This window comes from Burkholderia sp. BCC1638 (assembly GCF_902833195.1).
GTDB classification, from domain to species: domain Bacteria; phylum Pseudomonadota; class Gammaproteobacteria; order Burkholderiales; family Burkholderiaceae; genus Burkholderia; species Burkholderia diffusa.
The window spans coordinates 1-57,671 of record NZ_CADFEC010000013.1; the positions used below are offsets into that span (position 1 = coordinate 1).

45 protein-coding genes, 1 tRNA gene and 1 pseudogene (1 of these 47 running past the window's edge) are annotated in these 57,671 nt (G+C 62.3%); 18 read left to right on the top strand and 29 right to left on the bottom strand.

Annotated features, from left to right (window positions below; translation table 11 throughout):
• Positions 1-165: 165 nt before the first annotated feature.
• The 4 genes from HWX22_RS16955 to HWX22_RS16970 all read left to right on the top strand — a co-directional run bounded on the left by HWX22_RS16955 (position 166) and on the right by HWX22_RS16970 (position 3,961).
• Positions 166-1,119, top strand: coding sequence for a hypothetical protein (locus HWX22_RS16955; protein ID WP_175916067.1), 954 nt, complete (start codon positions 166-168; stop codon positions 1,117-1,119).
• Positions 1,100-1,576, top strand: coding sequence for a Mov34/MPN/PAD-1 family protein (locus HWX22_RS16960; RefSeq protein ID WP_175916068.1), 477 nt, complete (start codon positions 1,100-1,102; stop codon positions 1,574-1,576). Before HWX22_RS16955 ends, HWX22_RS16960 begins: the two co-directional genes overlap by 20 nt.
• 7 nt (positions 1,577-1,583) lie before the next feature.
• Complete coding sequence (locus tag HWX22_RS16965; protein WP_175916069.1) at positions 1,584-2,822, top strand: ThiF family adenylyltransferase; 1,239 nt, start codon at positions 1,584-1,586, stop codon at positions 2,820-2,822.
• A 263-nt stretch (positions 2,823-3,085) separates the two neighbouring features.
• A complete protein-coding gene (locus HWX22_RS16970; RefSeq protein WP_175916070.1) occupies positions 3,086-3,961 on the top strand; it encodes an ankyrin repeat domain-containing protein in 876 nt (291 codons plus the stop codon).
• A 75-nt stretch (positions 3,962-4,036) separates the two neighbouring features.
• Here the strand turns inward: HWX22_RS16970 and HWX22_RS16975 are convergent, their stop codons facing one another.
• From HWX22_RS16975 to HWX22_RS16985, 3 genes are all read right to left on the bottom strand, one after another.
• Positions 4,037-7,207: a hypothetical protein gene (locus HWX22_RS16975; RefSeq protein WP_175916071.1), complete on the bottom strand. Its 3,171-nt coding sequence runs from the start codon at positions 7,205-7,207 to the stop codon at positions 4,037-4,039.
• Positions 7,204-8,967, bottom strand: coding sequence for a hypothetical protein (locus HWX22_RS16980; protein ID WP_175916072.1), 1,764 nt, complete (start codon positions 8,965-8,967; stop codon positions 7,204-7,206). Before HWX22_RS16980 ends, HWX22_RS16975 begins: the two co-directional genes overlap by 4 nt.
• A gap of 133 nt (positions 8,968-9,100) precedes the next feature.
• Complete coding sequence (locus tag HWX22_RS16985) at positions 9,101-10,369, bottom strand: DUF6361 family protein (protein ID WP_175916073.1); 1,269 nt, start codon at positions 10,367-10,369, stop codon at positions 9,101-9,103.
• Positions 10,370-10,598: 229 nt separating this feature from the next.
• Between HWX22_RS16985 and HWX22_RS16990 the strand changes: the two genes are divergently transcribed.
• Together HWX22_RS16990 and HWX22_RS16995 are read left to right on the top strand one after the other, a co-directional pair.
• Positions 10,599-10,796, top strand: coding sequence for a hypothetical protein (locus HWX22_RS16990; RefSeq protein ID WP_175916074.1), 198 nt, complete (start codon positions 10,599-10,601; stop codon positions 10,794-10,796).
• 49 nt (positions 10,797-10,845) lie between these two features.
• Entirely contained in the window at positions 10,846-11,241 is a 396-nt protein-coding gene (locus tag HWX22_RS16995) for a Kiwa anti-phage protein KwaB-like domain-containing protein (RefSeq protein ID WP_208456626.1), read from the top strand.
• A gap of 333 nt (positions 11,242-11,574) precedes the next feature.
• Here HWX22_RS16995 and HWX22_RS17000 read toward each other — a convergent pair whose 3' ends face one another.
• The 12 genes from HWX22_RS17000 to HWX22_RS17055 are packed head-to-tail and all read right to left on the bottom strand — an operon-like array spanning position 11,575 to position 28,920.
• Positions 11,575-13,035, bottom strand: coding sequence for a protein kinase (locus HWX22_RS17000; protein ID WP_175916076.1), 1,461 nt, complete (start codon positions 13,033-13,035; stop codon positions 11,575-11,577).
• Positions 13,032-13,601, bottom strand: a complete 570-nt coding sequence (locus HWX22_RS17005) for a hypothetical protein (RefSeq protein WP_208456627.1) — start codon at positions 13,599-13,601, stop codon at positions 13,032-13,034. The genes HWX22_RS17000 and HWX22_RS17005 overlap by 4 nt, the downstream gene beginning before the upstream one ends.
• 1 nt (position 13,602) lies before the next feature.
• Complete coding sequence (locus HWX22_RS17010) at positions 13,603-15,288, bottom strand: ATP-binding protein (RefSeq protein WP_175916077.1); 1,686 nt, start codon at positions 15,286-15,288, stop codon at positions 13,603-13,605.
• A 12-nt stretch (positions 15,289-15,300) separates the two neighbouring features.
• Complete coding sequence (locus HWX22_RS17015) at positions 15,301-16,449, bottom strand: hypothetical protein (protein WP_175916078.1); 1,149 nt, start codon at positions 16,447-16,449, stop codon at positions 15,301-15,303.
• Positions 16,446-17,264: a hypothetical protein gene (locus HWX22_RS17020; RefSeq protein ID WP_175916079.1), complete on the bottom strand. Its 819-nt coding sequence runs from the start codon at positions 17,262-17,264 to the stop codon at positions 16,446-16,448. Before HWX22_RS17020 ends, HWX22_RS17015 begins: the two co-directional genes overlap by 4 nt.
• Positions 17,261-21,505 carry a hypothetical protein gene (locus HWX22_RS17025; protein ID WP_175916080.1) on the bottom strand — a complete coding sequence of 1,415 codons (4,245 nt, stop codon included), beginning with the start codon at positions 21,503-21,505 and terminating at the stop codon, positions 17,261-17,263. Before HWX22_RS17025 ends, HWX22_RS17020 begins: the two co-directional genes overlap by 4 nt.
• Positions 21,502-22,569 (bottom strand): hypothetical protein, encoded by a 1,068-nt coding sequence (locus HWX22_RS17030; RefSeq protein ID WP_175916081.1) that lies wholly within the window; start codon positions 22,567-22,569, stop codon positions 21,502-21,504. Before HWX22_RS17030 ends, HWX22_RS17025 begins: the two co-directional genes overlap by 4 nt.
• Positions 22,566-23,747, bottom strand: coding sequence for a hypothetical protein (locus HWX22_RS17035; RefSeq protein WP_175916082.1), 1,182 nt, complete (start codon positions 23,745-23,747; stop codon positions 22,566-22,568). Before HWX22_RS17035 ends, HWX22_RS17030 begins: the two co-directional genes overlap by 4 nt.
• Positions 23,744-25,288, bottom strand: a complete 1,545-nt coding sequence (locus tag HWX22_RS17040; protein WP_175916083.1) for a restriction endonuclease subunit S — start codon at positions 25,286-25,288, stop codon at positions 23,744-23,746. Before HWX22_RS17040 ends, HWX22_RS17035 begins: the two co-directional genes overlap by 4 nt.
• Complete coding sequence (locus tag HWX22_RS17045) at positions 25,288-27,360, bottom strand: N-6 DNA methylase (RefSeq protein ID WP_175916084.1); 2,073 nt, start codon at positions 27,358-27,360, stop codon at positions 25,288-25,290. Before HWX22_RS17045 ends, HWX22_RS17040 begins: the two co-directional genes overlap by 1 nt.
• A gap of 16 nt (positions 27,361-27,376) precedes the next feature.
• Positions 27,377-27,757 carry a hypothetical protein gene (locus tag HWX22_RS17050; protein WP_175916085.1) on the bottom strand — a complete coding sequence of 127 codons (381 nt, stop codon included), beginning with the start codon at positions 27,755-27,757 and terminating at the stop codon, positions 27,377-27,379.
• Positions 27,754-28,920 (bottom strand): hypothetical protein, encoded by a 1,167-nt coding sequence (locus HWX22_RS17055; RefSeq protein ID WP_175916086.1) that lies wholly within the window; start codon positions 28,918-28,920, stop codon positions 27,754-27,756. Before HWX22_RS17055 ends, HWX22_RS17050 begins: the two co-directional genes overlap by 4 nt.
• Before the next feature lie 585 nt (positions 28,921-29,505).
• Here HWX22_RS17055 and HWX22_RS32265 point away from each other — a divergent pair.
• From HWX22_RS32265 to HWX22_RS32000, 6 genes and pseudogenes are all read left to right on the top strand, one after another.
• On the top strand, positions 29,506-29,631 hold the full coding sequence (locus HWX22_RS32265; RefSeq protein WP_279610437.1) for a hypothetical protein: 126 nt from the start codon (positions 29,506-29,508) through the stop codon (positions 29,629-29,631).
• A gap of 521 nt (positions 29,632-30,152) precedes the next feature.
• The gene (locus HWX22_RS17060) at positions 30,153-31,121 is read left to right on the top strand and encodes a DUF932 domain-containing protein (protein WP_175916087.1); all 969 of its coding nucleotides are present in this window, start codon (positions 30,153-30,155) and stop codon (positions 31,119-31,121) included.
• 71 nt (positions 31,122-31,192) lie between these two features.
• Positions 31,193-32,188, top strand: a complete 996-nt coding sequence (locus tag HWX22_RS17065) for a lambda-exonuclease family protein (protein ID WP_175916088.1) — start codon at positions 31,193-31,195, stop codon at positions 32,186-32,188.
• A 145-nt stretch (positions 32,189-32,333) separates the two neighbouring features.
• The gene (locus tag HWX22_RS17070) at positions 32,334-33,326 is read left to right on the top strand and encodes an IS5 family transposase (protein ID WP_175916127.1); all 993 of its coding nucleotides are present in this window, start codon (positions 32,334-32,336) and stop codon (positions 33,324-33,326) included.
• A 141-nt stretch (positions 33,327-33,467) separates the two neighbouring features.
• The gene (locus HWX22_RS17075; RefSeq protein WP_175916089.1) at positions 33,468-34,394 is read left to right on the top strand and encodes a phage capsid protein; all 927 of its coding nucleotides are present in this window, start codon (positions 33,468-33,470) and stop codon (positions 34,392-34,394) included.
• Positions 34,391-35,478: pseudogene (locus tag HWX22_RS32000) on the top strand (hypothetical protein). Before HWX22_RS17075 ends, HWX22_RS32000 begins: the two are co-directional and overlap by 4 nt.
• 150 nt (positions 35,479-35,628) lie before the next feature.
• On the opposite strand, the gene HWX22_RS17080 reads toward HWX22_RS32000, so the two are convergent.
• The gene (locus HWX22_RS17080; RefSeq protein ID WP_175916090.1) at positions 35,629-35,976 is read right to left on the bottom strand and encodes a helix-turn-helix transcriptional regulator; all 348 of its coding nucleotides are present in this window, start codon (positions 35,974-35,976) and stop codon (positions 35,629-35,631) included.
• A 201-nt stretch (positions 35,977-36,177) separates the two neighbouring features.
• On the opposite strand from HWX22_RS17080, the gene HWX22_RS17085 reads away from it, so the two are divergent.
• Entirely contained in the window at positions 36,178-36,909 is a 732-nt protein-coding gene (locus tag HWX22_RS17085) for a hypothetical protein (RefSeq protein ID WP_175916091.1), read from the top strand.
• Positions 36,910-37,744: 835 nt separating this feature from the next.
• Here the strand turns inward: HWX22_RS17085 and HWX22_RS17090 are convergent.
• The 9 genes from HWX22_RS17090 to HWX22_RS17130 form a co-directional block, all read right to left on the bottom strand.
• Positions 37,745-38,941, bottom strand: coding sequence for an inovirus-type Gp2 protein (locus HWX22_RS17090; RefSeq protein WP_175916092.1), 1,197 nt, complete (start codon positions 38,939-38,941; stop codon positions 37,745-37,747).
• 1,230 nt (positions 38,942-40,171) lie between these two features.
• On the bottom strand, positions 40,172-41,125 hold the full coding sequence (locus HWX22_RS17095; protein ID WP_175916093.1) for a hypothetical protein: 954 nt from the start codon (positions 41,123-41,125) through the stop codon (positions 40,172-40,174).
• A gap of 207 nt (positions 41,126-41,332) precedes the next feature.
• On the bottom strand, positions 41,333-43,864 hold the full coding sequence (locus tag HWX22_RS17100; protein ID WP_175916094.1) for a hypothetical protein: 2,532 nt from the start codon (positions 43,862-43,864) through the stop codon (positions 41,333-41,335).
• Positions 43,861-46,773 carry a hypothetical protein gene (locus HWX22_RS17105; protein WP_175916095.1) on the bottom strand — a complete coding sequence of 971 codons (2,913 nt, stop codon included), beginning with the start codon at positions 46,771-46,773 and terminating at the stop codon, positions 43,861-43,863. The genes HWX22_RS17100 and HWX22_RS17105 overlap by 4 nt, the downstream gene beginning before the upstream one ends.
• A gap of 389 nt (positions 46,774-47,162) precedes the next feature.
• Positions 47,163-47,238, bottom strand: a tRNA-Ala gene (locus tag HWX22_RS17110).
• Positions 47,239-47,304: 66 nt separating this feature from the next.
• Positions 47,305-47,664 (bottom strand): c-type cytochrome, encoded by a 360-nt coding sequence (locus tag HWX22_RS17115; RefSeq protein WP_175907716.1) that lies wholly within the window; start codon positions 47,662-47,664, stop codon positions 47,305-47,307.
• Positions 47,661-48,458, bottom strand: a complete 798-nt coding sequence (locus HWX22_RS17120) for a BON domain-containing protein (protein ID WP_059533438.1) — start codon at positions 48,456-48,458, stop codon at positions 47,661-47,663. Before HWX22_RS17120 ends, HWX22_RS17115 begins: the two co-directional genes overlap by 4 nt.
• A 17-nt stretch (positions 48,459-48,475) precedes the next feature.
• Entirely contained in the window at positions 48,476-49,060 is a 585-nt protein-coding gene (locus HWX22_RS17125) for an SIS domain-containing protein (RefSeq protein WP_059691549.1), read from the bottom strand.
• A gap of 128 nt (positions 49,061-49,188) precedes the next feature.
• Positions 49,189-49,617, bottom strand: a complete 429-nt coding sequence (locus HWX22_RS17130) for a YraN family protein (protein WP_175907868.1) — start codon at positions 49,615-49,617, stop codon at positions 49,189-49,191.
• Between the two features lie 46 nt (positions 49,618-49,663).
• On the opposite strand from HWX22_RS17130, the gene rsmI reads away from it, so the two are divergent.
• Positions 49,664-50,542, top strand: a complete 879-nt coding sequence (gene rsmI, locus HWX22_RS17135) for a 16S rRNA (cytidine(1402)-2'-O)-methyltransferase (protein WP_175907718.1) — start codon at positions 49,664-49,666, stop codon at positions 50,540-50,542.
• 95 nt (positions 50,543-50,637) lie between these two features.
• Here rsmI and HWX22_RS17140 read toward each other — a convergent pair whose 3' ends face one another.
• Positions 50,638-51,249: a septal ring lytic transglycosylase RlpA family protein gene (locus tag HWX22_RS17140; RefSeq protein WP_175907720.1), complete on the bottom strand. Its 612-nt coding sequence runs from the start codon at positions 51,247-51,249 to the stop codon at positions 50,638-50,640.
• A 661-nt stretch (positions 51,250-51,910) separates the two neighbouring features.
• On the opposite strand from HWX22_RS17140, the gene HWX22_RS17145 reads away from it, so the two are divergent.
• From HWX22_RS17145 to HWX22_RS17155, 3 genes are all read left to right on the top strand, one after another.
• Positions 51,911-52,555, top strand: coding sequence for an MBL fold metallo-hydrolase (locus tag HWX22_RS17145; RefSeq protein ID WP_059533448.1), 645 nt, complete (start codon positions 51,911-51,913; stop codon positions 52,553-52,555).
• Positions 52,552-53,211, top strand: a complete 660-nt coding sequence (locus HWX22_RS17150) for a hypothetical protein (RefSeq protein ID WP_059452651.1) — start codon at positions 52,552-52,554, stop codon at positions 53,209-53,211. Before HWX22_RS17145 ends, HWX22_RS17150 begins: the two co-directional genes overlap by 4 nt.
• 79 nt (positions 53,212-53,290) lie before the next feature.
• Positions 53,291-53,761: an Lrp/AsnC family transcriptional regulator gene (locus HWX22_RS17155; protein WP_006477376.1), complete on the top strand. Its 471-nt coding sequence runs from the start codon at positions 53,291-53,293 to the stop codon at positions 53,759-53,761.
• Between the two features lie 27 nt (positions 53,762-53,788).
• Here HWX22_RS17155 and HWX22_RS17160 read toward each other — a convergent pair whose 3' ends face one another.
• The 3 genes from HWX22_RS17160 to HWX22_RS17170 form a co-directional block, all read right to left on the bottom strand.
• Positions 53,789-54,946 (bottom strand): cation diffusion facilitator family transporter, encoded by a 1,158-nt coding sequence (locus tag HWX22_RS17160; RefSeq protein ID WP_059533450.1) that lies wholly within the window; start codon positions 54,944-54,946, stop codon positions 53,789-53,791.
• A 235-nt stretch (positions 54,947-55,181) separates the two neighbouring features.
• Positions 55,182-55,475, bottom strand: coding sequence for an H-NS histone family protein (locus tag HWX22_RS17165; RefSeq protein WP_006491875.1), 294 nt, complete (start codon positions 55,473-55,475; stop codon positions 55,182-55,184).
• 355 nt (positions 55,476-55,830) lie between these two features.
• Complete coding sequence (locus tag HWX22_RS17170) at positions 55,831-56,490, bottom strand: pyridoxamine 5'-phosphate oxidase family protein (RefSeq protein ID WP_175916096.1); 660 nt, start codon at positions 56,488-56,490, stop codon at positions 55,831-55,833.
• A 274-nt stretch (positions 56,491-56,764) separates the two neighbouring features.
• On the opposite strand from HWX22_RS17170, the gene HWX22_RS17175 reads away from it, so the two are divergent.
• A protein-coding gene (locus HWX22_RS17175) for an MFS transporter (RefSeq protein ID WP_059816578.1) crosses the window boundary here: on the top strand, positions 56,765-57,671 show its 5' portion. Its footprint extends 308 nt past the window's final position; 907 of the gene's 1,215 nt are visible here — the first part of the coding sequence; the start codon lies at positions 56,765-56,767; its stop codon lies beyond the right edge, outside the window.

Here is a 57,671-nt window from a genome sequence, read left to right on the forward strand (position 1 = left end):
GCGAGAAATAAGGTGCATCCTCGGGGCAAACTTCTCCGAATGGGCGGCGCTTCGCTTCGGTATCCGGCCATTCCCCGCCCACATCGCCGACCACCTCGCGCGATCGCCTATTAATCAGTGTTTCCCTAGTGAGGCCGGCATTCGCTGGCCGACGAGAGGTCAATCATGCAAAAGCGCATCATCGTCCAAGCGGTCTTCTTCAAGGATGGCCTGGTTATTACCGTTCAAGAGAGTCTGCAGCCCGATGAGGTTAAGGCGGTCATCTTCGCCGCAATTCCGGCGGAACATGTATCGCCGGAATTGCAGATTTTTGACGAGGCCGATGACGACGTCGAAAGCCGCCAGTTCGCGGACAGCGAAGATTTGCGGCACGGGCGCGTTATGCACGTCGGCTGCTGTAGCCACGTTAATGTCGCAGTCCGGTATGCCGGTCGTGTCGCCGAACGCCACTTCCCGCCGGCCACCCGAATCGGACGCATCAAGCGCTGGGCCATCAACAAGCTAGGCATCAATCCGGCGGACGCCAATGAACTGGTCTTGCAGGTGGCGGGGACGAGCATCCAGCCGACCCGTGATCAGCACGTGGGCAATTTCATCGAGCACGGGACCTGCAACGTCGTGCTCGATCTCGTGCGCTCCTACACGGTAAACGGCGACGGAAGCGTCGCGCCCGACCACGCCAGGCTGCTTGCACATCTCGAGGAAGGCCCCTTCGTGATGGGTGAAATGGGCGGCCGGTGGCGACTTCTCGACATCACGTGGCCGTTCGTATCCGTCGATATCGTCGCGCGGGACAAGCGGCAGTTCACGCTGCGGTTGGAGTGCGCCGGCTATCCCGGCCTGCCGACCGGAGCCTTCTGGGACGTGGTCAACGGGGGGTGGCTGCCCGCACACCGGTGGCCGCGCGCCGGGGCGCGTTTCGGGGCAGCCCTTCGCAGCGACTGGCAAGCCGGCACGGCACTGTACATCCCTTGCGATCGCAACAGCATAACCGGGCACGAGCAATGGTTGCAGTTGCACCCAGCCTGGGCGTGGGACCCCGCCGTGGGTATCGCGCGCTACCTCGAAGTCGTCTGGACCATGCTCAACGGGGATGACTATGTCGCACCCGCTGCTTGAGCTGCCGAGCACGCTCTACTCTGCGCTTATAGCTGACCTGGCTCGGTCTGGTCACGGTGTCAAGGAGTCGGGCGCGTTCTTGCTTGGTCACACGAATGGTGCCGGCCGCCACGTGTCCTCGTACCTCATGTACGACATCGTCGCGCCCGAAAGCAGTCGCAGGCATGCGTACGTGGCCTTCACCGCGCAGGAAATGGCACGAGCGTGGGACCACTGCTACGCGACAGGGCTCCAAGTTGTTGCTGACGTGCATACGCACCCGAAGGGACCGACGCAGAGCATCTCGGACCGAGCCCATCCGATCGTATCGGTAGCTGGGCATGTCGCCCTCATCGTGCCGTACTTCTCGATGCGAGACCCGCGCCCAATTGACCTCGGCGTACACATCTTCGAGGGCAACGGACGCTGGCGTTCGTTGTTTGGCAAAGAGGCGCACGACGCCATCCTTCTAAGGTGAGGTAGATATGGATTTGATCGAGACCCTTAACCGCACGATGAAGCTTGCAATGGACGATGGTCGGGTCGCCTCTTACGAGGAAGCGAAGGCACTTTTCGAATCGTTCAAACTGCGCATTCACGTGCAGCCAGGATTTACAAATGTACCGGCAGCGCAGGCGGCAGTACTCACGCTGTTGAACGCTGCTCCTAAGACGTTCCTTGGCGGCGTAGAACTGACGGGCGCGGTGCACGAGCGATGCACCATGGCCTGGTTTGCCGGCCAGACTCTCGGCAAGGTCGCACAGAGTTTTGGCGCTTTCGTGGCCGCGGATCTCGATGAACGGGAAGTTCCCACTATCTATATCGGCAATCACGAGGTGCCGCCACTCAAATTTTCCCTCGGGGTGATCTTGGAAGCAGACGGATTCACCCTTTCACCCGACCGGGCCGCACTCGGCACTGCAAGGGCTGCGGCGCACGTCGGTGTCGCCGCGGCCGGAGCGGCGTTGTCAGAGGCGTTCTTGCACGCGTATCGGAAGGCTCCGCTCGCCGGCCAGCGAGATGTTCGCTGGCGCTTTCCAAGCGGGACATATTCTAAAACGCTCGGCAACCTCTGGTTGGTTGGCTTGGGTCATCTTGGGCAAGCATTCCTCTGGACGGCGGCGTTAGCCGGTGATCAATATCTACCAAAGGCAGTGAAGTTATCGGATTTCGACAACGTTTCAAATTCGAGCTTGAGTACATGCCTGCTTGTAAACCGTCAGAACGTCGGCCACAAGAAGGTCGACGTGATCGCCGAACGGCTTGAAGCACTCGGAGTTCAGGTCGAGCGCAACTACGAGCGTCTAGATCCAGGCGCGCGCGTCGTTCACGTGAATCACGAACTCTTCGTTGTCGCTGTGGACAACGTTGCCTTACGACGCTCACTGGACCGCTTTAACGGAACGCGAGTCCTTGAGGCAGGGATCGGGAATGGGGTTGATGCATTCACACGGATACAAGTACATGCGTTTCCAGGCCCACGAAAAGCGCGCGACATCTGGGCCGATGATGATGCGGAATCGAGCCGTGCTATCGATATCTCGAAACCAGCATACCAGTCATTGCTTGCGCAGAACGGCGATAGGTGTGGCACAACACTTTTGGCAGGCAGATCGGTAGCAACCCCGTTCGTCGGCGCCTTTGCTGGGGCAATTTTGTTCCACCTCGCGCAGTATCCGACCGCCGGTGGGCATGCATGGAGCTTCGACATCAAAAACCTTTAACGACATCGCCGCGCGCCAGCGCCAAAAGAGATTTCACCGTCTATACGCTCGTCATCTATGCAGCAAAGGTAAGGATACGGCATGGGGTGGCGACCTCCACCCGATTATACGAACGCGACCAAGTCCGAAGTGGGCCGAACACGAAAAAAGGGCACACCCGAGCGGCGCGAATCCCCTGATCCTGCTGATACACTTGCCTTCGCAAGCCGCTACGTCGGGCTCGGCGCCGAGCCGTCAGTCAAACACTTTCCCAACCCGTCACCATGCGCAACACCCAACTGAAAACAAAAGTCGCTGCGGAATTGCGGGCGGCCGAAGCTTCGGATCGTATCGTCATCGAGTCACTAACGGACGAGATCAGAGACGCGGTGCGCGAAAAATTAATTAGGATTCGCGAGCAGCAGCAAGCGCAGCTTGACGACGCGCCTCAGCCTACCATTTTCGCGGCGGCATCGCTGGGCGACCCACTGTTGTTGACCGGGCTCGTTCGCCATTTCGATCCCGGCCTTGCGGCCAGCGACGGACGCACGCCTCTGATGGCTGCGGCCATGGCGACCATGTTTGCGCGCGAGGACGCCCTTGGCGAGGATTCGTCAACCGTTCAATGCTTGAAGATCTTGCTGCCCTTGTCAGACGTGCACGCACGATCGTCCGATGGGAGGACCGCACTGATGTTCGCTGGATCTGCGCACGCCGCGAAGATCTTGTTGGCCGTCAGCGATCCGAAGTCCGTCGACGACCGCAGGCGAACCGCCCTGATGCACGCGGCCTTGGCCAACCGGCCAGGCGCCGCGGCCGAACTGCTTGCCGCGTGCGACGTCAATGCCGAGAGCGACGAGGCGGCCACCGCGCTGGACTATTCCCTCGGGTTTGCCGACGATCGCACGAAGGTGAAGATTGCCGCACTGCTAGCGCCGCTCACGACGGTCGGTGTCGACAAGTCGCTTGCGCTCGCCTTGGTGGCTGCAACGGCAAAGCGCGCCGAAGATGCCGCGGGCCGCAACGCATGGCGCTCGATTATCGACGAACTGGCATCGCGCGCCAACCGAGAAGCGGCGAAACAGGCCATCGACCGGTTTCTCGCGCTGGACTTCCCGAAAACGTCGTCAGTTCTGGCCAAACGGTGTCCTGACCGCTGACTGAAATACCGCGCCGGTCTGTCAAGAAGTGACATTGCCCGGCGGCGGCGCCGGACACGGTGACTACTCGCACTCTCAGCAGCCAGCGCCCCTTCTTGGCGGCGCCAGGTTAAGTGAAGCAGCTCGTGCGATTTCTGGCGTAACGGTCGGGTCAGCTTCCAGCTCTTCGAGCAGCGGCCCAGGATTGGCCGCTCCCAGCACAAGACGGTAAAGCGCACGTGCGCGCTCCAGCAGCTCACGTTGGCGATGCTCCCGGCTCCCCGCGGGCGCGAAGTGACATTGGACCGTTTCAGCTTCGTCAAGACACCACCACGGTTCCAGTTGTATCTCTTTATTGGCGTCTTCGATCGTCTTTGCCCATTCCGATAAGAAAACCCACGGGCTCACACCGTGTGGCGGTACCGGACGCTCATCGCGGCCGGCCAGCGCACGCCGTATTGCCAGGCCTGCGAACCGTGCGACGCGGCCTTCCCGTTGCTCCAGTTCAACCGGGCCACGCGCGGGATCCCAGTGGCAGACAGTACGGCACCAGTGGTGAAAGTCCAGGCCCTCCTGGCCAACGCTGGTCGTCGAAACGACGTGCGGCCAGAACGGACTGTTGAACGCGTGCCGTACTTGGTCGGGACGCGCGGCGCGCTCCCCAGGCAATTGCGCGGAATCCGCCTTTCCCGGATGCAAGGGCATCGCGACGTGGCAACGCAGATCAAAACGTTTGGTTCCCTTGCCGCGCTCACGAAATAGCGCCCGCCCGCCGGACACGTTGAGCGCCTCCGTGAGATCCTTGAGCGCCTCATCCCAGGACCGCCCCGATCTCGCCATCATCCAGAAGTGCTCGTCCAACACGGATTCGAGGTTGCCGGCGACAACCGCCGCGCGAAGTGCCGACGGATAGTCCCGGGCAACGCCATTCGTTTGGGCCTTCGCCCGTCGACTGGCGCCACTTAGCTCAGCTGCGAACCAAGGCTTGTCGAAATATCTGCGGAAGCCCCCCAACAGCAACGCTTGAATCGCGTTACGCCGTGACACGACACGTCGTGTTTGCGGCATGTCCGACGCGCTTTCCGTCCAATGCCGACCCAGTGCGCGCTTGACCACCACACCCGGCGAGTCGAGCGCAAGATCCACGAGCAGCTTGAACTCCGATTCAGCGAGGACATCGAACGCTGGATTGGCCTTCGCTTCCCACTCTTTGAGCGCAGATTCTGCAGCCTGCGGCATCACGGTACCGCCCGAGGTAAGTGCCTTAATCCATGCGTCGCGGCTAGCGGTCCAGCTTCCTTCGCGCATCTCAAGGGAAATGAGAAGCACATGGGGTTTCATCAACCTGCGCTTGACTTTCCTTACAACACTGACCCGTAGTCGTTCGCGCAACTGCCTGCTGATTGCCGCTTTCGCAGCCGATACCGTCCCTGGCACCCCACGCGACAGGGGGTTCATGGACGCCAAAACTGAGCTCGCGAAGAAAAGAGTGAAAATGGCCGGGGCATCGGCTGTCACTTTGAAGTGCGATGCTTTCCCGATCGCCTCGTACTTCTTTCCTGCCCTGCCCCCCACACCGAGCATACGAGTTTCCACCTCGTAGCTCACGAGCCCGGAAACAGCCGCAGGTGTAGCGGCAAAGCGGGTGAAAATCAGCATCTTCCCGTCTATCCGCAACTTCTCATCCGGCCGTATCTTCCCGTTGATCCGCGCCTTCTTGTCGACCAGCCTACCTTTTGACGAGGACCAGGCGCCGCCAAGCCTCCACCATTCCAGCGACGGTCGAAGCCACGGTAGAGCCAGAGACTCTGTGGGAAGCGTATCGAGCAATCCCCGTAGCTTAGGGTGGGGCCAGTTTCGCGGGATGAATCCTTTGTCTATCTGCGTTTCGAGAAGAACCGGCTTTGACCGCAAAAATTTGGTCTGCTTCCAGCACTCGTACTTTGCTCCGAGCGTCTGGATCGGCGCCGGCACCGATGCCCAGAGTGGGACCGCCCAAGCCTGCACGCGTTTACCCATGGGCGTAGCAAGATCGTCAAACACCTTTAGATCGGCGAGCGACAGAGGTTGATCCTCGAGCACAATCGCCTGCTGCTTTTGTCCCGGCCGCTCCGTCCGGCACATCACGCTGAGCAGCAGTTTAGTGAGCTTTTCGCGCGCCTGATCAGCTGCCGGCGAATTCGGCGAGTTTCGCCTGAGTTCATCCTCCACCACGCTAAAACAATTGCGAACCTGCTGGAATCGCGCAGCCCCGCGCGCGTCGTACTCGAAAAGAAATTTGATGATTTTGAAGAAATCGCTGTCGCCGTCCTCGTGACGGTGGCGTGCGTTGATACCCGCCGCCAATGCCTCGTACGGCGTCGCGGACAACATCAATAAACGTACGGGTTCCTCGCGCGCCAGAAGGACGTCGAGGATGTGATTCTGCGTGACTCGTATGCCGAGATGCGTGGAATCCTTCGCGCGGAAATTCGTCGAACTGTCCGCCTCACCGAGAGCGATGAGATCACGAAATCGCTGGAATTCATCGAAGATGATGAGGTCGGGCTTCAGTGCGCCCAGGACCGCCGCCGCCATGGCGTTCCGGACGATGGACGCCATCAGGACGGCCTTCTGGCCCAACAGCTCGTCGAATCTATCCCAAAGATGCGTATGGTCGGCACCTACGGCAAGCATCAATTTACGTCGAAACGCCGCCAGGATGCGCCGTGTGTCCACGTCTCCTTCTCGAACCCTCTTGTTTAGCTCCGCGTGATATCCCTTGACCATATCGTCAAACTTGGTGACGCTCATCGCAAGGTGGTTTTCTACACGCTCGTTGCGTCTTCCTCGAATATGGTGCAAGAAAGCGCAGCCCAGCGCACGCTCAAGAGCATGTCCCCGCTGCAACCCCTGGCGACCGCCAGAAGACACCGTCGAGGGAGTCATAGCGAAAAGCCTCACCTTCTTATGCTGCGGCAACTTGCTTAGAGGCACCAGGCTCGGACGGTCGACTCGCGCACGCGCTTTGTGAATTTCTTCTGCGTCAAGGAAGGAAAGTAGCGAATCGGCGTTTTGCGATGCGATCGGCTGGCTGCTGCAAACATAGAAGACAGTGAAGCGACCGGGCTTCTTGTTTGCGAGCTCGTCGATCACCCCGCTGGCGACCGTCGTCTTGCCCAGGCCCGCCTCATCGGCGACAAGGAATCGGCGTGCCGAACCATCATTGAGACGGGCAACGACGTGCCGGATCGTCGCTCGCTGGAAGGCCTTTGGTTCGCGCTTCATTTCTTGCTACCTCCGAGCGCCGATTGAACAGCGCCCCAACTTAGCGAAAGCGACTCCAGCTGTCGTCTCAGCATCGCGTCATCGGGATCAGCAGTTTCAGCTTGGGTGTTGGCCAAAGCTTGAGCCTTGGCCAAGTCCAGTATCTTCGAGGCACGCTGCACAACCTCCGGTCCCGACTTGCCGGCCCGCCGCCAGGCCGTCATCACGGACTCGACAGAAAATCCTAACAGGCGAGCTTTTTCGTGCTGCCGCTCCTTCTTGGTCCGAGGATGGTCCCATGGGTGGCGGTCAACATCCGGCAAACCATGCGGTTCAAGTTCGTCGGCGAACAGGTCCAAAAGGCCGGAGAGGCTGAGATACGAGGCGACCATCGCATCGTCGCGATCCTCTGAAAGCCCTCCGTCGAAAGCTGCGCTCTGCAGCCAACGCACCGAGTGTCCATCGCACGCCAGTTCGAGCAGCAGTAGCTCGCTCTCCCGTTCCAGCCCGGCGACAGGCAGTTGCACGTACTCAGCGCCGTCCGGCCACGGTGTTCCGGGCTCACCAATTCGCCCAACCGACAGACCGACGCCGGTTGGCAGTTGGGGCGGCTCTTGGGCGCTGACACGGGTTCCGCTCGCATCGCGGCGCTGCCGAAGTCCCATGCGTGCTGCAATCTCTTTTCTTACCTTTTCCAACCGATCCTGCACCGTGGTGGCGTTCGACGCCGGCTTCAGTGTGTTCAGTTCGATACGCTGACACCTTTGGCGGAAAGCCTCGAATCCCTCAACAAGCGCTACCGCAATGGCCGAATCTCGCGTAGTCTCGATGTGCGCGTAGATTTCTGCATTCGAACACCATCCTCGCCGGGTCAGATTGGGGCTGCCGAGATAGAGGATGTTGCGCTCCTTATACTGCGCCCAGAGGAACTTGGCATGTAGGCCCCTGCTCTCGGGATCGCCGTCGTGATGCTCGCCGGAATCTCCGTCTTCAACATCAAGCGCATCTTCGCTGACGGGAGATAGTGCATAGAGCGCTGAATAGTTTTCCAGCACTCCCCCGTTCGTCTTGGTAACACTCTCTAACGACGGGAGCGTCGAAATCAATGCGCGGTGAGCAGCTCCCGTTGAATTGGCCAGTCGCTCTAACGTCCCAACGTCGACGAAAGGCGCGGTGGCAATCACCTGTTCCGGAAAAGCCGGCAAATCAGGCAGACGCCTGGTATTGGCGGGCTCCAACTGAAGGCTGATGTCCTTGATGGTGACGCCACGCGGAACCTCCCAGGTCACCCTGTCCAGCTCATCGAGCAGGGAGCCCCACTCACTTTGCATCCCCGTGGCCCCGGCGCCGTGGGCGGCTTGCGCGAGGCGTTCGCCCACCTGGCGAACGCCCGGGATGGCGGATCCACGGCTACCGGCGCTGGTCAAAAAAAGGGCGAGGTCCCAACTGTCGTCCTTCGTGAAGTTCCTACTTCCGAGCCAAAGCCGCCACAGGAAAGATGGCTCGCCTTTCTTGAGCATGCTGCTGTCTACCGGCCGGTACCTCAGCAGGCAGACCTTCGGGTGCCAGGACCTCCCGCTCAATCCCGCTTCGTCATAGCACATGGGAATCACGAATCGGTCGAGCAAGCCGGGAAGCGCGTCCAGGTTCCGCGGCGCGGCGATGCGACCTTCCTGAAGCAGAAAGTGCACGCGGCCCTTCAATGCGCGCATGGCTCGAACCAACGCTACGCGTGAACCTTTGCCGTTATCCTTGCTCCTGTTCACCATCGCCAGCAGCATCGCGCAAAGCACTGATGGGTGCGCCGAATACGACGCGCACAACGCGCGATCCAGTTGCCACCCGTCGGGCGGAGCAAGATGGCTTAGCAATGGAACCGAAGGGAGGTGCCTCCGGATCTCCTGATCTGTCTTATCAGGCGACTGCGGCTTTTGCGCGATTCTTCTTTTTCGGGGCTGCATGCAAGTCAGTCAGTAATTGGCGCACGTTTTTCCATCTGAAATGCAAGGGTTCCGCTTCCGCCCCGGCTTCCTTTTCGGCCCAAAGCCCAAGCCGGGCCCGGGCGATGTCGGTCCCCGCAAGACGGGAGCGGGCCCCCTTCCGGTACCATTCAGTGCGGGCGTAGATGCTCAGGAGACCATCTATCGACCTTCTGTTTCCACGAAGCCACTTCTGCGTGTCGTCGAAAAGCTGCGGCAATGGGTCGTCCAGTGCGAACGAGACCTTTCTGGTCGAGAATTCGGCGAGATCCAGCTTCAGAGCGGTGTCTGCGTGCCCATCAAGCATCGTTTCCAGGTGCTCCTGGTGTTGACCAACGGACCAAACGCCGATCTGTGCTGCACGGCGCTCCACCATCGCCAAGTACAGCGCTCGACATACACCACCAAGAGAGGAGCATCGACGGGCGAACTCCAGCATGTCCCGTTGTTGTGCCGTCACCACTTCGTGCACCGTGACGTCTTGCCAGGGCCAGTCCGCGCTCGGCGCCTCGCTAGCTGTCGCGAGCTTCGAAAGGAGGCTCGGCTCGGATTGCGCGTCGACCACGGCTCGAAGGTGCTTCCTGAGAAAATCAGCCTCGTCCGGCAGCAAATCGAACGTCTGCGGAGCACCATCCCAAAAGCCATCGGGCTCACACACCACGCCAGCAAACGGTGGAGAAAGATCAGCCAGTGGTCTGCCCTGCTCGTCCTTCACGGCGCCACGTGTTGACAACTTTGTGTCGGCAAGGGCTCGAAGGATCTGCTCCCTGGTAAGCCCCTTGAAACGGGGGGAAAGAAGTCCCCACGCTGATAACGCTGTCCAATAGGAAAACGACGCCGGCTGGGCGGCTGGCTCGTCATATTTCCTGCGCCCGATCACGCCATCGGGGTTATCGGAACCCTTGAGTCCGTCGATTAATTTTCCGGTGAGCCAGACCTCGAGGCTTTCAAGTGCCTTGACCGGCGAGCGCGGAAATTCTTTGGATGCGCGCCTCATCAGCCACGGCACAAAGAGCACGTAGCGCAGGCGTGTATGAAGAACGGAGGTTCCGGGAAATAGCGTGTCCGCGATAGCCTGATGCAGGTGCAGTATCCCCAGTTCGTCGCGGACTCCTTTGCGCTCGTCAAGTAGCGCACGCTCCGCCTGTGCGACGTCCTGCTTCGAAACAAGAACCCAGCCGATGATGTTTTGTACTTTTGCCATCCTCTTTGCCTGTGATTCATTCGGACCCCGGCACCCCACCCGAGTTCTACCCACTATACAGACCGGGCACCATGCGGAATTCCCTATAGCAATCCTCAGCCGTTGCCCTATTCATGCAGTCGCCCGGCGCAGATCAATCATCTGGCACACGGCTGATCGATCATCGATCATCAGCGCCACAGTCTAGCTTCAAACGCTCCGAGATTCTCGCGTCAATCCAGCGCAGCGCTTGCGCGACACCGTCCACCTGGTAAAGCACCTCTTTCGCTGCGTCAAGCGCCAACCGGCGTTCGCCGTGTTCGAGCTGCTCAGCGATCTGCGCGCGCGCATCTGGATACGTTACGGCGTCGAATTGCACGAGCTGATCCGACAGCAGCGCTCACCGCCTACCGATGCCGACATCGACGACATCGAGGGCGGGTTCTGATCCCGCTCTACTCGCCCCGCGGGCGGCAACGCCTGCGGGGCATGGTCGAGTGTTTAACCCAACCTTGCGCCGCCGTCTGGTGTCGGATCTACGCCGCTGCCAACACGGCCGAGATATCCTTGACGAGTTGCAGCGAGACGCCACCTTTTCGGGGTTATTCACCGACATGCAGCCGCTCATCGACTACGTGGGCACCAACTCCATACAGCTGCGACGCATGGCAGTGGTCGAACAGAAAGCGCTTTACGCGAATCCAAACTTCCTGACCACACTTCAAGCAGTCAGCAATGCGCGCGGCTGGGGGCTGAACTTCGATCCGCACAGCAATCAGCTGATTCCTTGCGAACAAACCGCACGCACGATTCTGCAGGTTCTGCTTGATCACCGTCTGCTTAGCGAGGTCACTCAGAATATCTACGATGTGCCGGACACCGTCCCCGTGTAGCAAACCTCAGCGTTCGCAGCGCACTCGTATAGCTGGCCGCCGCCACTGATTGCATCCCGCTCGTGTGTACGATTCGAAAAAAGCGCGTCTCGATCTGGCAGCTGCCTTTGGGACCTCGCTTGCTGGATGAGCCCCTCTCGTCGACACGCTTCGCGTAAATGCCGTACTCTTCCCTAATATACCGAGCCAACAGGGGGTACAACGACGCTCTGGAAACACCTCTCGCACTCTCTTCTGTCCGACAGGGCCACCGAGGAGAGAGTACCCGGAAGCGTTTAATCTCAGCGAGCCATTGGGCTGAACGTCGCCGCTGCTGGCCACATGGTCAGCGCTTCACGCGAGCCCGAGCGCGCGGAAGTGCTCGGCCTTCGAGGCGGCCCAAGGATCGTCAGGCACTGCCTTCTGGTACGCCCGCAGGAATGCCGCGGCCTTCCCTATGTCGCGCATCTGCTCGAAGACGGCGACGAGCCTCCGCAGGATCGCCGGTTTGCCCGGTAGCCGCCGATGCAGCGCCAAGAGCTGCTCCGCTGCTGCCTCGTACTTTGCATCAAGCGCGAGAATTGACGCGTACTTCAGCAAGAGGTCCGGGGCGTCCGGCGCCTCAGCCAGACACCTCACCACGAAGCTCCTGGCGCGATCCACCTGGCGCACCTCGAGGTATGCCGACAGCGCCAGACGCCGGAGTTCGGTGCCGTTGGCCGATTGCGCGTCGACGACGTCGGGCCGGGATTCGAGGTCACGGATGCAGTCGAAGTAGCGTCCCTCCCGGTATGACGCCTGGGCCATGAGGAGGAAGGCTTGCGCGTCCCTCGAGGACTCGAACTCAGCGCGAGCAACTAACTCCGCGTCGCGGTAGTCACCGCGCTCGACGAGGCGCACCGCCTGCGTGGACCAGTCCTCATCAGGCGCGCGCGCGACCGCAAGAGCGCGCGTAGGCGTGAACTGAACCTGCGCGCGCCTCACCTCACGGAACGCTTCGAGCATCGCGTCGACGCTCGGCCAGCGCTCCTCCGGTACGAGCTGCAGGCAGCGATCGATGAAGTCATCGAGCGGCTGGGACACCGACGAGTTGACCTCGCGCGCTCGCGGGAACGGCACGTGGCGGGCCACCTGGCTCAGTGTGTCGTGCGGCAGTCGGGCGGTGATGAGGTGGTAGAGCAGCACACCGAGGCTGTAGATGTCGCTGAGGAATCGGGATGAGTTGTCTCTCGTAGAGAGCGTAGCGCCGACAATCTCCGGCGCGGAGTAGAGAATCGTCCCACCGTTCTCACGCGTGCGCGCGTACATATCCTCGGGCAGCACGCTCGAACCGAAATCAGTCAGCTTCACTCGCTCTGCCGAGACGAGAATGTTCTGCGGCTTGATGTCCCCGTGGGACATTCCCAAGAGATGCAGGTGAGCGCAACCTTCGAGGACCTGCTCGAAAACGCCAAGCAGCTTGTCATAGCTGGCGACGAATCCCTCCTCGCCCTTATCCAGGAGCTGCGCCAGCGTGATCGAGGGGAAGTACTCCATCTCGATCGCGTACCACTCGCGCTCCGGGGGGACGCGCCCCATCCAATAGACGTCGACGACGCACGAGTGCGAGGGCTGACCGACGAGCGGCGAGCCTTCGGCCAGTTCTTCGTTGCGCTTGCTCTGGGCCTTCGGAATCTTCACCGCGACGATCGCGCCGTCCGAGAGTCGCTGCGCTCGCCAGACCCATCCGTAAGAGCCGTCGCCCAGGCACTCGACGAGCTCGTAGCGCTCACCGAGGCGCCGATCGGCTCTAGGGACGAAGAACTTGGTCGTCATGATTCTCCTCGCCGAATGATGTTCTCGAGCCGAAGCAGGCCGTCCTGCCCGGCGCGAACAACAAACTGGTAGAAAATGAGGCTTGCCTTCGGGTTACCGGGGACGCGCACACCGCCCATCGCGCTGAAGCCTCCACGCACGATGCTGCGAAGGTAGTCGTGATCCGGGAGCGTCACCAACCCAATGCTCCAGTAGGCCAGCAGGAGGGTCGCGTCGTCGCAGCCCCACCTCTGCTGAGCGAGGAGCAGCGTCTCGACCTTCGGGCTCAAATCCTTCTGCTTCCCCGCGTACCGCTCGAACTCGGCCACGAGTGTCACGCGCCTCGTCGTCCGATCGAACCATACGGAGTCCGAGCGCACGTCCTCCTCGACGTGCGCAAGCGGCCCTTCACGCGGAGCGGGCACCTCCGAGACCGCAGCGAAGCCAAGATCGCGGCCAGCCGCCGCAAGGAACGTGCAGCCGAGGCTGTGAACCAAATGCCCGACGTCACGAACACCCCACTCCGTCCACATCGGCAAATGGGACGACGCGGCTGCGACGGTGAGCCGGCTGGGGGCATCGCTCACGTTAGCCACCAAACCTCCCCCAAACGTTGAGCACCTCGGGCGACTCGCCGCCGTGAATCAGCGCTTTCGTTCCGACGCGAACCAACAACGGAGCCGGAATCGATCGCCCGCATATGAGCGCCTCGCCCGTCGACAGCCCGGGAAGCTGCTCGAGGTCTGCCGCGCTCACCATGTCGGAGGTCTTCGCGATGAAGCGCTGGTCGTCGGGATTCCGGAGCCGCATGGCAATCAGCGTGTTGCACTGTGACGTCACGTCCGGGTCGAGCTTCGAAGGCCGCTGGCTCACGACCGCAAAACCGACGCCGAACTTGCGACCCTCGCCCGCTATCTTCTTGATGATGCGGTGGCTTACTGCGGGCTCGCCAGCCGGCGCGAAATTGTGCGCTTCCTCGTAGACGATGAAGCACGGTCGGATGCGGTCGGTCTTGCTCGAAGCAGCGCGCAGGATCTCGCTCGAGATCAGCGCCGTAATCACCTGCTTCGCCGTGTCGCTGAGACCCTGGAGATCGACGATTACCAGGCGTCCTCGATGATCAGTGGGCCTGCCAATCATGTCGTAGGTGTCCGTCGCACCAGGCAGGCCTGAGTGGTAGAAGCTCTGAGCCTCCTGCAGCACGCGCGAGAGCTTCATCGAGGCAACCGCAGCGCTGCGACCGTTCAGTGCCGCGGCCTCGGCTTGGCTCAGCTCATCCCACTGGCGAACTTCGTCGATGCCGTCGCCGAGGTAGTGGCGTAGACGGTTGATGTCTCTTGGTGTGGTCGTCTCGTGCGCAATCCAGTACCGAATCGCGACGTCCAGCACCCTCTGCTGCGGCTCGGTAAGCCCCGGCAGAATCTCGCTGAGGTCGTCCATTTCGAAGTGGTCGAACTGCAGAGCGAGCTCCTGGTTGGCACCGGCGTACTTCTGACGGAACGACGTGTTTTGTGGGCTGTAGATCGAGATGCCGGCCCCTGCCTCACGCAGACGCGTGAACGCCTCGCGGATCGCTGGCAGCGCCGCTGTGTCTCGCTGGTCGTCGAGCTCGTCGGGCCGCTCGTTGAAGCGCATCTGGCCGCCTTGCAATGCACGTCCGTACTCGCCGTGAGGGTCGAAGACGACGACGGTCCCGTTGTTGATGGCGACAAGGCGCTCAATGACCCGACCTACAGTGTAGGACTTGCCCGAGCCCGTCATTGCAAGCACTGCAAGGTGCTCGGTCACGAGGCGATTCACCTCCAGATAGACTGGCACCGCCGTGGAACCTCGCTCATAGCCCACAAGGTTGCCTATGTGTAGGCTCGAGTGCTCCTGGAACTCGTAGAACGCGCTCAAGAATTGGAAGTCGACCGGCTCCACCGGGGCGCCCGGGTCAAGCGCGCGGCGCGGCATCTTGATCTGCCCCGTGTCCGGGTCGCGAAATCCGACCGCTTCGAGCTTTCCCATCACCTGCTCGCCCGTGACATGCGCGCCCGGGAGGAGCTCCAGCTCTGTCACGGCCTGACCGAGCCCAGAGTTGTAAAGGACGTTACTGCGACTAATGCTCACGATTCGAGCGAGAACATCAGTCGTAGGGCCATCTTCCTGTTCGCGGTGACGGATGCGCACGAACTCGCCGCGCCTGCCGGCAAAGGACGAAATGAGCGCCATGGAGAGGTTCGTCGGGTCACCGGTGTTACCGACGAGTCTGCCGAGGATGTGTGTAGTCATGAAGAGGTCTCCTTACGTCGCGAGGTCCCAGTCCGAAAGCCAGATGCTCTCCAGCTCGCGCCGCTTGAGCTCTCCGGCGACACTGCGGCTGTAATGTTCAAGGAAGGGCCCGAGGGCGTTCAGCTCTCGCTCGGCCAATTGCACCGGCAGCGGCGCCGACAACGTGCCGCCCACTGCCGTGAGCGCCATCGTCATGCCGACGATCTCGTCGATGGCAGTGCTGGTCCACGCTGGCGCATCGCCGACGAGCTGCATCAAGCGCGGCTCTGTGGTCTGACCAGCGCGAAAGTGAAGCCCGATGACGCCCATGTCGACGACCGAGCCCGGCTCCATACGCGGCGCGTGGACGTTCATCCGGAACGCGGCGGTCCTGGTAAAGCTGCCGAGGATACCGTGCACGAATCGACGCTCACCCACGCCGAGGATCGCTTCACGGATGCCATCGAGCGCGGCGAGTTGGTCACGGTCGACCTCTTCGGTCGGCAGGAGCTGGCTACGCCCCTCCTGCTGGCGCAGGTCTTGTTGCGCCGACTGCACGATGGCTCCGAAGCGTTGCGACGCGAGCCCGATGATGATCGGCCCGGTCGGGTTCCACGGGAAGAGCCGCCCGCGGTGCTGGGACCAGAATGACTCCACGGCGTTGCGCGTCACCGCATACGCCGCCTGGTATCCCTCGTCGCCAGCTCGGTTCGCGGGAGGGACCATGCTCCGGTCCATCACCAGTGGCGTGTCGAGGAAGATGAGGCGAGCGCGCTCTTCGGAGATGGCGCGGTCAGCAAGCTCGTAGGCCTGGCGAATCGCAGCAAGAGCGAGTCGCTTTGACTGATTTTCGTAGTTGATGTCATCGATCTCGCACGTGCTGTCTTGGCCCGCGGTCGAGATGGCGTTGTGTTCGACTAGGAGGTCACATCGAGCAGCCGCCGCGCCATAAAGGAAGCCGCCGATGGTCTTCGTGGTCGCGGCATGCGTCGCAATACCGGAGGCCCGGGCGTTGATCGGATTGGGTCTCTCGACTGCGCGCACGAGGCCCGCCTTCACGAACAGCGGCGCGACTCGCTCAAGGTCGCGAATCTGTTTGAGCAGCCGCCCAACGGTTCCGGGCAGGTGAACCTGCGACTGAACCGCGAGCGTCTGCGCGAGCGTACGGTTGTGGGTCTTCATCGGTTAGACACCTCGCGAAGCGCGCCGACGTAGGGCGCGTAGGGGCTCTGCATTACAAGTTCATACGCCTCACTCGTCGGCATGGCGCCATCGACAAGGCCTCGATCGCGTAGCTCCGTCAAGAGCGAACGACCTCTTTCGAGCGAAAAACGAAAGACAGACGAGGAGCGAAGTCCTGCGATGGCCTGCTCTTCGTCGGCGAACGTCTGGCTCAGGAGGAAGACCAGGAACCCGTAGTGGTCGGGCGAGAGCGCCGTTGCCACGGGCGTCTTGGCTGGCTGGCTATCACCCGCGAGCACAACAAGGCTCGCAAGCCAGCTCTCGAGGTCCTCGGGAGCGTCCAGCACCGCCAACGACCACAGCGGCAGGCACGTGACCGCGAAGAGCCCTGCTGCCGGGTGGAGGCGATACGAGCCCACGCAGACGCTGAGGTCGCTCCACGTCGCGCCGGGTACCGCCGGAGTCTGCAGCTTACCCGTCAGCCGGTAACCCACTTCGTGTGCGAGCACTTTGGCGAGTCCTTCACCTCCACGCGGAGCGGACTCCACGCGCTCCGCCTGCCACGAAACAGGTCGCTCGCACCCCCCCCCGGCGAACGGCGGTAGCAGCAACAGCAAGTGCCCCGGCACGCGGGTCCACTCGATGAGCTGGATCTGCTCTGCCTCCTCGACGCTCTGGAACGCTTCGGCGAACGCGAGGACGACGGCGCGACCATCTGGCAGCTCGGTGCTCGGCGTGGCTGAGAGCGTTTCCTGCAAGATCCTGCCACGACGGTGCGTGGCGAGCGCGCCGTGAAGAAAAACCGGCACCGTCACGACCGCGCTCCCAGCCGGTAAGTCCGCTGCACGAGTTCACGCTTCACGAGCGCATCCGCCTCCTGCGGCTCGAGCGCCGGGTCGCGGCCGGCGTCGAGTGCCGCTACGATGACGCACCAACGGTCAAAGCTCACCCCGGAACCGTCGAGCTGCTTGCCGGCCGCGACGCTAATCTCGTGAACGTGCGCTCTGACGACCGTCTGCGCCTCCGTAAGCGCCCCTGCGTCTTCGACGTCCTTGAGTCCAAGCGGCTTCGGAGCGGTCGTGCCCTTGGCACTAGCCAAGGCGTCGAGCCCGCGCTGCGATCGAAGCAGGTCGGGGCCTTCTATGAGGCGTTTTCGGTATTCCGCCACGGCGTTCTCGACCGAGAGCACATGACCGAGCAACTGCGCCAGGTAACTGCGCGGCTCCTCGAGCAGCTCGCGTGCCTTCGACATCAAGGGCTGAAAGTTGCCGAGCCGCGCCAGAGCGTCAAACTCTGAGCGCAGTCGATCGACATCTTCGCCGCGCGCGCTCTCCAAGGCACCCTCGATGAACTTCGGACGGCCCTGCAGCTTATCAAGTTCGGGGACGTTCTTTGGGTATTGAAAGTCGGCGGGCGCCTTCGTGAGCACTGTCTGGAGGGTCGAGATGCGCTCGACGGCTCCGCGGAGGTCCGACTGCAGCTTCTCGTGGACCCTCTTCAGGTCGCGGAACGCAGTGACGATTTGGCCGTCGCACTCCGCCAACGGGGCCTCTGTCCACGTCGAAAGGTCGATGCCAACCTCACGCGCGAGGCTCTCCAACTGTACCGTCGCGTCCGCGACCTTCAAGTCCCGCAGATTCTGGCGCAGCGTGCCCGGTTCGTTCGCCTGGACGACTTCGGTGGCACCGGCCATCGCCCCAGCCGCGAGTGCACCGTCGATGATGTGGACTATTTTCTCCAGGGAGAGCGTGAAGAGCGCGATCGGGAAGCCCTGGATCGATGTCACGTCCAGGCGCATCTCGTCCGCAAGCGATACCGTCCTAGCGCGTACCCGCTCCTCCGCGCGCCGAACGTAGGCAACGAACAGCGACGCACGGCGGATGCGCTGCCACAGGGGAACGTTGTCTGATTCGAAGTCGAGTGTCTTGACGTTCGCGTCCTGCTGAATGGCCTGGTAGTCCTCTCGGCGATAGACCCAGTCGATATTGTTCAGAACCTGGCGACGCCGCTGCGCAGCAACGCGGAAGCCATCGGCTGTCGCCGGCTGCGTCTCGGATTTGTCGAGCAAGTCGAGGTCGGCGGTGCTCTCCTTGAGCTTCTTGCGCGCCGTGAGGGTCTTCGTGCCAGGAGACATAGCCCCCTCCGGTGCGAAGAGATCCTGCACCCGCCCGGCACCGAAGACAGCCTCCATCTCCCCAACGAGCTTCGGGTAGTCCTTCCTCAGCCAGTTGTCCGCCTCCTGCACGGCACCTCGGAGCTCGGCGCGCTTCGTTGCAGTGTAGGCGTCGGCGGTCTTCGCACCGGGCTGCTGATTTCCAAAGCCCAGCTCACGGATGATCGACATCCACTCGAAGTAGGTGTCCTTGGGTTTCACCCCTTCCCACGTGTAACCCCAGAACCACTCCCGCTCTGCGAGCGCGAGCGTCCAATCGCCGTTCAACAGGCGCCGGATTGCCGCGACGAGGAACGCAGGAAACTGCGGCTCGGCTGCGTCGTCGAGGCTCGAGAACAAGCCGGCCCGCTCGCTGTCGCCGTATCCGGCTGCGCGCGCCTTCGGCGTCACTCCTAGCTTGGCTAAGAGCGTTTTCAACGTCTCAACGTCCACGCCCGACTTGTCGTCGAGGTTTGCGAGAGAGGCTGGGGCGTGTGTATCAATAGCGAGGACGCGCCAGGCACGCATCAGCAGTTCCTGTTCCAACTCCTTGAGCTTGCCGGACGACCGGAGCGGCCACGCGATGCGGCCGAGGTCGTTTAGTTGCTGACGGAAGCGTCCCACCTCATCCGAGAACGGGCGCACGAGGCTCTGCAGGCGGTTGCTGAACGCGGTCGTGAAGCCGTGGCCATCGAGGCGAAAGCCAGTGCTCGCCTGCGTCGCGACACCGACCTGGTGGAGGATGTACTCCTCGGTCGATGTGAGCTGGTAGAGCAGCAAGAAGCTCTTCGCGCCCGTTAAGGTGTCACTGGACGGATTCGCCATCACGTCGACCAGCGCACGCGAGGCAGTAAAGGCAATCACGGGCGTTCGCCCCTCTTCGCCGAACTGTGCGCTCGCTGCCTTGCATAGGCGCTCCAGATCATCGACGTTTTTCACCCACGCAAAGAGCACGCGGCCCTTGGGGTGCACCTTCAGGCCATCGAATGTGACGAGGCCGCCCCCCGACGCACCCCGACTAGCAGGTGACGTGCCGATGACCGTCAGCGAATCATCGCGGATGCCGGAGGGCGCCGCGTCATACGCCCAGTGATGGTCGATGACGCGCATCGCCCCGACCAGCACCTGCAGGGCCCGCTGCTGCTCGGTCTGCGTGCGAAGCGCGGAGAGGGCATTCTCATGAGCCGAGTTTTGGTCCGGGTCGCGGAAGATGAGCGACGTCTGGCCTTGCTTGCGGTGGCGCAGGTCGAGCCGGGCGATCATCTCCACGCTCGGCCCCACGTGTGTGGCGGTGTCGGGCTCGAGATCCTCGGCCCCTACAAAGCGACGCCAAAGCGCGCGCGCCGCATCCTCGGCAGCGGCGTGCGGATAAAGCAGCGACACGAGGTGAACGAAGTCAGCCTGGCGAAGCGGTACGACAAGCGTGTGCTTACCGTCAGTGCGGCGCTGGCCTTTCGTCTCGTGAATGGCGTAAGTGCCGAGGTTCGAGAGGAGTTGGCGAAGGTCGAGCGGCTGATCGACACCGCCGAGCCTCCAGACGCCTCGATCGCGCGTGAACTTCGAGACGCGTAGCGCATCTGCTGCCTCGAGCTCGTCCCACTCGACGCGGCGGAAGAGCGTCGCAATCGGTTCGTCGTACTCGTTCCGAGCAGCAAGGATGGCGCTGCGGGTCTCAGGCGAGTAGGTGCCGAGCGGAACCGGGAGCTGCCCATAGAGCAGGTCGCGAGCGGTAGCAAGCTGCGCTCGGTCTGGGATCTTCAGCATCTCGATCGCGTGGTGATCGAGGACGTGCTGCTGCACGCGCCCAGACACCCGGACGAGCTCGTCGAACAGGGCCCCGACCGTGGGGGCGTCCTTCTCACCGCGCGCGCGCTTGTCGCGGAGACGCTCATCAATGCTCGCCATAACGACATTGAACCAGCCGAAATTGCCGGCGCTCATCGCGTATGCGGCTTCGACTAGCCCCTGTGGGTACGACTCAGCCAGTCGTCCGTCCTTCTCCAGCGTTTGCACGAAGTCGCTGACATCGGAGAACGCGTTCGATTGGAGCTCGGTGAGCTCGAAGCGGCGCGCAGTGGATTGGATTTCGCGCAGCTCATCGCCGATGGCCGGCGAGCAGAGAGCGACGTAGCGCAGCCAAGGGAGCTTGCGGCGCGGATCCTCCTCCTTGATGGCCTTTCCCATCAGTTTGATGGCGCGGCCGTCGAGGTGCTTGATGTCGGTCGAGTCGAGCCCGAACGTCGCGGCTTCTGCAGCGGTTTCGAGCTCGTCTAGCACGACGAGCACGTACTTGATGCCGAGCGAGTGCAGGTACTCGTAGGCAGCTTGGCAGAGCCGGGTCGCCAGCTCAGGGTCCTCGTAGAGCTTCTCGTCGGAGTGGTTGGCCGACGCCTCGAGCGCCACCGCGAGCTTCTTCGGGTCGAAGCCATCCACGATCAGGCGGTCGGCCGCCTCTTTCGCGATCTGACCCTGGATTGAGCCGTCGAACGTGCCGCGTGTTAGCGGCAGGAGCGCCTTGTAGAGGCCGTAGGCGAACCAGTTGTCGACGTTGTTGTAGTCGTTCGCAACCTGGCTGTATCGGATGTAAAGCCCGAGGTATTGGTCGCGATCCTTCTCGTCGTGGAAGAGGTTCGCCTTCACAAGTGCACCATCGTCACCGCGCACCCACCAGCCTCGCGACGTGTCGTTGATCTGCGCCACCAGCTCGTACCCGAGGCGCGACTTACCAACGCCCCACTGCGCAATGACCGCGAAGACGTGCGCGAACTTCTCGGCCTCGTCGTCGACGAGGTGGATGAAGTGACGGAACGTCTCGAAGAAGCGGCCTTGCCCCACGATGGGATGGGTGAGCGGGTAGCTCGAGACACCGGTTGCTGCCCACTGGTGCGTCGTTTTGTTGGTCATCGTATCAGCTCTCGTTCGGTCTCCAGCGCGGCCCACGCGTTCTGGAAAGCTTCGTTAAATTCGGTATGAACGACCCAGCGCACGAGCTTGCGCGTGGGGTCAGCGTGCAGCCCCCGCCCGTGACGCGCTTGCCCGGGTTGCGCATCGAGCAGCTCCAAGGCGCCTTTTTTCGCGGCTAGATCGATGAGTGCATCCATCCAGCGCGCGAAGGCCTCGTCGCTCGGACTAACGCCGAAGGTCCGGAGCAGCTCGCGCAATACCGGCTCGGCGGCAACGAAGCCACGGACGTCGGCATGCCCACTGATAATATCGGTAAGCACCTGCGCTGGCGTTGCCTTCCCGACGAGGTCAGCCTCGAGCGCGCTCGGCAGCGTCACCTGTCCCGTTCGACTGAGCCAGTCCACAGACTCGAGGAGGTGCAGGGGCGCCGTGAGCGGCGTGAGCGAGAGGTCGTCCTTGCCCTTCTTGCGCGTCAGGACATCAGGATCGTAGGCCAGAATCTCGCAGTGCGCGCGCGCGAGCCAACGCGCCGCCGTCTGTTCGGCGAGCCCGTCGAACCACGTCTCCGGCTCGACATGGTCTCGCAGGAGGAGTGAGCTGCCCGCCTTGAGCCCCGTGCGCCCACTGCGGACCTCGGCCCAGCGCGCGAGCTCCCAGTCACCTTGTTGTAGCCGAGCCAGCAGCAGGCGCAGCCACGGGCTCTCGCGAACGAGATAGGCTGCGAGCAGCTCAAGTCCCTGTTGTGCATCTTCCTTCCAGTGTCGTAGCAAGATGCGGGATTCGTCGGTCAGGTCCCATCGGCCTTCCGCATCGCATGCAATGAGGCCCACCCCGGGCAACAGGGCGCGGCCCTCGCGCTGGAACACACCGAAGAGCCCAGCTGCCCCTCGTCGGGCGATGACGCCGACCAGGCTGCGATCGGCCACCGCGCGCGGCGTGCCCGTCTGCGGTGCGCGCTGCGCAGCACCGGCGAAGGCCTCTAGCGCGCGAAACCACGACTCCGGATCGCCAGACTCGGTCCAGAAAGCCGGTCGCTCGAGGTGGAGCACGGGTGCAGCCGTCATGCCGCCTCCTCACCGCTCGCTGCGCTCGCTCGTGCAAGGCGTTCGCGCGCCCAGGTTTCGGCGACACGACGGATGGCGGCGGTCACGGGCGAACCAAGGCGATAGAAGGCGCGGCTGCCGAGCGCGCGGTAGCAAGCATCGGAGAATGAAGGATGGATGGAGTACGCGGGGTGCCGGCCGCCGGAACCATGCTCGAAACGCCAGACCTCTCGTCGTTGTACGGCGTCGATGACGAGGCCGAGATGGTCGTCGAGCGTGCGGGCCGTAACGCGATGCCCGAGGATCGTCACGCCGAGCTGCGCGAGCGTGCGCTGCACCAGCTCACCGAGGGAGCCGCAGCGGATTTCCTCACCACTTGGCAGCGTCACCACGACCTCGACGCGCAGTGGGCTCTGGAACAGTGGGACGTGCGCGGGCTCGAGCTCGTAGGAGATGCCGCCCGATACGCGCTCGGCCTCCCACGCTTCCTTCGTGAAGGTCATCTGCGCGAGCAGGAAGGCCCACGGATGGTGGAGTGCCCAAAGCATCGAGTCGCCGCCGCCTCGGCCATCGAGCGCGCCGCTCAGGACCACGTGGGCAGGCACGGCGTCGGTCGATGTCGGCAGACGTAGGAGCCGCCCGGGCCGCCACGCCGTCGACGGATCGTCGAAGGCGATGTCGGGGAGCAATGATGGGGGCGCGCCGCTCGGCATCACGGCGGTCGCAGCCAGCACGCGCAGCAGCACCGGAAACGCCGAGGCTTCGTGCGCGGCGGCAGGGAGTACGGCACGCTCCAGCTCACTGAAGGACGTGGGCGAGAGCGACGGCCTGTCCTCCTTCACAAGCTCTGTCGCGAGTACGCCAGCGGCCGTGACGGCGTCGGCTAATGCCGCGACGTCCTTGCGTTCGCCCATTTCGGCGAGCCGCGCACGAACCACGCATAGCCACGCGACGCGCACCTCCGGCAGGAGCGAGAATACGGCAGGAAGTGACTCGGCGGCGTTAGGCAGCCGATCGCCGAGCGCGACTACGGCGGGCGTCGCAACGAGCGCATCCCCCCGCTCGCTCCACAGGCCCGCGGCGCCCAGGCCCCCCAGGCTACGAAGGACAGACGATTGCGCCTCGCCGTGCGCGAGCAGGTTGTGCATCTCGTCGATCGTGCGCGCAAGAGCGCGCCCCTGGAGAGCCGCGAGGGTCATCGGTCCTTCTCCCCATCCGGCTCGTCTAGGAGCGCGTAGAGGCCGTCGAGGTCCGGAATGACAGGCGTCGCGTCGGGGCCATCGTTCCGTCGGAGCGACTGCAGGATAGTCCGGTCGGCACTGCGATCGCCCATCTCAAGCGCCTTCTGCGCAGCGACGAGATCGGCTTCGGTGAGGCGGCCCTCAATGAGCTGCTCAACCAGCACCGTGGCAATGATTGTCAGTACTTTGGCAGCGTCTGCGCACCGTCCGGCGATGAGCATCGTGTCATCCGTTGCAAACCAAGCCCCCCGTTCCGTGTCCGGCACTGACGGAATTGGGATCTCGATGCTCTTCACGTCACCCGGATATGAATGAGCCGTTATGCCGCGAATGGTCGACTGGATCTGGAGGTATCCGATCTGGGTCTTGAGGTATTGACGAATGAACGACGCTGGGACCTGCTCTCGGTCCACACGAACGACCATAACCTCCGTTGAGGGGTACGGCCCCTCGAGCTGGGAGTAGGTCACGTCGCGCCCGATGTAGCTCTTGTTGTGGGCAGCGTTACACAGCAAGAGGTCGTGAAGAGCAAGGGCGCGCGCACCATCTGTGGGACGTTTGACCGTTCGCAACGCCCCCTCGACGAAGCTCCGTCCCAGGTTGGCGACTGTCGCCTGGAGTACTCCCTCTTCGGATTCCGGCTGACTCTGGCCGTTGATGACGACAGTGCTCAAATCGTCGAGGGAGCGTATGCTTCCGCCGAGCTGCCGGAAGTACTGCTCAACAGCGGAAGGATAGAAGTGTGCATCGAGGCGCTCCGTCAAGGATCGAAATGGCAAACGACGGGTGCGCTTGGCAAAATCAATGCCAATCGGGAGGACGATGTGCTTTGCGTGGATCGCTGCGACGTCCTTCTCAAGCCTCCGCGCGCGCTCGCGTAAGCGATCAGCCTGCCGAACCTTGTCCCCGATGTAACGCTGCGCTGCGATGTCAGGTGTTGGAACCGGCACCTGGCGAACGTGCTCGTTGACTAGGTTCAGCTGTCCGGTACTGCCACTAATCCCTTGCTCGAGCGCACGCTCACCCCACCAACTAGAAAGAAACGCGCAAACAAAGGCAGCATCGGCCCCGGGACCAATGGAGACACGTGCAAGGTGCTGATTCGTGAGTGGAAGGTCCGATCCGAAGTACATTCCAACGCGACCAATGCTGCCCGCGCCGGTAACATTCAGCACAAGGTCTTCACGTTCGATGCAGTAGTGGGGCCAGCGCGCTGTGTCGGAATGCTCGACGAAATCCACCTCGCTTGCGTCAACGACGACCCCGAGCACGTTTCTGGTCTTAAGGCACGGATGTCCCGTGGAGGTGAAGGTCGGGTGCGGGCCCGGTCCGATGACGTTGGAGCAAAGCTGCGCCAGCGGCCGCCACGTCATGCTCCGAATCTTACGAAGCGCTGCAGTGACGTCGGCGCGATAGGACTGCGCAGACCAGACCACACCCAGGTCTTGGGTGCTGATCCGGTTGATGTGGCGCGTTTCGCGAAGCGAGTCGACGGCCATCACTCCCCCCGCACGTACGCGCCGACGATGGCGGCGAGGTCATTAGGAACGCCCGCACTGTAGTCCTCGACGTTGTTCTTCACGAGGTAGCCGAGGGTCTCCGCAACAGCCATGAAGACGTCGGTCTGCGGCTCGTCCTGGAACTTCTCCGAGTCGTCCTTCCGGGCGAGGCGCTTCTTCAAGTAAAGCACGCTGGTCTTGGCGCCCGTGCCCGAAAGCTTGAAGGTGTCGGCGGGCAGACTGATGACGCCCTTCACGATGGCCTTGCCACCGTGGAACTCGCCCGAAGCCTCATCCTTCGTGCCCATGATGTACTCGCGCACGTAGCGGTCGCCTGAGTTGCAGAGCACTCCGTCAGGCAGAACGATGAGTAGCCGCCCACCGGGCTTGAGGAGCTGCAGGCAGCGGTCGATGAACAGCACCGCCGGGTCGGTGTTCGTCGATGCCTCCTTCCAGATGCTCTTGCTGTTCGGCGAGCCCCCCATAGCGAGACCGGTGACCGTCGGGGAGTAGTCGTACCCGCCGCCGCGGCCGTTGCGCGGCGCGAGGTCGGAGCGGAAGGTCTCGAGGATCTTCTCCATCGCCTCCTCGTGCGCCTTCTTCGCCTCCTCCTGCCCCTTGTTGAACTTGGGCGTGCCAAAGGGCGGATTGGTACAGATGAGATCGAAGGTGCCAGGCTGGAGCTGCGGGCTGATGAGCGAATTCTGCGTGTAGAAGATCCGCGCCTTCGGCGCACCGAGAAGCGCCATGTTCACGCGCGCCAGCATCACCATTTGAGGAGAAGCATCAGCACCGGCGAAGCTATGCTCGCACATCTCCTCGAAGAGCTTCCTCCTCGCCTCGTCGGTCGCCGTGGCCTTGCCACCTATCTCGTCGAGCGTGCGGCGCAAATGGCTGAGCGCCACCGAAAGGAAGCCACCGCTACCGCAAGCAGGATCGCAGAATCGGAACGCGGGCCACCCCTTGCCATCGCGCGCCACGAGGCGTGCAGCGTCCTCGGTGCTCTCCTTGATATCGTGGAAGGCGAGGGACAGCATCGCCTGTTTCACCGGGGCCGGAGTGAGGTAGATGCCGAGCCCCCCCTTGGACTCGAAGTTAGCGCGCAAAAAGACGTCGAAGGCACGACCCAGCACATCGGCAGCGATGTCGGCAAGCGTGCCCTGCGCTTTCACGGCCTCGCCTCGGTTGTCGGTGACGGGCCCAAGATCCTGGATGAGCGAGAGGACCGCTTCGTAGTTGCCCGGCTGCGCCAGCCGCAGGTGCGCGTTTTTGTCGAAGATGGGATGCTTCTCGCCCGCGTCGTCAGTCACGACGTAGTCGGGATGCAGCTTGAAGTGCTCGAAGGCCGACTGGATCTCGGCTACGGCAGAAGCCCCGTTCGCCTTCACGTGCCCAGCAGAAAAGACGTCCTTCAGATTCAACTTCTTACCGTTGTGGTCGAAGTTCAGTGCGCCGTCGCTATGGTGCAGGCGGAACGATTCGAGGAAGAGAAGCTTCGCCACCTCTTCGATGATGTCGTTCTTGCCGTTCACCCTATCCTTGTGCGTCTGGTAGATGCGCTCGTGCAGGGCGTTGAAGCCCTTCATGAGGCGGTCGTACATACGCATCGACCAGCGGTAGGTCGGATCGGCCTTAATGCGCTTGTACTCGTTAATCTCGCGAAGGCTTGGTAGCCTGTCGATCTGGTGCGGCGCGCCGGGTGCGAGGTCGAAAATCGCCTCGAGCTTGCCCTCAGCGTCCTTCACGACGGCAAACTGCGGGTAGTGATTCTGCGCGGTCTCGGGCGGAGGCAGGGTCCACGACAACATCTGCACTTCGTCAGCGTTGCTGCGGCTCCAGGCTCCAGCGGGAAGCACGAGGGCCAGCACACGCGGAGTCTCCACGCCTTCATGGCGCCCCCACAACACGGCGGCCGACATGCCCGCCTCGCTAACCTTGAGCTCGAACTTCTGGTCGAAGCCAGCGCGCGCGAGCGAATAGACGAGTGAGTTGAGGACGCTGCTCTCTTCAGAGCTGACGGTCGTCGTCTCCTGCGCTGCGGTGGTGGTCGGGGCCTTCTTCGGACGGGCCATTTGTGTTCTCCTGTGCCTACTGGGTGATGCGAATGAGTTTTGGGCCGAAAATTTCGAGCCCAGCCGTACGACGAACGACGGCCAGGATCTGCTCGTCGGTCGTCACGAAGTGATTGGGAAGGCGGGCGCGCAAGTGCGCCACCGGAACCGGCTTGCCGGCAAACGACTGCACCGCGTCGACGATGGCAGCCTGCAGGTCGTCCGCGGTGTCGCCAACGCCGATGTGGAAGCACCCACTTTCGTCGCGCTCTACGCCCGGCGCGCAGAGAAGGAAAAGCTCCAGCTGATCGCGGCTCCACGTGCTGCCGGAGAGCCGTGCGCGCTCGTGCGCATCGTCGAGGCTGAAAGGCTTCTGCTTCAGCGTGTTCAGAAGTTCTTCGGCGTGTCGCGGCGTCACTGGATAACCTCCTTGCCGAGCGGGTGAGACGAGGTGAACGGCCGGTGGACCGCCTCGAATACCTCCGACAGATCGTCCACGAGCGCAGCCCACCGGCGGTCAATTGATCTGCGAGCCGCGTGATGCTGTTCGACAGCGCGCTGCCAGCGGTCGCGCACATCGCGCGGCGGGATCGGCACGCGCAACGACCGCAGCGCGTCGGGCGGAACGAACTGCTGTACGGCCCCCACGGTGAGGCGTGCGGCCTGCGAACGAAGTGACTCCGTCGAGAGCAGCAGCGCCCATGCAGCCGGCGTCTCGCGGAATCGTAAACGCACCCAGCCATCGACGGGGTGTGTGTTCGGCGGAACGCTTTCGTCCACGAAGGCCGCCCGAAAGCTTTTGCCGAGGGTGGACAGCAGCACCTCGCCGGGCAAGAGCGGCTTCGCCAGCGTGCGGTTGGGAATGAGATCGCAAATCGGAGCACCGTCAACGAGAAGATCGTCGGCGACGTCACCGAGTCGAAGGGCTCGCGCTCCCTCGTGCGCCTGGCTAAGGCGAGCGCGGTCCTCAAACGTGGCAAGGTCGGCGAGCTTCACCCAGCCGGCCTCGCCTTCGAGAGTCGACTGCTCAGCACGAAGCGCGACGGCAGCCGGCAACCAGCTATCGTTCGACATCGCTTCGCGCGCGAAGAACACCCCAGCGGACAGCTCGTGCTCCTGATGCGACGCAGCGCTCGCCTCCGCGTCGGCCTCATCGCGCACGCGGTGAAGAGACTCGATCGTCAGCGTGGACTCATCGATGAGATCGTGGAGGCGCGCGGAGAGCCCCTCCATCTCCGACGGCACCGGCGGCACTCGCAGGGATGCGAGCGCGCTGATTCCGACCCGCTTTAACACGCCAGACTCGCTCAACAGGAGCTGTTCGTATCCGGTCTGATTCAGGCACAGCGCCACCCACGCGGCCGCAGACTTCGAGAGCCCGCGCACGATCAGGGAATTGCCGTCAACCGGGTGCCGCCTCGCGTTCAGTGAGACGTACGCGGCGCGGACGGGAGCGAGCTTGTTCAGCACGATGTCGTCGGGCTGAACACACCAGCGGCCACCGATCTGAGGCGCTCCCCAGTGCTGTTCTCTGAGCACCAGGTGCAGGCGCCCTATGTTGGCTTGCCGGTAGACGGGCATCGTCGCTGCTCTGGGGTCATAGGCAAGAGCACCCGGGGTCTCGCTCACCCGCCAGCCCTCGAGAACTCGCCCTCCCAGGTCGCTGATTGACTGACCGGTGGAGCCTGCTTGGAGAGCCGCCGTAGCCGGACTCGCGAAATACAACGGCGACCATCCGGGGGCTGCGCCCAGGATATCGGGAGAGATGAAGTTTGCTAGTACGTGCGGACTCACATTCGAAATAATACAAAGTGGCAGCCCCTCCGTCAATCGCTTTGTGAGGTCACACGTACAAACGCATCAAATTCGAAGCCTACGCACGGTTGACAGTCCCCCTTGCTTGCATCAGACGACTCGACGGCCGTATCAGAACTGAGACATGGCAGGCAGTTTTGGCTGAAAGGGTTCCCCCTTCGCCCCAGGGTGGTTCAACATTGAAGTTCGTTTCTCTCATCTGCACATCGGCATCCGCGCTGCCGAGTTGCGACCTTATCGCTACAGCGATCTAGAATCTTTCAAATCCATATCACTCCCCTGAGCCCGGCCAATCACGGCCGCTCCGTCTGGGCAATCCTGTCCAGACGAACGTGCCTCAGGAGGCCAGTGATGTTTCCCAACTCCCCGATTGAGTACTTGATTGCCTTCGCACTCGCCTTCGCCGGCGGCGTGCTGATCGCCGTGTACTGCCGCAATGTCCACAAGGTGGGTCGTGAGGCTGCTGCCCATGCGTGAGCCGCCTTTCTTCGCCCCACCGGATGAGGACGACGACGAGGAACAGGCCCACACCGGAGCAGGCGCGGCACAGCACTTCGGGACAGGCTCACGGGACGTCCGCGTTCGCTGTCCGTCTTGCCAGTCCCCTCGCACCGAACCGCGTCACGTCGCACGACGTATTGGCGGTGCTGTCGGCGCCGCGGCAGGCGCAACGAGTGCCATCGCCATAACACTATCGGGCGCTGAAGCAGGCGCCGCCGCTGGACTCATCGTCGGCCCCCTCGGCTCGGCCTGTGGTGGCATCGCGGGCGCCATTCTCGCCGGGCTGGTCGCGGGCGCCGCCGGCTGCGCCGCGGGAGCGGCCTGCGGCGAGACGATCGACCAAAAGGTCCTCGACAACTGGCGCTGTCTCGCCTGCGGGCGCACCTTCGGCGTCCCCGCACGCTGAACGCCCCCCCCTCACCTTGTTTCGTCTTTCTTTTCGATGCCTGGCTGCGGCCGGGCTTTATGTTCTGTGATCCGAAAAAGGAGTCTCTTTCATGCATCTCGTACAGACAATGGCCTACGTCGGCCAGGAACCATGGCACGGTTTCGGCAACAAGCTCCCCACTGAGCAACCACTTGAAGTCTGGGCTCGCGCCGCCGGCATGGACTGGAGGATCGAGGAGGCCGAAGTGCGATTCGTCACTGCGGGCAACCAGAACCTCGGCACCATTCATGCGTTTCCCGAACAGAAAGTCCTCTACCGTAGCGACACAAGGGCACCGCTGTCCGTCGTCTCCACCCGTTATCAGGTCGTCCAGCCAGCCGAAATCCTGGAGTTCTACCGCGATCTCACCGAGGTCGGGGGATACGAGCTAGAAACAGCGGGCGTGCTCAAGGATGGCAGAAAGCTATGGGCGCTTGCGAGGACTGGCCAGTCCGCCACGCTGAAGGGTAAAGATCAGGTCAACGGGTACTTACTCCTTGCGACTGCCTGCGACGGCACGCTCGCCACCACCGTGCAATTCACATCGGTTCGGGTCGTCTGCAACAACACCCTGCAAATCGCATTGGGTGACAGCACGAGCGCGGTCAAAGTCCCGCACCGCTCGCAGTTCGACGCTCAGGCCGTGAAGCGTCAGCTCGGCATTGCGATATCGTCGTGGGACGCGTTCATGGCAAGAACCAAGGCGCTCTCCGAACGGAAAATCTCGGACTCGGCAGCCGAGACCTTCCTGCGGCGCGTGCTCATCTACTCGACTGCCAACGTCGCGGACCGCGAAGCGCTCGCGGTCAATGAGCGTGCGATCAAGGCAGTCGGCCAACTCTACGCGGGACGCGGCAAAGGCGCAGACCTCGCGTCGGCCTCTGGCACCGCGTGGGGATTACTGAACGCCGTAACCGAGTACGTCGATCACCATCGCCGCGCACGCAGCGACGATCACCGGCGCGATGCTGCGTGGTTTGGTCAGGGCTCGACCATCAAACAGAAGGCGTGGGATGAAGCGCTCAAGCTCGTTGTGTAGTCCCCGCTGTTTCCATTCACGCCCGGCGCGGCCAGGTTCGCCTGCCGGGCCTTTCCGTTTCTGGAGGTTTCGTGAGCGTCATTCCATCCAGCCACGCCCTGTCGCGACGGCCTGCATTGAAGCTCGTCAAGACCGACGAACTGTCCCACGACGATTGGCTCGCTGTGCGGCGAACCGGGATCGGTGGATCCGACGCCGCAGCAGCAGTCGGGCTCAATCCGTACATGAGCCCGCTGGAATTGTGGCTCGACAAGACGGGGCGTGCGGACGGCCTACCGCGCCCCGATCCGGCCGATACGACATCGCCGACGTACTGGGGGACACTGCTCGAACCAATTGTGGCGGCGTCGTATACAAAGCAGACGGGCAACCGGGTTCGTCGCGTCAATGCCGTCCTGCGTCACCCATCGATCCCGTTCATGCTCGCCAACCTCGATCGCGAAGTCGTTGGCGCGCGTGACGTGCAGATTCTCGAGTGCAAGACGGCGGGCGAATTCGGCGCGCGGCTCTGGCGAGACGGCGTACCGGAGTACGTGCAGCTTCAGGTCCAGCATCAGCTTGCCGTGACGGGCAAGACGGCGGCGCACGTCGCGGTACTCATCTGCGGCCAAGCACTAGAAGTCCATCGGATCGAGCGCGACGATGCGTTGATCGGGCGGCTCGTCGAACTCGAAACCGCGTTCTGGCGATACGTCGAGACCGATACACCGCCACCCGCGGATGGCTCCGAATCCGCAGAACGGGCATTGCGGCATTTATATCCGGGAGACGGCGGCACCATCGATTTCAGCGACGATCGTCAAATGTCGTCTGTGTTCGCCGACCTGGTCGCCGTGCGGGCCGACATCGAAAGACGCCAGCAGACCGAAGCGCATCTCAAACAGACCATCCAGCAGGCAATGGGTGACGCCACGGGTGCGCTGTTCGAAACCGGCGAAGTGTCATTCAAGCGTAGTCGCGATTCATCCACCGTCGATCTGAAACGGTTGTTGGCCGATCACCCTTCGTTCGAAACGCGATACGCCACTTCGAAGCCCGGTTCCCGGCGCTTCCTCGTTTCCACCTGAGTCCGTTTGTGTCCGGCCATCGCAACAAACAAGCGTTCGCCTTCATCTTTCTATCTAGGGAAACGCTGATTAATGAAGGCCGGCGGTTATCGCTGATGTAGCCGAGGACGTTATAGAAGACAGCTCACGGAACGGACCCACGATGATGAAGAGGCAGATCGGCTTCGCGGAAGCGGAAATTGCAGGCAAGAAGCGCGTGACGAGGCGCCAACGCTTCTTGGCCGAGATGGAGAAGATCGTGCCGTGGCAGCGCTTGCTGTCGGCAATCGAGCCGCATTACCCGAAGGGCACGCGAGGCCGTCCGCCGATTGGCCTGGAGCGAATGTTGCGGATCTACTTCCTGCAACAGTGGTACGGGCTGTCGGACGAAGGGCTGGAAGACGCGCTGTATGACAGCATCGCGCTGCGCGCCTTCGCCGGCATCGATCTGGCGGTCGAGAACGTGCCGGATGCGACCACGCTGTTGAAGTTCCGGCGCCTGCTGATCGAACACGAATTGACACGCAAGCTGTTCGACGAGATCGGCATCTCGCTGTGCGAGCGAGGACTGCTGATGAAGGAAGGCACGCTGGTTGACGCGACGATCATCGAAGCGCCGCCGTCGACCAAGAACGCCGGGAAGAGCCGTGACCCGGACATGCATCAAACGAAGAAAGGCAACGAATGGCACTTTGGGATGAAAGCCCACGTGGGAGTCGATGCCGATTCGGGCCTGATCCACAGTGTGGTTGGCACGGCGGCGAACGTGTCGGATGTGTCGCAAGCGCATGCCCTGCTGCACGGGCATGAACAGGAAGCGTTCGCCGACGCGGGCTACATCGGAGTAGACAAGCGCGACGAAATGAAAGGCAAGACCGTGAAGTGGCACGTCGCGGCCAAGCGCGGAAAGATCAAAGCGATGCAGGAAGGGCCGCTGAAGGACTTGGTGGTCGCGGTCGAACGAACCAAGGCGCAGATCCGTTCGCGGGTCGAGCATCCGTTCCATATCGTCAAGAACCTGTTTCACCATCGCAAGACGCGGTACAAGGGCTTGGCCAAGAACACGGCGCAACTGTTCAGCCTGTTCGCTCTGGCGAATCTGGTGATTGCGCGCAATCTGTTGCGATCGGTTCATGGGAGCAGTCCGTCATGTGTGTGAAAAACGCGAGCAAGAGGCCCGTGTACGAGCCAAATTCACCGAAATGAGCATCGATTCGATTCGTTATCCGGAAAGTTCGACGCCGCTTCATCTGCAAGTCGAACGGGCAGCACATTAATCAGCGTTTCCCTAGAGGTCCACATGCTGAAAGGTCTTTCAATCACCCCGCCCGTGGTCGGGCGAATCTCCATCGGGCGCGTCGTCGAGAAGAATGGCAAGCGCCTGCCGGAGAAGGTCGATCAATTTACCCTCACCACGCAAGTGCAGAACCGTGACGGCTGGATGCCGCATCCGCTCAACGAAACGCTGCGCGAGGCGACGTCCGGCAAGCTCCGTGCGATGCCGGTTCGTGTGCTGTTCAACGACCCCGATCTGAATCTGCGCGCCGATTACTCGCTGTTCGATCGCGACACCGGGCGCCCGGTCTGCGTCGGCAATGGAGAAACATGCCGGCGTATTGGCGATGCCGGCATCGAGACCCTGCCCTGCCCGTCACCCGACGGCTGCGCACTCGGTCGTCAGGGTGGATGCAAGCCCTACGCGCGACTGAACGTGATCGTCGGCGACGAAGACGAGTTGGGGTCGTTCATCTTCCGCACCACGTCCTTCAATTCCATCCGCACGCTCGCGGCACGCCTGCATTACTTCCGCGCCGTCTCCGGCAACCTGCTCGCGTGCCTGCCTCTGGAGCTGAAACTGCGGGGCAAGTCGACCACGCAGAGCTACCGGTCCCCGATCTACTACGTCGATCTCGGCGTGCGATCCGGCAATACGCTAGAAGACACGTTGACGCAAGCGCACGAACTGGATGTGCGGCGACGTTCGACTGGGTTCGATCAGGCCGCACTCGATACGGCGGCTCGTGCCGGCTTCGCCAACGGTGCATTCGAAGACAGCCCGGACGAGCGGGCGGCCGTGGTCGAGGAGTTCTATCCCGAGACAGTGGCCGGTCACACGGACGCGGACACTGGTGCGGGTGAGAAGACTGGTCAGACGCAATCGCCTCGATCAACGCTACGCGACAAGCTGGAACGCAAGGCGGTGCTGCTCGGCGGAGCAGCGGCATGACAGCGACGTCCCGCTGGACGTTCGTGCTGGCAGTTGGCGCAACGGGCACCGCGCTCAGTCTGTCGATCCTGGCAGGCTGGCAGCGCGGTGGATCGCTGCCTGAGCGGTCCGTCTGGGTGGCAATCGGCACGGTGCTCGTCACGAGCGCGCACCTGTTGCCGGCGTTACTCCGGGATGCTCCGATCCTCGTGCGCGGCACGGGTTGCCTGCTATGGGGCGCCTGCCTGGCAACTGCGTGTTACGGTCATGCGGACTTCTTTGTGACGGCACAACAGCACGCCGGAGAACTGCGGGCGTCGACCGTACCGGACGTTGTGATTGCAACATCCGGTCGCAGTCTCACGGCCGTCATGGCGGACCGGGCAAACGTGGCGCGTCAGCTTGCGCTCGTGGGGGCGCAGCGCTGTCCTCGTGACTGCCCGGGATGGGAAGCCCGTCGCACGACTCTCGCCGCGCGACTCGAAGCGCTCAATGCGGAAGCGGACGACATTCGGCGCCGACAGTCAGCGGACGATCGGGTCACGGCGCAGCGTGACACATTACTTGCCGATCCGGTCACGTCACGACTCGCCACGTTACTCGGGACGACTGTCGTCCGTGTCGACCTGCTATCGGGACTGGCGTTCGCCGCCGTGCTCGAAGGCGTAGCTTGCCTGCTCTGGAGGGTCTCGCTCCGATCATCGTCATCGGCGCCCGTGCCGGTCGTGCCAAAATCTGATATCGCGCCGGTCACGGATTCGGTTGACGTGACTCAGCCTGTAGTCACGACGGTCGCGGAAGTGAGTCGTGCGATTCAATCAAGAGTCACGCCGGTCATACCGAGTCACGCACCGCTGACCGTTAGTCGCGAAGCCGAAACTGCCAGTCACGACGGGATAACCAACAGTCACGCTTCGCGGGACGGCCCGGTCCCGCCAGCACCGGTCGTTGAGTCAGTCGGTGACGCCGTGTCCCAGTCGCCCAAGACGTCGCCGCGGGTCGGGTCCGTCCGACCGTCGCCGACATTCGCCGCTATCTGGGTTGTTCCCAGGCACGCGCGGCCGCGCTGCGCCGCCAGATCGCCGAACGCGGCGCTGCGACATAAGCGCCGGGCATCGCGCCCGGCCTATTCTTTCTCGACAACCCACAATACGGAGAGGTATGGACGCGCCCCCCGATCTCGCCAGCATCACCAATCTTGCCAACCAATGCGTCGCAGTCGCCGACCGCGTACGCACCGCGCCTGGACAACAGGCTACCGGCGCGTCAGCCGCGCCGACAACCGCTCGAAGACCTCCAGCATCATTGCCCGATCCGCCGTACTGAGCCGGGAGAGGAGCCGATTCAGGTGATTCGCTTGGTCGCTCGACCGGCTACTCGCCTCCGTCAGCAGGTCCGCTGCATCGCACTGGAAGATATCAGCCAATTCGAACAACCGCACCACGGTCGGAATCACAACGCCGCGCTCCATTCGGGACACGGCTTCCAAGCCGATCCCCAGCGCTTCTGCCACCTGTTCCTGCGTTAATCCGCTTGCGATGCGCTGCTTCGCGATGGCTCGCCCCACCGCGGCCGCAAGATCGTCGGTTTGCCCGTTCGGCATGCTCCCTCCCAGTCACCCGGAATGGTTGAGCACCATCCGTTTGACATGAAGGGCTTTATTGGTTGATATTCGTCTAATTTAGATGATTACATCCTACCGGGTCGATCCAAGTGGCGCGTGCTGGGAATCTGTCGCCCCGATTCATCCCGTTTGGTGCGCAAAGCCTTCACAACAAGATCGTTACTGACAGGAAATGAAAGCATGAAAACCACGCACAACAAGATCGCTACACGCGTTGCGTTGTATGCCTGCATCGCCGCCACGCTCACCGCCTGCGGGCACAGCGCTCCTTCGGAAAGCGATGCGAAAACTGCTGTACAAGCTCGCATCGGCGACTGCAATTACCTGCGCGTGAGTGACTTCAACAAGGTCAACGGTATTCCTATCGCTGAAAATACGTACAAAGTCGAAGTGAAATATACGCTCACTCTTACTCCGACTAGCGACATGAAGGACCGCGCAAAGGCGCTGAATACAGATCGAGCCAAGCTGAGTGATGCCAAGCAAACGTACGATGCAGCGCGTGCGGATTACCATGCTGCCGAAGCCGCTTGGGTGGAAGCCCACAAGCATGATCCGGACACCAGCATCAGCTCGCCTGATCCAGCCGACCCCGCCAAAGTCATCTATCCCGTTGAGCTGGGTGAATCCGGCGCACGAAATAAATACATGCACGACCATAGCGACGGGCTCAATGGCGGCGGGACGGCTGACTCATATGCGGAACAGCAAGAGCGAGTCCGTCAGGAGGCTAACGTTCAGATCTTCGCTAACGATCTGCGTAAAGAGTGCCAGAATGTTCAGCTGAGGACACTGGGTCAAGCTTTTCATGGCGTTAGTGCATCGACTGATTTGACTGAAGAGGTACAAAATCAGTGGGATGAAACGATTATGATGGTCAAGACCGACAACGGCTGGCAGGAAGCTCAATAGCCGCAAGGACATTGCATCGCCTCATCTGGCGGAAGCAAGACAGGCACTCGTTCGATCCAGCTATGGCCGGGTCAGTCAGCAGCATAGCGAGGCACGCCTGCAGGCGTGCCTCGCGTCCTCTTGCCGATTATTTTTTTCAGGCCGCGGTATGGAATTCCTACCGTTCTTTACTCACGGCATTCTGTCGGCCTGCACGCGAACGGTAGCGCCGGCTTCGATTCAACGTTGGATCGATGCCATCAGGCGTGAAATGCCACTCCGCTTCGCCCAAGATGTCCCAACTCTGCGAACGAACATTGAGCCGCGATCCAGTAGCGCATCGAAAAGCTCCATGATGGCGGTGAGACAGACCCCATGGACTTTTTGCTCGCGCGACAGTGCGGAATCGGAATCAACTCTCGATCCGAAAGCAACTTTTCCTATTACCCCCTATCTGCTCTTACCTCACCCGCGCTATCCATCTGACCCGGGCTGGTTTTCCATACGTCGGCTGGGCGCTACGATTGCACATGTCGTTCGAAATAGGCAAAGAAAGATGAAGGTTCCGATGGTGAGGCGTTACGACGGTGGCATTGTTGGTAGTAGCCGGCGGCTCAACGGCCGACAGATTGAAATCGATGTCGCTCATTGGTCAGATCCTTCTCGCGCCAGACAGGCACGATGAAGACGTGTTGTTGCATCAAAGTGCATCAGCATCGAATCGTCAGCAGGCAAGTGAACGAGCCGAACCGAGTGAATGGCCGCCAGGAACCGATTACAGCCCACCGGCGGCCTTGGCCGACTGTCATCCACACCTACCAAGCCGTTCGATACATCAAAGCCGTAATGTCCCGATTTATTCGTTCTGGTCCGCATCGAGGTCCGTTGCATCCGCACTCGTGTTATCGAGCGATTCCGAATCGAACGAATCCGCCTGCGTGCCGCCTGCCGGTTCACCCTGGAGCGTCGGCTTCACGGTACGCGGACGTCCCGACTTCTCCTTCTCTTTGACCTGGCTCGTACCGAACACGCGGCAATGCTCACCGTACTTCATCTTCAAGAATTGGTCGGCTTTCGTCATGTATTGAATGTTCCTGCGCAGAGCCTCCCGCTTGTTGTGATCGTCCCAATTGATCTCTCCCGTTCCAATACCATGCCCGTACTTTGCATGCTTCGCCTTATCGGCGTTGCTGTTCCAGTACTTCCCCTTGCCGTCCGTCACCTTTACCCAGTATTCGCCGATCTGCTGTGCAATATATACGTCCCGACACGAATTAGCCGTATAGAAGATCAACACATGCAAATGCAATCCTGAATCGTTACCCTCCTCGATCTTCCAGATGTAGTCACGAATGCCTCGTAGCAACTTGTTCGAACGGCAGTTGTTGAAGAATTTCTTACGGTGCCTCTGCATCTCCTCCAGCCTTATGCTGGATCGATACTGCGCTTGATATCCAAAATGCAGCATCAAAACAAGCCGACGAGATTTATTCTCGAATATCTGTCGCTCAATAGCAAGGCCCTTCGCTTCATTACGCTCGGCATTGCGCTTACGAACACGTAGCTGCTCACGAAACGCAGACGTTCCTACAATCTCGAGAACCTTTGCCAGCAATCCATTGAACACTTCTTCAGGCAGCCTTTCCACGATAGAACCACGCGGAGAACAGCAAAACGGAAGAGCATCAGGATGCAAGCCCAAAGCGCCAATTGCTTCGCGCAGCGCCTCAACATGCGGGCTAAATACATAGCGCTCATCGAAAGCATAGTGCTGGAAGAACCGCATCACCGAAGTCCAGTAGCGCTCACCCATCGGCTTCACTACTATCACTGGCTGTCTCTCAGCATTGCGCTCGATTACAAACCCATCACTTTCCTCACTAAATTCAATGTCACGCACCAACGCTTCGATTTCAGCCAGTACTGGCCCGATCATATCGAAATCAGGATGCACCAGAAGGCACTCTCTGTCGTCTACCTCCTCTCCCTCCGTGTTTATAACAAAATCACTGAATTTATATATCTTATAAAAATCATCATCCTCATACGACATGATAGACAGATCACCCCTTTTTGAGTATATCTCTCCGAACCACAACCCCATTTCAATTCATCCCCTCATTGCCAATTCCTCTCATTCATCGCTTCATTCCTCACCCCCACCTTCATTTCCATCAAGTATTCCAATTTACCATTTTCAAGCAGTCCATTCCATTCCATTTCATAAGACCCATAAATAATTTCAAGTCAAAAACTCGCCAATCAACCAGACCCACCGCTTAAATTCACCGACCAAGATAGATACCCCCCATCAACCCATATACTTACTTACGTCCGAATAAATTAATAAAATCGTATCCCGCCATTGCTCTTGGACTGCTGGCGTTACTTTTTAAAAGACTGCCGTCGCGCAGCCAAGCCGAGGATTGCAGCCAGCCAGCACCTCGAATTTGGTGCATTCGACGTATGTTGTGTCCTTTCGGCGTAAATTGTATGCCCCCCGTCATCTCGTGGTCCTGCGTTGACCAACATCTCACGCATACGCCCGCCGTAATTGATCCCTCACGCTTCGAAAGATCTTTGCCGCCGAAGTTATCTTTCACGCTCGGGGTAAAACGCCCTAAGAAAATTGGACGCATATTTGTTGGGCCGGCCAAATTTTGACTATTTTCTGCTGAAATTTATCAGGGTCGACAGACATTCGCCGGCATGGCTTAATTTTCGACGCAGAGCCATATTCTCCACCACGAGACCAACTGATAGACGGTGGCCAATAGGCCGCCTTGTGGTTTATAACGAACGATGAGATTTTCAGCTTAATTCGCGCGATGCCCCCTGGCAGATCTTGCAATTCAGGATTCGCACCCAGTAGTCTTTAGCGCTGAATAAGCTGTTCAACTGCGTCCGCTGGCCAGAGCAGACGACGGTTCGGCAATTTGACTGGACGCACGCCATGGTAGCTCCCTGTCTGGTTATAGCGTTTCCGAATGGACTGCGGGAGGCAAGAAATCGCGTTCGCGAACTCTTCCGTCGTCAAGCGACGACCTGTTGAAGTGGAACTGAAGGTGTTGAGATTCATAGTCTGCTCCAAGGCGACAAGCTTCAAGGTTTAGCGCTGCATGAATCAGGCGAAAGATCGATTTACTTCAATTCCGACCTTCGTGACGCCATCTGCATCCGCTTGAAAGCAAGACTACAAACGAGGCAATCGTTAGTCGATAGATCGTAGGCTATCGTAGGCAACGTAGCTTATCGTAGGCTAACGTAGATTCAGCAGAATTCGTCAAATGTTGACCTCCCCTCTTCGGCGGCGCCCGACAAATCCTGCTAGCTGTTCTTTTGTATATTCCACCGATTTTCCGTCAATATTCCTGTAAAACATGACGCGTCCATTATCGCAGCCAGCCAATGGGTAAAATTCTTTAGACAAGTCCGTCGCCAACTCAATCAATTTCCTGTGGACAACGTGAACATCAAAGCGATCGGGGCCCGCAAGTTCCATCGCTCGAACAAGTGCATCGTGAATTTCGGCTCGTCGTCCCTTGGGTCCGGCCATCACCTTGGACGTAGCCCTCTTTTCTTGAAGTGGGTGTTCGGGCGATACGCTCCGTCGGGCTGCATCACCTAACGACGGGATAGTAGGACTAGCGATAGCTGACTGGTCAGAATTTACATCGCTCAGACTGTCACACGCGCTCGAGTTCAATAATCTCTGCTCCGGCACAGATTGCCCAAATGCGTGACAAATAAAAGACCGGTCCAAGAAATTGACAATATCTGCCATATCGAAACCGATAGCGTGGACCAAGTCTCTATATGGTGCAGTGAGAGCAGGCTCATGCGGGTAACCTTCCGCGTAGTCAGCCAGAGTAAGAGGAGGCGCCCATCGTCCCCCTACATCCATCTCGCGCATATAAACCCTTTTTCTATACTCGATGTAGCGGCCAATCCATTTCGCCTCTTCGAGCAGAAACACCCTGCCTTCCGTCTCAGCGCAATCGCTCGGTCGTGCATATCCAGTTCGTTCTCGCAAATCGAGCCATCGTGGCAAAACAATATCGCGCGCGTTGGCCAGATGGTAGTCTAGGAGCGACGCGGCATGGCTGTAGCGAGCAGCCTCTTCGAGTGAATTCCGCAGCACCGCTGGATCATCCGGCTCCGCCAGTTTCAGCCCATTTGGAAGGTCCGTAAAACGGGCAATCGCCCACAGGACGTTGGCTAACGAAACGAACTGCACTCTCGACTGCCTCATACTGACTCTGCAAACCTGTTAGGTTGTGTCACATCGAACTCACCACCTTTGCGACGATCGGGCGATTACAGTCGACGGTTGAGCTTCCTGTACCTCGTGTACGCGTGCGGCTTACGCGCATGGCGCGCGTTGACGATGTTGCAAATTGGCCATACGAGATGATGGGTGCCGGGTGTCGTAGTCGCCCCCCGGTTACGACAGCAATGGATGGTGGAAACGATAGGTCCTGCCGCGTTCGTTCAACACGCTCAGACGGCGTAGGGCCTCCGAGTCGCCGAGGCCTGATCGCCGCAGCGCGGCATACAACAGGTAGAACTCGGTTTCGAGGTCGCCAGCGAAGACTCCCGGATCATCAGACCCGAGACACACCATAATCTCTGGATCTCCATCCTCAACGTGGCCCGGAACCTGCATCCAGCGGAGCGAATGATGCTCGCCCACGTGGTAGTACTGGCTGATCCGGACATTGCTTGACGGCAGCGTTTCGATTAGGACGCCCCGATCGGCTACCTGCCGCATGAGCGCCTGCTGCAGGCGGATGTAGCTCGGGGCATCGAGGAAGCGTGCCTCCTTGGCGATCAACTCGTCTGCGCGCGCCTGTACGCCCGGATCGCTCAGCCATTCCCAAAGCAGTCCAACGTCCTGCGGCTGGCTCTGGCACATTGACTTTACCAGCGCAGTCTCCTCACGCCACTGCCCGCTCAAGGACTCATGTTGCCGGTCTGCCTCGCCAGTCTGATGTCGCATTAGGTCATGGCGGTTCAGCCCTCGAAGTGCCATTGCGCGCTCCAAGTCGCGGGCCGTTAGCGAGCGACGGAAGATCTGGTAGGCGACATCCTCCAACTCGCGCTGTAGCCGGTGTGCGCAAGCGTGCGTTTCCGGCACGTCCCGCAACAATTGCCATGCGGCCAGCACGCTGAGCATCCACTCGCCCCGGGATAGGGTGAGCATGCTCGGCATGCGGTCAAGCCACAGGCCTGGACGAATCCCCATCGCCGTGCCGTGTCCGATGCGGTCGCCGTCGCGCAGATCCAGCAGGGTCAGCGCCTCCCACATGGTGGCGATCCCAGACAGCAAGTGGCGGAAGTCTTCGCCCGCATGGTAGGTACGCCGGGTCAGGCCGGCTCGACGGCACACTCGGAAGACTGGTGCGAAGACGTCCGGAGGCGCATGCAGTTCGTTCGCGGCAGCATCAATGCCCCGCACCCAGCTCTGGAGTCGAGGCCATCGTGCGAGACACGAGAGCAGTACTCCCGACGTCCGACGCAACTGGAGGTCAAGCGGATAATGCCGATATGGGCCCGCATTTTGCGTCTGCGTGGGTGGCCACGGCTGCTTGATGAAATGTGCGACCAGCGTGAGGCGGTGGATGCTCCGGTGCCGGACGATCGGCCGCTCGAAATACCGGTCGAGTTCGGCCAGCAACTCCGAGAGGGAGCGGGGGGAGCGGCCGAGCCGAAGTCCGGAGGCGGCAGCAGCGTCCCGCAGGTACTCGAGGTAGCCGCCTAGGATGGCCTTGAAGAGCCCGTAAGCCTTCACAGGGTTGTCCTTGGGCGCGAAGCGCCCTTCCAAGTACCCGACCGTGCTGGTCGCCGATCGAGGACCGTGCATGGCGTGGAAGCGCGTACGATAGTCTCGTTCCGCCGGCTCGCGGAGTTCCGTCAGGGTGAACTTCTGGAATTGGTCGAAGCCGTACTGCGCCTCGCTCTGGACAAGCAATCGATAGTGTTCGTTTAACAGCAGCAGGTAAGCGTGGAACATGCGTGCCAGTTGCACGCTCGGGCGTTGCCGGAGCCTGGCGACGAGGCCGGCCATCCAGGTGAGTTCTGCCTCGACATCCGGCTCGTCTCGCCATGCTGGGGTCGGCGCCCCCAGGCCGACGGACCACTCGTCGTTGCCCGCGTTGCACAAGCGCTCGCAGGACACGGGCAGGCACGTGTTCGGCGCGATCCGGTCTTCGGCGGCGCCGAGGAGCCAGGCGCGAAGGCGACTCGCCGTCCGCAGGTGCTGGTGGAGGACCTGCGGCGTCAGATCGGGATTCACCTGCCCGACCAGTTCGCGAAGACGGCCGGCGTGCTTGCCATGGGTCCACGCGTCGACGAACTCCCGGGTCTCCGTGTGCGGGTGACGGATCGCGCGCAGCCAGCAGATCTCGGCATGTGTGCTCCCGTTCAGGTGCAGGTGCGTCTCGTGCAGGCCTTCCCTTTCCACGTAGTCGGCGACCGCTGCTTCCTCGGGGCGGAGCAGAGGCAGAACCTGGCGCCGCCACGGGGCGGTCTCGCGATCAGGCGAGACGGACTTCAAGCGGGACGATCTGTCCGGGGGGGTGTACCGCCCGGCGCCGAAGAGCACGTCTGCCGTGGCCTGGATCGGAAGAGAAGAGACCCGACTCGCCAAGCCCTGCTGCCAGGCGCCCAGGAGATCGTGACGGACGCGCACCTCGCCATGTCGCAGTTCCAGGAATTCGCCAATAAGGGCCTGCATTGTGGTGAACAGGATCCCTTGGTCAGGCTGTCGACGGGCCACGAACTGCCAAGCCGCATCGAACACATGGTCGGGGAAACGCGCCGCCCACGGCTGGAAGGCGAGATAGGTCGGCTCTCGTAGCTCAGACCATTCCAGCGGGCGCGTGAAGGGCGCCGCCCAAGATAGTCGCAGGATGCGGTGGTCCGACAGCAGCAGGGCTGAGATGAGTGAACCAATCGAGGCGGCCTGAGCACTCATTCTCCGGGGGCCTCGTCAGCGTCACTAGACGCACCCGTGCCCTTAGGCGCAGCGGACTTCAACCTGGTCCTCGACTCGCCCGCGACAGAAACTTTCGCCATGAGGTCTGCGAGCGCCTTGGGGCGCAGCTGCGCCTTGATCGAAGGCTCCGCAGTGTTATCGGGGAACAAGGCCTTCAAGGCATCGGCGTAGCCCTTGTTCTCGTCAAGCAATCCCAGGATCAGCGGGCACGTCGCCACAATCGAGGTTAACGGGAAATCGCGCCGACTCAGCTGCATGGACTGGAGCTTCTTGGCAAACGCAGAGGCCGAAGTTCGGGGGTTGTTCCTGTCGATGCGCGAATCGGAGGCCGCGCTGGGCGTGACCGAGACGTGATGTTCGGCTTCCTCAACCAGAAAAGCATTGAGGACGCAGAGCGCGAAGATCTCCATCACGTCGCTGAAGTTAGAGCGCGGTTTCAATTCATCGGCTGCTTTCTGCAGACTGAAGAAGAGTCGCGTCCAAACCTTTCCGAGAAAGATGGCAGAAGGCGTGATCTCCCCGGCCAACTCCAGCGCACTTTTCCGCCATTTGCTGACGCTCTCCCACAGTTTCTGTTGCTTTGGAAATTCACTTCCATGCTTTGCCTGCCTTGCCGCCTCTGCATCCTCCTGATCCTCTGTGCTGGCTTGAGACGACCAGCTGGGAGCAGAAACGGTCAACGAGGGATATGCGCGGTCGAAGATAGTGCGGGATTCCTGTTCAGAGCCCGCTGACAGCAGCTTCTCAATGAGGCCAACGAGCGTGAAGATGGACCCGTACGTGCGCGTACCGGTAGCGCTCGCCACATCAACCATGCCGAGCGCAAAGACGGGCAGACACTGGATTGCGTCGTCATCGATGGCCAATTGGATCACAGTTCGAGCTGTGTGCTCCGATTTACGCCCCTTCCGATTCAATCCGACAACGCCTGGAAGCACGACACGGGCCTTGGGATTGGTACCATAGGGCAGAGCGATGACCGCAGTGGCGCGCCGTGCCCAGTCGAGACTGTCCTCTCTCCGGCCGATCCCCATGTACGACTTGAACTGATGGACGAGGTCTAGTGACGGGGGGAGGTCTTTCGCGCCGGGATTTGCACGGGCCAGAGAGTAGAGCGAGACACTGCCGGGCCCCCGCAGAAGATACCGAATTGCAGTCCCGGGCTGCTTCGCGCAGAAATTGGGCACCTCAGCTGCCAAGGCCGCAAAGCAGGCCTTGATATCTCGTTCTGCCGACATCGGTCGCAGATACAGAGCGGTGTCGATGTCGCCATCCAGCAGCGACAGGTCAAACACGGCCTGTACCAAGGCTGGCAATTCGCGCGCAGCGATGGCGTCGGTGTCGACCGAGAATTTATAGAGGCTGGTCAGTGCCAATCCTTGTAGGGCTCGGCTGAGCGCAGTCGTCAGTCCGGTTGACCAAAATGTAGACTCCAATGTAAAGGAAGACGAGCCGCCCAAGTGCGGTGCACAGTGGGCCATGACCTGCAACGTCGAGCGCAACGGCTGCTTGAGCAGGAACTCAGCATAGATGGCGACGTCGGAGTCTGTCTTCACGCGCAAGCCCCGCCTCACGATCTCATGAACGACATCCTTGACAGGGCGCGAGTTCGCCTTCCATACCGAATGCGTCGTCAGGCAATTCGCGTCGAGCATAACGTTCCACAGCGGCTGCAATTGCGTGCGCCGGTGGATCGGAAAGAGCTTGAGCAGGTATTGTTCTTCTAGATGGTCGAGCATCCGCAGGTACTGGGCCGACCGGTCTCCTTGTACCGAACGGCGTTGGAGCTCCAGGGCCGCCTCACGCTTGCCGGCGACCGTCTCCGCGAAGTGCTGGCGCACGAGTAGCGAATAGAGTTCCAAGTCACCCGTCACCAGCACCATCACGAGGGGAACGTCCAAGTATTTTCGGATGCATTCCAGCAGGTTGATGGCATGCGTGGAGTCAGTGTCGGCGTCGTCGAAAGCCAGCATGAGCGCGCGTACGCCGAGGATGCGGCAGGCGGTGGCTAATAGCCGGTGCAGCTTCGTCCGCAGGCTCGTGCTGTCGCTGGCGCGTTCTAAGCCCCAGTCGAGGAACAGGTCCGGGTCAAGATCGTCAAGCGGATGGTAGCCCTTGGCGAACAGGCTTAGGCCACCTGCGACCCCCCTGAAAGCTTGGCGCCATTCCTCTCGAAGGCAGTCATCCTCTGGTCGGAGTCTCTCTTTAAGGGCATTCTCGACCCGCTTTTTAAGGTGCTGCAGGATGACTAGCAGAATGATCTCGCTGCGTTCGATGCGACTTGGATCGACCGAGGCGATGAAAGTCATCCGGCCTTTCACATCGGCGTCGGACTCGAGGGCGAACTTCACCGAACTCAGGAACGTCGATTTACCCGCGCCTCGAGTTCCGTCCAGGAACTGTGTCCAGCCGCTGCCCATGGGGTACTCGTCTTGGGAAGTCGATCCCGCGTTCTGCAAGGTGTCGAGGTGCGCGATGATCTGTTCCCGGAGATGCTCGTAGCGCTTACGCTGGACGAGTTGGTCGACCGAGCGCGGTTCTGCGCTGTCCTTTTGGTCTAGATGAATGAGCACGTCGGAGGGTGTCGCCATGGTCGGCGTTGGCTTGTTCAAGTGGATGTCTTCCCTGGTTCGGATCGCGGACGCCGCGCCGGTTATTCTTGGCAGACGGACGCGCTGCGTCGCGTATGTTAATACGACATCGTCATGGCTGTTGCCACGCCCCTGAGCCCACACCCCGGGCTTGACATGCCGTTTCAGCAACTTCTTTCCAGAGGACCAGCGACAGCTTCTGGTCGGTACGCCCCGGACGCGGCTAGGAGCCGTTGTCGAGACAGCGTTCATGAACAAGGTCTCACCTGTCCATCGCAAACCGAAATGGATGTTCATGGACTTGCGATCGTGGCGTGCACGACTGTCCAACAGAAGTCGACATCTTCAGTGTTGTTCTTGGGTCGGTTTGCGACTGGCTTCCACGAATCTGAGCGGGAACGTCGACACGTCCTACGAGCCAATCGCACTAGGTTGAACGAGCTACTAGGAGACCGCGCAACGTTAATGGAGAGGCCCAGCTACAGTGATAGCCGTACGAGAGAGATGAAGTACACGCAGGAGCCAGCCATCGGATGATTGCCAGAATCGATGAAACGTTCAGGCAAGCCTGCTCGAACCTGATCGACGTTGATCGAAGGAGATCAAATCCGGTTACATAGCGGTTACACAGGCCGCAGAAACAGAAAAGGGTTACAGGCAAATCACCTGTAACCCTTTGATTTTATTGGTGGAGCGGATGAGGATCGAACTCACGACCTTCGCATTGCGAACGCGACGCTCTCCCAGCTGAGCTACCGCCCCAACAGTCGACCATCATACACACGCATTTCTGCGCTTGGCAATAGGGGTTCCGTCACCCCCGGCGCATTACTTTGACGGCGCGCCAGCCAGTACCCATTCGACCACGGAGCGCAGATCCGCGTCGCTCATGCGCGGATGCGCCGGCATCGGAATCGCGCCCCAGACGCCGGAGCCGCCGTCCTTCACCTTCTTCGACAACTTCGCGACGGCCTGCGGATCGGATTTGTAGCGGGCGGCGATGTCCTTGAACGACGGACCGACGAGCTTGCGGTCCACGGCGTGGCAGCCCATGCATGCGTTGCCGCGCGCGACCTTGAGGCCGTCGCCGACGTCCGCCTGCGCCGTGCCGAGCACACCGGCCGCGAGCGCCGCAGCTGCGGCGCCCTGCACCATCCGTTGCCTGAACTTCATCTGCGTCGACTTCATTGCGGCGTTGCCTTCGGATTGCCCGGGTGCACGCTCGACGAATTCGAGATTGGCGCCGGCGGTTGCAGCGGCGTGGACTGGACCGACGCATCGGGCACCGCACCGACCGTCGCGGCATCCGCGGGCGCGGCGGCGGGTTGCGCGCCGGACGCCCCGCTCGGCGACGCGGCCTGCAACGCCTGCGCGTCCTGCGGCTGGATGTACTGGAACACCTTCACGACCTTCTCGACGCCCGGCACCTGGCTGGCCGCATCGGCGCCGCGATTGCCTTCGTCGACCGTCACGAGCCCCATCAGATAGACGTTGCCGCGCTCGCTGACGACCTTGTAGTAGTTCGCCGACAGCCCCTTGGTCGCGATCAGCTCGGACTTCACGCGCCCTTCGAGGTACGAGTCGTTCGCGCGCGACGACAGCGACGACGACGGCTCGACCGACAGCTCGTTGACGATGCCGTTCACGTTGTTGATGCCGCGCACGATTTCCTCGGCGCGCTGCTTCGACGCGTTGTTCGGCACTTCGCCCGTCAGCAGCACGCGACGGTTGAACACCGTCACGTTCACGTGCGACTGGTCCGGCAGCCCGTTGTTGATCTGCGAGAGCGACTTGACCTGGATCTCGCGATCCTCAGTCTGCGCGCCGAGCGTGCGGCGATCGGTCGCGATCAGTGCGCCGCCGCCGGCCGCCGCCCCAAGCACGCCGAGCACGCAGCCCTGCAGCGACATCGCGAGGCCCGCCGTCAGCGCGGCGAGCAACGTGGTTCTGACGAGCGTCTGTTTGACGCGGCTTTGATTCATCGACGGCTCTCCTTTGTTCAATCCTCACCCAGCAGCATCGCGTCGATGCCGTCGCACAGGCAGTGGATGGTCAGCAGATGGACTTCGTGGACGCGCGCCGCACGCGAGGCGGGCACGCTGATCGGAATATCGGTGTCGGACAGCGCGGCGGCTACGGCATGGCCGTCGCCGCCCGTCAGCGCGACGACGGTCATCTCGCGCTCGTGCGCCTCGTCGATCGCGGCCAGCACGCGCGGCGACGCGCCGCTCGCGTCGAGCACCAGCAGGATGTCGCCGGTCTGCCCGAGCACACGCACCTGCTGCGCGAACAGCTGATCGGCGGCGGCTGCCCCCGTGAGACCGCCCTGCGACGCATCGGTGGCCAGCGCGATCGCGGGCAGGCCCGGACGCTCGCGCTCGAAGCCGCCGACGAGCGACACGGCGAGGTAATGCGCTGCGGCGGCCGACGGGCCATCCCCGCATGCGACGATCTTGTTGCCGTTCGCCAGCGCGGCGAACATCGCGTCGACCGCGGCTGCGATCGGCAGCGACAGCGCATCGGCCGCTTCGGCGTGAAGCGCGGCGCTGTCGCGGAAATGTTGCTGAATACGTTCGACTGACATCGATTCCTGGTGAACTGGGCGCGCACGGCACGCAGCGCGCAACGTCATGGGTGCGGCGAGTTTACCGCACTCCGGCACCCTCTCCGGGGGTACGACAAGAACTCTTTACATCTCGTCACAGCTCGCGGCTACACATCATCGGCACGAAATGCATCGCGCAGCCACTCGAGCCGGCCGGCCTCGAACGCGACGACGTCGAAGCGGCATGCGGCACCCGCGCCGTGCCGTGCCCAGTAATGGAGCGCGGCCGCGACCAGACGCCGCCGCTTGCGCAAGCCGATGCTCGCAGCCGCGCCGCCATGCCGGGCGCTGCGCCGCGCGCGCACCTCGACGAACACGAGCGTGCCGTCGGGCGTGCGCATCACGAGGTCGAGTTCGCCGCCGCGCATCGTCACGTTCGCCGCGACGAAAGCGAGACCGCGACGCTCCAGGAACTGCCGCGCGCGCTGCTCGAACGTCGCGCCAATCGATCTGGATCGCGCCGTGCCGGAAAAGTTGCCGCCGCCGGTCGGCAAACCGCCCTTGTTGCCCGGCGCGGCCGGCGCCGCGTGGCACAATGCCGTCCTTGTTCCGCTTGCGCCGCGATTGCGCGCATTGCCTGCCATGACTGCCCTCCTCGAACTTGCGCAAACGCAGCACTACCCGGACGCCGCGCTCTACGTGGTCGCGACGCCGATCGGCAACACCGCCGACATCACGCTGCGCGCGCTGCACGTGCTCGGCCTCGCCGACCGCATCGCGGCCGAAGACACCCGCAACACGGGCCAGCTGCTGGCCCGCTACGGCATCTCGAAACCGCTCGTCGCCGTGCACGAGCACAACGAGCGCGAAGCCGCGCTGCGCGTGATCGAGCTGCTGCGCGCCGGCGAACGCGTCGCGTACGTGTCGGACGCCGGCACGCCCGGCATTTCGGACCCCGGCGCCCGGCTCGTCGACGCCGTGCGCGCGGCCGGCTTCCCGGTGATTCCGCTGCCGGGCGCGAGCGCGGCCGTGACCGCGCTGAGCGTGACCGGCGACTGGGCCGGCGCGTTCACGTTCGCGGGCTTCCTGCCGCCGAAGCCGAAGCAGCGTGCGAGCGCGCTGCAGGCGCTCGTGCGGCACCCGTACGCGCTGGTGTTCTACGAAGCGCCGCACCGGATCGCGGACACCGTCGCCGCCCTCGCCGACGCGTTCGGCCCGGCGCGCCGGCTGCTGATCGCACGCGAGCTCACCAAGCTACACGAGCAGTTGTTCCAGGGCACCCTGGCCGAAGGACAGAGCTGGCTCGCCGGCGATGCGAACCGCCAGCGCGGCGAGTTCGTCCTGGTCGTCGAAGGCGCGCCGGCCGACGTCGGCGAAGCCGACGACACCGCGCACGACGCGCTGCTGAAGCTGCTGCTGGAAGAAGTGCCGGTGAAGAGCGCGGCGAAGCTCGCGGCCGCGCTGACGGGCGCATCGCGCAACGCGCTGTATGCGCGCGCCCTGGCGCTGAAGGAAGGCTGACGCGCGAGCGCGGGCGGCGTCCACCGCCCGGCACGCGGAAACGAAAAAGGGCTGCCCGAGGGCAGCCCTTTTGCATGAGCGGACGAACCGCCGCGTTACTTCGACGACAGCGACGCGAACATTTCGTCGCGCGCCTCGCGCGCTTCCTGCGGCGACAGCCCTTCGATCTTCACACGGCCCGTGCCGGCATGCACGAGACCGATCATCTTGGCGGCGGCGTACGACAGGTCGAGCACGCGGCCACGCTTGTACGGCCCGCGATCGTTGACCTTCACGACGACCCACTTGCCGCTCGACGGATTCGTCACCTTGATGTACGACGACAGCGGCAGCGTGCGGTGCGCCGCGGTCAGCGCGTTCATGTTGAAACGCTCGCCGTTCGCGGTGCGGCGGCCGTGGAAATCCCGGCCATACCACGATGCCCGGCCCGTCTGGCGGAAGTCGGACACGTCCTTGCCGTCGATCGGCTCGGCGTCCGCCAGCGACGACTTCTTCGCGTCCTTGCTGTCGGCAGGCGGCATCGATGCCAGCGCGGAATCGAAATTCAGTTGCTGCTTGTCGTCATCCGCTTTCGCGGCAGCGGCCGTCTTGCTGACCGCGTTCTTCTGGTTGGCGCTGCTGGTGGTCTGGCTGGGTGGCACCGCACAGCCCGTCAGCGCAAAAAATAATGCAATGGTCCCGAATCGAGTCGGAAATCGAAAGTTCATCGACGTGTCGCCTTCTGGTTCGGGCCGCACCGATACAACGCTGCTCAACAACGCAGGTATGCGGCCCGGACGGCAAATGCGTGCACGCCCCGCTCGGCTACGCGAGCAGGCGGCTAGCATGGGCGCGGCTTTCGTCTCTGCCGCAACCGTCCTGATTAGTTTTCACGTCTGGCGCAACCTGTCCCCGGCAGCCTGACCAGACCCCACATGCCGCCATCGAACATGGCTTCAAGTTCGCGCGCGCTGCGTACTGCCAACGCACAGGAACGGCGGCACAGGCCTCATCCGGCGGTGCGGCAGCAGGGCCGCAGAACGGGCGCGCAGCACCCGGCCGGACAAGACGTGAGCACCGAATGCTCGGTGCTGGATACACCGCCGGACTCCCCGGCGGTCGATGCTTGACGGTGATCCGACACCCCTTTTTTTAACGGGGCCGAAACACCAGCGAATTGCGTGAAATTCACGCGCAATGGGCGGCATTATACATAAACCAAAACCCCAGCTCGAAAAGCGCCCCGTCCGGACCATTGATTCTCACTATGGCTGTAACAATCGGAATGCTCCGGGATTGCCCTGAGCAGCGCGTCCGACGCCGCGCCGCAGAGGCGGCAGGCAGCGCGCGCGACCGGTACAATCGCTCCTTTTAGCCGCCGGTGCCTCCATGAAAGTCACGCTCATTCCGGTCACGCCGTTCCAGCAGAACTGCTCGCTGCTCGTCTGCGAAAAGACCGGCCGCGCCGCCGTCGTCGATCCGGGCGGCGACATCGAACGGATCGAACAGGAGATCGCGCGGCAGAACGTGCAGGTCGAGAAAGTGCTGCTCACGCACGGCCACGTCGATCACTGCGCGGGCGCGAAGGCGCTCGCGACGCACTACGGCGTGCCGATCGTGGGACCGCAGGAAGACGAGCGCTTCTGGATCGAGCAACTGCCGATGCAGAGCCAGCGCTTCGGCTTCCCGGCCGCCGAGGCGTTCGAGCCGGACCAGTGGCTGAACGACGGCGACACCGTGCAGTTCGGCGACGAGACGCTCGAGGTCTATCACTGCCCGGGCCACACGCCCGGCCATGTCGTGTTCTTCAGCCGCGCGCATCGCGTCGCGATCGTCGGCGACGTGCTGTTCGCCGGCTCGATCGGCCGCACCGATTTCCCGCGCGGCAACCACGCGGACCTCGTGCGTTCGATCAAGGAGAAGCTGTGGCCGCTCGGCGACGACGTGACGTTCGTGCCGGGCCACGGCCCGGTCTCGACCTTCGGCGACGAGCGCCGCACGAATCCGTTCGTGTCCGACAAGGTGTTCGGATGAACCAGACTGCCATCCCCGAAATCTACGTCAGCACCGACGTCGAGGCCGACGGCCCGATTCCCGGCCCGCACTCGATGCTGAGCTTCGCGTCGGCCGCCTATACCGAGGACAAGCAGCTGATCGCGACGTTCTCTGCGAACCTCGAGACGCTGCCCGGCGCGCAGGCCCATCCGGTGCAGGAAGCGTGGTGGAAGACGGAACCGGAAGCGTGGGCCGCGTGCCGGCGCGACCTGCAGGCGCCCGAGGCCGCGCTCGTCGCGTACGTCGAGTGGGTCGAGGCGCTGCCCGGCAAGCCGGTGTTCGTCGCGATGCCGGCCGGCTTCGATTTCACGTTCATGTTCTGGTACATGATGCGCTTCGCGGGACGCTGCCCGTTCTCGTGGTCGGCGCTCGACATCAAGACGCTCGCGTTCGCGATGACGGGCCTGCCGTACCGCAAGGCGATCAAGCCGCGCTTTCCGAAGCACTGGTTCGACGATCATCCGCACACGCACGTCGCGCTCGACGACGCGATCGAGCAAGGCGCGCTGTTCTGCAACATGCTCGCCGACCTGCGCCGCCAGCAGGCCGCGCTCGCGGGCCTCGCGGTGGGCGACACCGATCGGTCGGAACAGGCGGGGGCGGGACAAAATCCCACGGATCCGCGTGCAAATTAGCGAATCTCGCTCAGCGACGCGCCGCCAGATTGCCTTTCCTTTCCCGGCCCTCTAACATTCAGCGTGTTGTAGCTGCCGCATGGAGGCGCAGGTGACGCTCGATTCCTTTTCGCAAAAAATCCTTCGCCTGTTGCAGCTCGACGCGCGCCGTTCCGTGCAGGAAATCTCCGACCAGGTCGGCCTGTCGAGCACGCCGTGCTGGCGCCGCATCAAGGACATGGAACAGTCCGGCGTGATCCAGCGCTACACCGCGCTGCTCGATCGCGAGAAGCTCGGCCTGCACGTGTGCGCGCTCGCGCACGTGCACCTGACCCGTCACAACGAAGGCGGCGTTGAGCAGTTCGAGCGCGAGATCGCGACCTGCCCGGAAGTCACCGAGTGCTACAGCACGACGGGCGAGGCCGATTACATCCTCAAGATCGTCGCCCCCGACATCAAGGCCTACGACGTCTTCCTGCACGAACGGATCTTCAAGATCCCGGCCGTGTCGCAGGTGCGCACGAGCGTCGTGCTGCGCGAAATCAAGTTCGACACGCAACTGCCGCTGTAACGCGCGGCCCGCGGTCGCCCGCGCCGCTCAGGCCTGCGCGGGCAGCCCGCGCGTGAAGCCGATCCGGCGCGCGCCGAACTGCCGCTTCAGCGCGTCGACGTCGAGCCGGCCGGCCAGCGCCGCATCGGTATCACCCGCGCCGGCGTCCAGCGTCACGTCGATCTCGAGCCCCGTACTCAAGTAGTGCAGATTGATCGCAGCCGGATGCAGCCCGCGTTGCGCGAGCGCGGCCTCGAGCCGCGCCGTGATCTCGGCACGCGGCGGCAGCGCGAGCGCCGGACGGCGCGCCGTGTCGTTCTCCGGGTCGACGTGGATCAGCGCGTCGAGCACGCGCGGGTCGCGCAGCACGCGCGCACGCGCGGTTTCCGCGATGTAATGGCCTTCGGAGACGGAAATCATCGGATCGACGAGGATGTGCGCGTCGACGAGCGCCGCATCGCCCATCTTGCGCGTGCGCAGGTCGTGCACGTCGCGCACGCCCGGCGTCGCCTCGAGCAGCGCGCGGATCTCGGCCGTGTCGGCGGTGTCGAGTGCGCGATCCGACAGGTCCTGAAGCGCGTCGTAGCCGAACGTCCAGCCCATGCGCGCGACCATGAAACCGACGATCGCCGCGGCGATCGGGTCGAGCAGCCGCACGCCGGCGAGACTGCCGACGATGCCGATCGCGACGACGAGCGATGAAGCGGCGTCCGAGCGCGCATGCCACGCGTTCGCGACGAGCATCGCCGAACGCACGCGCCGTGCCTCGCGCAGCATGTAGCGGAACAGCGCCTCTTTCGACACGAGCACGGTCAGCGCGACGATCAACGCGGAAAAATGGACGGCCGGGATGTTTTCGAGATTGACGAGACGATCGCCGGCACGCCAGAGCATGCCGATACCGACGGCGATCAGGATCGCGCCGAGAAACAGCGACGCGACGGTCTCATAACGGCTGTGTCCGTAATTGTGATCGGCATCCGGCGATGCACCACTATGGCGATTCGCAACCAGCACGACAAAATCCGAGATCAAATCGGAAATCGAATGGATGCCATCGGCAATCAATGCCTGCGAATGCGCAACCACGCCCACGACGATCTGAAACGTCGCAAGCACCACATTCAGCACAATACTGACGAGGGTGCTCTTGCGCGCGACCGCGTGCTTATCTGCGCTTTGCGCGTCGTCGGAAAACGTGGACATGAAATACGAGATATCGGTTGGGATACGGAATTCTATCAAACGACGCGCTTGCGGCATTCCGTTAACACGAAATTTTCCATTCAAATCAACCGCTTATGCGAACGGGTTGCATTTTCATTCACACCCGTTTCTGACATTTTCATGACAACGCACATACATTCCGATATCAGAATGCAAAAAGCCGCGCTCCTGGCGGATGCGCGGCTCTTTTTGAGACGTCGACTTAAACGATCGTTTAAATCGCAAACTGTTCGCGGTTCTTGCCGGCGATCCAGCGCGGCGGCTTGCCGCGGCCCGACCACGTCGCGCCCGTTTCCGGATCGCGGTATTTGGCTGCCACGCCTGCGCGCGGACGACCGACCTTGCCTGCCTTCGCGCGGCTGAGGCCGAGTTCGGCGAGCGAAAAGCCGTAGTCGGCAATTTTCTGCTTCACGTCATTCAGCACTTCGGCGTATTCGCGCGACTTCGCTTCTTCGATTTGCTTCTCCAGCTTCTCCCGCTGGGCCAGCAGGTCCTTGTAAGAAGACATAGTTTTCCTTTCTATATGACCAATGGCGCCGGTCTGCAGCCGGCTCACCATTCATGGAATATTTGTGCCTCGGATTTTCGAAGGCAGAGATTAGCACAAAAAGGATTTGATAGAAGCGAGATTCATGAAAATCCCGAGGCCAATTGAAATTCACGCATGTCATTTTGACCGGCTGCGGCCTTTTCTCAAATTTTCACGCACTTGCATAGAGATTAGGACATTACTGATCGGGTAATAGGCCTATCAACATACGCAATTACCCTGCATGAGAAAAAATCAAAGCTTTCATCCGACGACAAGTTCAGGAAAATCGTACGGCGCGTGGCGCTATTCAGACACATTTGTATCCGCGGCGTCACGTCACATCCCGTGCGCAGGCAATCAACCGTTCGCGCAACGCACCAGCGTCGCCCGGCACCGAATCGAAGGGCGTGCGCACGCGGCGGCCGTCGCAACGCCAGTCGGCGCCGTGGCGATCGACGCCGAGCAGGTCGAGCCCGTCGCGGCGCGCATCGCTCGAGTCGTACGCATCCCACAACGCCCACTCGTCGTCGAACCCGAGCGGCGGCAGCGCATCGAGACCGGTGCCGTCCACCCAGCCCATCCGGCCGAATCCGCCGATATAGCGCAGCCGCTCGATGTCGAGCGCCCAGAACGTGAAGTCGCCGAGCGCGAGGTAGCGTCCGGCATCGGGCTCGTAGCGCGTGTAGCGCGCGGCGACATGCGGATCGTCGCCGAGCGGCACGAAGCGACCGAGCAGCGTCGCGCGCTCGGCGTTCAGCACGTCGCCGTCCGGCGCGTCGACGACGAGGAATCCCGCGCGCGGATCTGCGGTGAGGTTGCGCGTGTGTTCGGCAAGGCCGCTCACGAGAATCACCGGGCGATGATGTGCGTCGGGCGCGAACGGCACGACCGTCGGATAAGGAAAGCCTTGCGGTTCGCGCGCGTGGGTCGCGAGCGTGCCGAGCGCGCAGCGGTGCAGCAGGTGCAGGGCAAGGGCGGGATCGATGTTCACGGTGACTCCTGCGGTCGAAAAGCCTGGGCGGCAACGGTGGCGATGACGCGCCGCACTGGAACGCTTCGGGCACGCCGCCTGCGCACCGATGTTACTCGCGGCGGCGTCCCGCCGGGCATCCGCCGAATGGCCGACGCGGCACGCGCAAGCGGCGCGCGCCGAAGCGTGATCGGCCGAACGGCCAGCGCGCCGGCAAGACCGTAAGCGGTTCGATAGAATCGGACCCATCCGACGGGCGCGACGCGCCCGCGCATCGTCCATTCAAGAGCGCTCCGTGTCCGAAACCTCCTCCCGATCCTCGTCCGACTTCGCCGCGCCGCCCGACGCGCATCGCCTGCTGGCCTTGCCGGTCCGCCAGCGTGCACGCACGGCCACGATGGCACTGTTCTTCATCGCCGGCATGATGTACGCGTCGTGGGGCGTGCACGTGCCGACCGTGCGCGACAAGTTCGCGTTGAGCCCGGGGCTGCTGTCGATCGCGCTGTTCGCGGTCGCGGGCGGCTCGATCGCCGCGATGCTGACGATCGCGCGCTGGATCGCGCGCGTCGGCTCGCGCACCGCGTGCCTCGCGGGCGGGCTCGTGATGTCCGCATGCGCGGCGCTGATCCTCGTTGTGCCTGATTACTGGATGCTGCTCGTCGTGCTCGCGCTGTTCGGCTTCTCGATGGCGACGCTCGACGTCGCGATGAACGCGGAGGCGAGCGCGGTCGAGATCGCGCTCGGCAAGCCGATCATGTCGTCGCTGCACGGGATGTTCAGCATCGGCGGGATGTCGGGGGCGGCGGCCGGCGGCGCGCTGCTGTCGGCCGGCATGGCACCGGCCGTGCATCTCGCGCTCGCGGCGGCCGTCGGCGCGGCGGTGCTGCTCGTCGCGAGCCCGGCCGTGCTGCCGCACGTGCCGCATCACGAGCACGCGCACGGCGGCGGCAACCGTTGGCGTTCACCCGCGCTGTGGATGCTGGGCGGCATCGCGCTGATCGCGCTGATCGCCGAAGGTGCGATGTACGACTGGGCGACCGTCTACATGCGCGACGTCGTCGCGGCGAGCCCCGCGCTCGCAAGCGCGGCCTATGCAGCATTCTCCGGCGGGATGGCGGTCGCGCGATTCGCGGGCGACGCGGTGCGCGCGCGTTTCGGCGCGCCGCAGCTCGTGTTCGCGAGCGCATCGCTCGCGTGCGCCG

What these genes read in the sequence shown, in the direction of transcription:
- HWX22_RS16955 (WP_175916067.1), top strand. Translation starts at nt 166, where the DNA reads ATGCAAAAGCGCATCATCGTCCAAGCGGTCTTCTTCAAGGATGGCCTG.
- HWX22_RS16960 (WP_175916068.1), top strand. Translation starts at nt 1,100, where the DNA reads ATGTCGCACCCGCTGCTTGAGCTGCCGAGCACGCTCTACTCTGCGCTT.
- HWX22_RS16965 (WP_175916069.1), top strand. Translation starts at nt 1,584, where the DNA reads ATGGATTTGATCGAGACCCTTAACCGCACGATGAAGCTTGCAATGGAC.
- HWX22_RS16970 (WP_175916070.1), top strand. Translation starts at nt 3,086, where the DNA reads ATGCGCAACACCCAACTGAAAACAAAAGTCGCTGCGGAATTGCGGGCG.
- HWX22_RS16975 (WP_175916071.1), bottom strand. Translation starts at nt 7,207, where the DNA reads ATGAAGCGCGAACCAAAGGCCTTCCAGCGAGCGACGATCCGGCACGTC.
- HWX22_RS16980 (WP_175916072.1), bottom strand. Translation starts at nt 8,967, where the DNA reads ATGCTGCTGGCGATGGTGAACAGGAGCAAGGATAACGGCAAAGGTTCA.
- HWX22_RS16985 (WP_175916073.1), bottom strand. Translation starts at nt 10,369, where the DNA reads ATGGCAAAAGTACAAAACATCATCGGCTGGGTTCTTGTTTCGAAGCAG.
- HWX22_RS17000 (WP_175916076.1), bottom strand. Translation starts at nt 13,035, where the DNA reads ATGACGACCAAGTTCTTCGTCCCTAGAGCCGATCGGCGCCTCGGTGAG.
- HWX22_RS17010 (WP_175916077.1), bottom strand. Translation starts at nt 15,288, where the DNA reads ATGACTACACACATCCTCGGCAGACTCGTCGGTAACACCGGTGACCCG.
- HWX22_RS17015 (WP_175916078.1), bottom strand. Translation starts at nt 16,449, where the DNA reads ATGAAGACCCACAACCGTACGCTCGCGCAGACGCTCGCGGTTCAGTCG.
- HWX22_RS17025 (WP_175916080.1), bottom strand. Translation starts at nt 21,505, where the DNA reads ATGACCAACAAAACGACGCACCAGTGGGCAGCAACCGGTGTCTCGAGC.
- HWX22_RS17030 (WP_175916081.1), bottom strand. Translation starts at nt 22,569, where the DNA reads ATGACGGCTGCACCCGTGCTCCACCTCGAGCGACCGGCTTTCTGGACC.
- HWX22_RS17035 (WP_175916082.1), bottom strand. Translation starts at nt 23,747, where the DNA reads ATGACCCTCGCGGCTCTCCAGGGGCGCGCTCTTGCGCGCACGATCGAC.
- HWX22_RS17040 (WP_175916083.1), bottom strand. Translation starts at nt 25,288, where the DNA reads ATGGCCGTCGACTCGCTTCGCGAAACGCGCCACATCAACCGGATCAGC.
- HWX22_RS17045 (WP_175916084.1), bottom strand. Translation starts at nt 27,360, where the DNA reads ATGGCCCGTCCGAAGAAGGCCCCGACCACCACCGCAGCGCAGGAGACG.
- HWX22_RS17055 (WP_175916086.1), bottom strand. Translation starts at nt 28,920, where the DNA reads ATGCCCGTCTACCGGCAAGCCAACATAGGGCGCCTGCACCTGGTGCTC.
- HWX22_RS32265 (WP_279610437.1), top strand. Translation starts at nt 29,506, where the DNA reads ATGTTTCCCAACTCCCCGATTGAGTACTTGATTGCCTTCGCACTCGCC.
- HWX22_RS17060 (WP_175916087.1), top strand. Translation starts at nt 30,153, where the DNA reads ATGCATCTCGTACAGACAATGGCCTACGTCGGCCAGGAACCATGGCAC.
- HWX22_RS17070 (WP_175916127.1), top strand. Translation starts at nt 32,334, where the DNA reads ATGAAGAGGCAGATCGGCTTCGCGGAAGCGGAAATTGCAGGCAAGAAG.
- HWX22_RS17075 (WP_175916089.1), top strand. Translation starts at nt 33,468, where the DNA reads ATGCTGAAAGGTCTTTCAATCACCCCGCCCGTGGTCGGGCGAATCTCC.
- HWX22_RS17080 (WP_175916090.1), bottom strand. Translation starts at nt 35,976, where the DNA reads ATGCCGAACGGGCAAACCGACGATCTTGCGGCCGCGGTGGGGCGAGCC.
- HWX22_RS17085 (WP_175916091.1), top strand. Translation starts at nt 36,178, where the DNA reads ATGAAAACCACGCACAACAAGATCGCTACACGCGTTGCGTTGTATGCC.
- HWX22_RS17090 (WP_175916092.1), bottom strand. Translation starts at nt 38,941, where the DNA reads ATGTCGTATGAGGATGATGATTTTTATAAGATATATAAATTCAGTGAT.
- HWX22_RS17100 (WP_175916094.1), bottom strand. Translation starts at nt 43,864, where the DNA reads ATGAGTGCTCAGGCCGCCTCGATTGGTTCACTCATCTCAGCCCTGCTG.
- HWX22_RS17105 (WP_175916095.1), bottom strand. Translation starts at nt 46,773, where the DNA reads ATGAACATCCATTTCGGTTTGCGATGGACAGGTGAGACCTTGTTCATG.
- HWX22_RS17115 (WP_175907716.1), bottom strand. Translation starts at nt 47,664, where the DNA reads ATGAAGTCGACGCAGATGAAGTTCAGGCAACGGATGGTGCAGGGCGCC.
- HWX22_RS17120 (WP_059533438.1), bottom strand. Translation starts at nt 48,458, where the DNA reads ATGAATCAAAGCCGCGTCAAACAGACGCTCGTCAGAACCACGTTGCTC.
- HWX22_RS17125 (WP_059691549.1), bottom strand. Translation starts at nt 49,060, where the DNA reads ATGTCAGTCGAACGTATTCAGCAACATTTCCGCGACAGCGCCGCGCTT.
- rsmI (WP_175907718.1), top strand. Translation starts at nt 49,664, where the DNA reads ATGACTGCCCTCCTCGAACTTGCGCAAACGCAGCACTACCCGGACGCC.
- HWX22_RS17140 (WP_175907720.1), bottom strand. Translation starts at nt 51,249, where the DNA reads ATGAACTTTCGATTTCCGACTCGATTCGGGACCATTGCATTATTTTTT.
- HWX22_RS17145 (WP_059533448.1), top strand. Translation starts at nt 51,911, where the DNA reads ATGAAAGTCACGCTCATTCCGGTCACGCCGTTCCAGCAGAACTGCTCG.
- HWX22_RS17150 (WP_059452651.1), top strand. Translation starts at nt 52,552, where the DNA reads ATGAACCAGACTGCCATCCCCGAAATCTACGTCAGCACCGACGTCGAG.
- HWX22_RS17155 (WP_006477376.1), top strand. Translation starts at nt 53,291, where the DNA reads ATGGAGGCGCAGGTGACGCTCGATTCCTTTTCGCAAAAAATCCTTCGC.
- HWX22_RS17160 (WP_059533450.1), bottom strand. Translation starts at nt 54,946, where the DNA reads ATGTCCACGTTTTCCGACGACGCGCAAAGCGCAGATAAGCACGCGGTC.
- HWX22_RS17165 (WP_006491875.1), bottom strand. Translation starts at nt 55,475, where the DNA reads ATGTCTTCTTACAAGGACCTGCTGGCCCAGCGGGAGAAGCTGGAGAAG.